This window comes from Amycolatopsis sp. NPDC043885, assembly GCF_056435685.1.
In genome coordinates this window covers 41,797-98,277 of the sequence record NZ_JBWKEA010000002.1, presented here as the reverse complement: position 1 = coordinate 98,277, position 56,481 = coordinate 41,797, and the positions used below count along the sequence as shown (strand labels likewise).

General features: G+C 66.0%; 57 protein-coding genes, 2 tRNA genes and 1 pseudogene. 22 read left to right on the top strand and 38 right to left on the bottom strand.

Translation table 11 applies throughout. The features are described 5' to 3' along the window. The first annotated feature begins 89 nt into the window (after window positions 1-89). The 4 genes from AC069I_RS10155 (at window position 90) to AC069I_RS10140 (ending at window position 5,142) form a co-directional block, all read left to right on the top strand. Window positions 90-1,433, top strand: coding sequence for an FAD-dependent oxidoreductase (locus AC069I_RS10155; RefSeq protein ID WP_478265232.1), 1,344 nt, complete (start codon window positions 90-92; stop codon window positions 1,431-1,433). Between the two features lie 5 nt (window positions 1,434-1,438). Continuing rightward, on the top strand, window positions 1,439-2,659 hold the full coding sequence (locus tag AC069I_RS10150) for an MFS transporter (RefSeq protein ID WP_478265231.1): 1,221 nt from the start codon (window positions 1,439-1,441) through the stop codon (window positions 2,657-2,659). Further along, a complete protein-coding gene (locus AC069I_RS10145; RefSeq protein ID WP_478265230.1) occupies window positions 2,656-3,744 on the top strand; it encodes a flavin-containing monooxygenase in 1,089 nt (362 codons plus the stop codon). Before AC069I_RS10150 ends, AC069I_RS10145 begins: the two co-directional genes overlap by 4 nt. A gap of 63 nt (window positions 3,745-3,807) precedes the next feature. After that, window positions 3,808-5,142 (top strand): hypothetical protein, encoded by a 1,335-nt coding sequence (locus AC069I_RS10140; RefSeq protein WP_478265229.1) that lies wholly within the window; start codon window positions 3,808-3,810, stop codon window positions 5,140-5,142. On the opposite strand, the gene AC069I_RS10135 is transcribed toward AC069I_RS10140, so the two are convergent. Next, entirely contained in the window at window positions 5,094-5,468 is a 375-nt protein-coding gene (locus AC069I_RS10135) for an ArsR/SmtB family transcription factor (protein ID WP_051972716.1), read from the bottom strand. The genes AC069I_RS10140 and AC069I_RS10135 overlap by 49 nt on opposite strands. 77 nt (window positions 5,469-5,545) lie before the next feature. On the opposite strand from AC069I_RS10135, the gene AC069I_RS10130 reads away from it, so the two are divergent. The 4 genes from AC069I_RS10130 (at window position 5,546) to AC069I_RS10115 (ending at window position 7,948) form a co-directional block, all read left to right on the top strand. After that, window positions 5,546-5,695, top strand: coding sequence for a hypothetical protein (locus AC069I_RS10130; protein WP_478265228.1), 150 nt, complete (start codon window positions 5,546-5,548; stop codon window positions 5,693-5,695). 28 nt (window positions 5,696-5,723) lie between these two features. Beyond that, a complete protein-coding gene (locus tag AC069I_RS10125; RefSeq protein WP_478265227.1) occupies window positions 5,724-5,939 on the top strand; it encodes a hypothetical protein in 216 nt (71 codons plus the stop codon). Beyond that, window positions 5,936-7,144: a M28 family metallopeptidase gene (locus AC069I_RS10120; protein WP_478265226.1), complete on the top strand. Its 1,209-nt coding sequence runs from the start codon at window positions 5,936-5,938 to the stop codon at window positions 7,142-7,144. Before AC069I_RS10125 ends, AC069I_RS10120 begins: the two co-directional genes overlap by 4 nt. Before the next feature lie 387 nt (window positions 7,145-7,531). Next, entirely contained in the window at window positions 7,532-7,948 is a 417-nt protein-coding gene (locus AC069I_RS10115) for a hypothetical protein (RefSeq protein WP_478265225.1), read from the top strand. A 7-nt stretch (window positions 7,949-7,955) separates the two neighbouring features. Here the strand turns inward: AC069I_RS10115 and AC069I_RS10110 are convergent, their stop codons facing one another. The 4 genes from AC069I_RS10110 to AC069I_RS10095 all read right to left on the bottom strand — a co-directional run bounded on the left by AC069I_RS10110 (window position 7,956) and on the right by AC069I_RS10095 (window position 11,261). Next, window positions 7,956-9,017 carry an ArsO family NAD(P)H-dependent flavin-containing monooxygenase gene (locus AC069I_RS10110; protein ID WP_478265224.1) on the bottom strand — a complete coding sequence of 354 codons (1,062 nt, stop codon included), beginning with the start codon at window positions 9,015-9,017 and terminating at the stop codon, window positions 7,956-7,958. Further along, window positions 9,014-10,105, bottom strand: coding sequence for an ACR3 family arsenite efflux transporter (arsB, locus tag AC069I_RS10105; RefSeq protein WP_478265223.1), 1,092 nt, complete (start codon window positions 10,103-10,105; stop codon window positions 9,014-9,016). The genes AC069I_RS10110 and arsB overlap by 4 nt, the downstream gene beginning before the upstream one ends. 42 nt (window positions 10,106-10,147) lie before the next feature. Continuing rightward, a complete protein-coding gene (locus AC069I_RS10100; RefSeq protein WP_478265222.1) occupies window positions 10,148-10,552 on the bottom strand; it encodes an arsenate reductase ArsC in 405 nt (134 codons plus the stop codon). Between the two features lie 67 nt (window positions 10,553-10,619). Next, the gene (locus AC069I_RS10095; RefSeq protein ID WP_478265221.1) at window positions 10,620-11,261 is read right to left on the bottom strand and encodes an arsenate reductase/protein-tyrosine-phosphatase family protein; all 642 of its coding nucleotides are present in this window, start codon (window positions 11,259-11,261) and stop codon (window positions 10,620-10,622) included. Window positions 11,262-11,391: 130 nt separating this feature from the next. Between AC069I_RS10095 and AC069I_RS10090 the strand changes: the two genes are divergently transcribed. After that, a complete protein-coding gene (locus AC069I_RS10090; RefSeq protein WP_478265220.1) occupies window positions 11,392-11,802 on the top strand; it encodes an ArsR/SmtB family transcription factor in 411 nt (136 codons plus the stop codon). A gap of 117 nt (window positions 11,803-11,919) precedes the next feature. Here the strand turns inward: AC069I_RS10090 and AC069I_RS10085 are convergent, their stop codons facing one another. Next, window positions 11,920-12,207 carry a hypothetical protein gene (locus tag AC069I_RS10085; protein ID WP_478265219.1) on the bottom strand — a complete coding sequence of 96 codons (288 nt, stop codon included), beginning with the start codon at window positions 12,205-12,207 and terminating at the stop codon, window positions 11,920-11,922. 489 nt (window positions 12,208-12,696) lie between these two features. Between AC069I_RS10085 and AC069I_RS10080 the strand changes: the two genes are divergently transcribed. From AC069I_RS10080 to AC069I_RS10055, 6 genes are all read left to right on the top strand, one after another. Further along, window positions 12,697-13,674: a PstS family phosphate ABC transporter substrate-binding protein gene (locus AC069I_RS10080; RefSeq protein ID WP_478265218.1), complete on the top strand. Its 978-nt coding sequence runs from the start codon at window positions 12,697-12,699 to the stop codon at window positions 13,672-13,674. Further along, window positions 13,671-14,645 carry a phosphate ABC transporter permease subunit PstC gene (pstC, locus tag AC069I_RS10075; protein ID WP_478265217.1) on the top strand — a complete coding sequence of 325 codons (975 nt, stop codon included), beginning with the start codon at window positions 13,671-13,673 and terminating at the stop codon, window positions 14,643-14,645. The genes AC069I_RS10080 and pstC overlap by 4 nt, the downstream gene beginning before the upstream one ends. Beyond that, window positions 14,645-15,538, top strand: coding sequence for a phosphate ABC transporter permease PstA (gene pstA / locus AC069I_RS10070; protein ID WP_478265216.1), 894 nt, complete (start codon window positions 14,645-14,647; stop codon window positions 15,536-15,538). Before pstC ends, pstA begins: the two co-directional genes overlap by 1 nt. Window positions 15,539-15,700: 162 nt before the next feature. Continuing rightward, window positions 15,701-16,471 carry a phosphate ABC transporter ATP-binding protein PstB gene (gene pstB / locus AC069I_RS10065; protein ID WP_478230628.1) on the top strand — a complete coding sequence of 257 codons (771 nt, stop codon included), beginning with the start codon at window positions 15,701-15,703 and terminating at the stop codon, window positions 16,469-16,471. 3 nt (window positions 16,472-16,474) lie between these two features. Beyond that, window positions 16,475-17,320 (top strand): response regulator transcription factor, encoded by an 846-nt coding sequence (locus tag AC069I_RS10060; protein ID WP_478265478.1) that lies wholly within the window; start codon window positions 16,475-16,477, stop codon window positions 17,318-17,320. 14 nt (window positions 17,321-17,334) lie between these two features. After that, window positions 17,335-17,736, top strand: a complete 402-nt coding sequence (locus AC069I_RS10055; protein WP_478265215.1) for an ArsR/SmtB family transcription factor — start codon at window positions 17,335-17,337, stop codon at window positions 17,734-17,736. A gap of 102 nt (window positions 17,737-17,838) precedes the next feature. Here the strand turns inward: AC069I_RS10055 and AC069I_RS10050 are convergent, their stop codons facing one another. Continuing rightward, the gene (locus AC069I_RS10050) at window positions 17,839-19,926 is read right to left on the bottom strand and encodes a PhoX family protein (RefSeq protein WP_478265214.1); all 2,088 of its coding nucleotides are present in this window, start codon (window positions 19,924-19,926) and stop codon (window positions 17,839-17,841) included. 113 nt (window positions 19,927-20,039) lie between these two features. Between AC069I_RS10050 and AC069I_RS10045 the strand changes: the two genes are divergently transcribed. Beyond that, complete coding sequence (locus tag AC069I_RS10045; RefSeq protein WP_478265213.1) at window positions 20,040-20,213, top strand: hypothetical protein; 174 nt, start codon at window positions 20,040-20,042, stop codon at window positions 20,211-20,213. 360 nt (window positions 20,214-20,573) lie between these two features. On the opposite strand, the gene AC069I_RS10040 is transcribed toward AC069I_RS10045, so the two are convergent. Genes AC069I_RS10040 through AC069I_RS10030 form a run of 3 tightly spaced genes read right to left on the bottom strand, consistent with a single transcriptional unit; the run spans window position 20,574 to window position 22,391 of the window. Beyond that, the gene (locus tag AC069I_RS10040) at window positions 20,574-20,930 is read right to left on the bottom strand and encodes a ubiquitination-like system serine protease family protein (protein WP_478265477.1); all 357 of its coding nucleotides are present in this window, start codon (window positions 20,928-20,930) and stop codon (window positions 20,574-20,576) included. 26 nt (window positions 20,931-20,956) lie between these two features. Further along, window positions 20,957-22,141 (bottom strand): ThiF family adenylyltransferase, encoded by a 1,185-nt coding sequence (locus tag AC069I_RS10035; RefSeq protein WP_478265212.1) that lies wholly within the window; start codon window positions 22,139-22,141, stop codon window positions 20,957-20,959. Further along, on the bottom strand, window positions 22,116-22,391 hold the full coding sequence (locus AC069I_RS10030) for a multiubiquitin domain-containing protein (RefSeq protein WP_478265211.1): 276 nt from the start codon (window positions 22,389-22,391) through the stop codon (window positions 22,116-22,118). The genes AC069I_RS10035 and AC069I_RS10030 overlap by 26 nt, the downstream gene beginning before the upstream one ends. 143 nt (window positions 22,392-22,534) lie before the next feature. Between AC069I_RS10030 and AC069I_RS10025 the strand changes: the two genes are divergently transcribed. From AC069I_RS10025 to AC069I_RS10010, 4 genes are all read left to right on the top strand, one after another. Beyond that, window positions 22,535-23,059: a helix-turn-helix domain-containing protein gene (locus tag AC069I_RS10025; protein ID WP_478265210.1), complete on the top strand. Its 525-nt coding sequence runs from the start codon at window positions 22,535-22,537 to the stop codon at window positions 23,057-23,059. Next, a complete protein-coding gene (locus tag AC069I_RS10020) occupies window positions 23,056-23,607 on the top strand; it encodes an ImmA/IrrE family metallo-endopeptidase (protein WP_478265209.1) in 552 nt (183 codons plus the stop codon). The genes AC069I_RS10025 and AC069I_RS10020 overlap by 4 nt, the downstream gene beginning before the upstream one ends. A gap of 248 nt (window positions 23,608-23,855) precedes the next feature. Further along, a complete protein-coding gene (locus tag AC069I_RS10015; RefSeq protein ID WP_478265208.1) occupies window positions 23,856-24,143 on the top strand; it encodes a hypothetical protein in 288 nt (95 codons plus the stop codon). Between the two features lie 954 nt (window positions 24,144-25,097). Beyond that, window positions 25,098-27,569, top strand: coding sequence for a helicase C-terminal domain-containing protein (locus AC069I_RS10010; protein ID WP_478265207.1), 2,472 nt, complete (start codon window positions 25,098-25,100; stop codon window positions 27,567-27,569). Window positions 27,570-27,885: 316 nt separating this feature from the next. On the opposite strand, the gene AC069I_RS10005 is transcribed toward AC069I_RS10010, so the two are convergent. The 22 genes from AC069I_RS10005 to AC069I_RS09900 form a co-directional block, all read right to left on the bottom strand. After that, complete coding sequence (locus AC069I_RS10005; protein WP_478265206.1) at window positions 27,886-28,419, bottom strand: restriction endonuclease; 534 nt, start codon at window positions 28,417-28,419, stop codon at window positions 27,886-27,888. A 1-nt stretch (window position 28,420) separates the two neighbouring features. Next, window positions 28,421-29,314, bottom strand: coding sequence for a hypothetical protein (locus tag AC069I_RS10000; protein ID WP_478265205.1), 894 nt, complete (start codon window positions 29,312-29,314; stop codon window positions 28,421-28,423). A 337-nt stretch (window positions 29,315-29,651) separates the two neighbouring features. Further along, a complete protein-coding gene (locus tag AC069I_RS09995) occupies window positions 29,652-31,673 on the bottom strand; it encodes a zinc-ribbon domain-containing protein (RefSeq protein WP_478265476.1) in 2,022 nt (673 codons plus the stop codon). Between the two features lie 205 nt (window positions 31,674-31,878). Further along, on the bottom strand, window positions 31,879-32,394 hold the full coding sequence (locus AC069I_RS09990; protein WP_478265204.1) for a hypothetical protein: 516 nt from the start codon (window positions 32,392-32,394) through the stop codon (window positions 31,879-31,881). Between the two features lie 593 nt (window positions 32,395-32,987). Then, window positions 32,988-33,650 carry a class I SAM-dependent methyltransferase gene (locus tag AC069I_RS09985; protein ID WP_478265203.1) on the bottom strand — a complete coding sequence of 221 codons (663 nt, stop codon included), beginning with the start codon at window positions 33,648-33,650 and terminating at the stop codon, window positions 32,988-32,990. A 105-nt stretch (window positions 33,651-33,755) separates the two neighbouring features. After that, window positions 33,756-34,715, bottom strand: a complete 960-nt coding sequence (locus tag AC069I_RS09980) for an NAD(P)/FAD-dependent oxidoreductase (protein WP_478265202.1) — start codon at window positions 34,713-34,715, stop codon at window positions 33,756-33,758. Window positions 34,716-35,597: 882 nt separating this feature from the next. After that, complete coding sequence (locus AC069I_RS09975) at window positions 35,598-35,879, bottom strand: hypothetical protein (protein WP_478265201.1); 282 nt, start codon at window positions 35,877-35,879, stop codon at window positions 35,598-35,600. A 47-nt stretch (window positions 35,880-35,926) separates the two neighbouring features. Then, window positions 35,927-38,638 (bottom strand): LysM peptidoglycan-binding domain-containing protein, encoded by a 2,712-nt coding sequence (locus AC069I_RS09970; RefSeq protein WP_478265200.1) that lies wholly within the window; start codon window positions 38,636-38,638, stop codon window positions 35,927-35,929. Window positions 38,639-38,650: 12 nt separating this feature from the next. Further along, window positions 38,651-39,055: a pilus assembly protein TadG-related protein gene (locus AC069I_RS09965; RefSeq protein WP_478265199.1), complete on the bottom strand. Its 405-nt coding sequence runs from the start codon at window positions 39,053-39,055 to the stop codon at window positions 38,651-38,653. Next, on the bottom strand, window positions 39,052-39,465 hold the full coding sequence (locus AC069I_RS09960; protein ID WP_478265198.1) for a hypothetical protein: 414 nt from the start codon (window positions 39,463-39,465) through the stop codon (window positions 39,052-39,054). The genes AC069I_RS09965 and AC069I_RS09960 overlap by 4 nt, the downstream gene beginning before the upstream one ends. Continuing rightward, window positions 39,462-39,857 carry a hypothetical protein gene (locus tag AC069I_RS09955; RefSeq protein ID WP_478265197.1) on the bottom strand — a complete coding sequence of 132 codons (396 nt, stop codon included), beginning with the start codon at window positions 39,855-39,857 and terminating at the stop codon, window positions 39,462-39,464. Before AC069I_RS09955 ends, AC069I_RS09960 begins: the two co-directional genes overlap by 4 nt. Continuing rightward, a complete protein-coding gene (locus AC069I_RS09950; protein WP_478265196.1) occupies window positions 39,854-40,072 on the bottom strand; it encodes a hypothetical protein in 219 nt (72 codons plus the stop codon). The genes AC069I_RS09955 and AC069I_RS09950 overlap by 4 nt, the downstream gene beginning before the upstream one ends. 16 nt (window positions 40,073-40,088) lie before the next feature. After that, window positions 40,089-40,955: a type II secretion system protein gene (locus tag AC069I_RS09945; protein ID WP_478265195.1), complete on the bottom strand. Its 867-nt coding sequence runs from the start codon at window positions 40,953-40,955 to the stop codon at window positions 40,089-40,091. After that, entirely contained in the window at window positions 40,952-41,806 is an 855-nt protein-coding gene (locus AC069I_RS09940) for a type II secretion system F family protein (protein WP_478265194.1), read from the bottom strand. Before AC069I_RS09940 ends, AC069I_RS09945 begins: the two co-directional genes overlap by 4 nt. Beyond that, window positions 41,799-43,139 (bottom strand): CpaF family protein, encoded by a 1,341-nt coding sequence (locus AC069I_RS09935; protein WP_478265193.1) that lies wholly within the window; start codon window positions 43,137-43,139, stop codon window positions 41,799-41,801. The genes AC069I_RS09940 and AC069I_RS09935 overlap by 8 nt, the downstream gene beginning before the upstream one ends. 536 nt (window positions 43,140-43,675) lie before the next feature. Further along, window positions 43,676-44,806, bottom strand: a complete 1,131-nt coding sequence (locus AC069I_RS09930) for a hypothetical protein (protein WP_478265192.1) — start codon at window positions 44,804-44,806, stop codon at window positions 43,676-43,678. Beyond that, window positions 44,806-45,189: a hypothetical protein gene (locus AC069I_RS09925; RefSeq protein WP_478265191.1), complete on the bottom strand. Its 384-nt coding sequence runs from the start codon at window positions 45,187-45,189 to the stop codon at window positions 44,806-44,808. Before AC069I_RS09925 ends, AC069I_RS09930 begins: the two co-directional genes overlap by 1 nt. Window positions 45,190-45,269: 80 nt before the next feature. Then, window positions 45,270-45,515: a hypothetical protein gene (locus AC069I_RS09920; protein ID WP_378411664.1), complete on the bottom strand. Its 246-nt coding sequence runs from the start codon at window positions 45,513-45,515 to the stop codon at window positions 45,270-45,272. Window positions 45,516-45,523: 8 nt separating this feature from the next. Next, window positions 45,524-46,471, bottom strand: coding sequence for a conjugal transfer protein (locus AC069I_RS09915; RefSeq protein WP_478265190.1), 948 nt, complete (start codon window positions 46,469-46,471; stop codon window positions 45,524-45,526). Continuing rightward, window positions 46,468-46,713, bottom strand: a complete 246-nt coding sequence (locus tag AC069I_RS09910; RefSeq protein WP_478265189.1) for a hypothetical protein — start codon at window positions 46,711-46,713, stop codon at window positions 46,468-46,470. The genes AC069I_RS09915 and AC069I_RS09910 overlap by 4 nt, the downstream gene beginning before the upstream one ends. Window positions 46,714-46,799: 86 nt before the next feature. Next, window positions 46,800-47,312, bottom strand: coding sequence for a DUF4231 domain-containing protein (locus AC069I_RS09905; protein ID WP_478265475.1), 513 nt, complete (start codon window positions 47,310-47,312; stop codon window positions 46,800-46,802). A gap of 58 nt (window positions 47,313-47,370) precedes the next feature. Then, window positions 47,371-48,210 (bottom strand): hypothetical protein, encoded by an 840-nt coding sequence (locus AC069I_RS09900; RefSeq protein ID WP_478265188.1) that lies wholly within the window; start codon window positions 48,208-48,210, stop codon window positions 47,371-47,373. A gap of 645 nt (window positions 48,211-48,855) precedes the next feature. On the opposite strand from AC069I_RS09900, the pseudogene AC069I_RS09895 reads away from it, so the two are divergent. Next, window positions 48,856-49,866, top strand: a pseudogene (locus AC069I_RS09895) (recombinase family protein); the annotation flags it as partial. A 255-nt stretch (window positions 49,867-50,121) separates the two neighbouring features. Here AC069I_RS09895 and AC069I_RS09890 read toward each other — a convergent pair. The 4 genes from AC069I_RS09890 to AC069I_RS09875 all read right to left on the bottom strand — a co-directional run bounded on the left by AC069I_RS09890 (window position 50,122) and on the right by AC069I_RS09875 (window position 51,817). Beyond that, window positions 50,122-50,337 (bottom strand): hypothetical protein, encoded by a 216-nt coding sequence (locus tag AC069I_RS09890; protein WP_478265187.1) that lies wholly within the window; start codon window positions 50,335-50,337, stop codon window positions 50,122-50,124. A gap of 417 nt (window positions 50,338-50,754) precedes the next feature. After that, a tRNA-Glu gene (locus AC069I_RS09885) sits at window positions 50,755-50,827 on the bottom strand. A 132-nt stretch (window positions 50,828-50,959) separates the two neighbouring features. Then, window positions 50,960-51,031 (bottom strand) — tRNA-Gln (locus tag AC069I_RS09880). A 51-nt stretch (window positions 51,032-51,082) separates the two neighbouring features. After that, window positions 51,083-51,817, bottom strand: coding sequence for an HAD family hydrolase (locus AC069I_RS09875; RefSeq protein WP_478225863.1), 735 nt, complete (start codon window positions 51,815-51,817; stop codon window positions 51,083-51,085). A gap of 532 nt (window positions 51,818-52,349) precedes the next feature. On the opposite strand from AC069I_RS09875, the gene AC069I_RS09870 reads away from it, so the two are divergent. Continuing rightward, window positions 52,350-53,588, top strand: a complete 1,239-nt coding sequence (locus AC069I_RS09870; protein WP_478225851.1) for an FAD-dependent oxidoreductase — start codon at window positions 52,350-52,352, stop codon at window positions 53,586-53,588. Window positions 53,589-53,660: 72 nt separating this feature from the next. On the opposite strand, the gene AC069I_RS09865 is transcribed toward AC069I_RS09870, so the two are convergent. Both AC069I_RS09865 and cimA read right to left on the bottom strand, forming a co-directional pair. Further along, complete coding sequence (locus AC069I_RS09865; RefSeq protein WP_478265186.1) at window positions 53,661-54,431, bottom strand: fumarylacetoacetate hydrolase family protein; 771 nt, start codon at window positions 54,429-54,431, stop codon at window positions 53,661-53,663. Between the two features lie 19 nt (window positions 54,432-54,450). After that, window positions 54,451-56,076, bottom strand: coding sequence for a citramalate synthase (cimA, locus tag AC069I_RS09860; protein ID WP_478265185.1), 1,626 nt, complete (start codon window positions 56,074-56,076; stop codon window positions 54,451-54,453). Window positions 56,077-56,481 lie beyond the last annotated feature (405 nt).

Genomic DNA, 56,481 nt, shown 5'->3' with positions numbered 1-56,481 from the left:
CCAGAATCGATGGTTGCGTCAATCGACTCCGGTCGATACAGTCCCTCGCATCGACTCAATCGAGATGGATCGATGAAAGGTGCATGAGGATGAACGAGCTGCCTGTCGTGGTGATCGGGGCCGGGCCGGTGGGGCTGGCGGCCGCCGCCGAGCTGGTGGAGCGGGGTTTCGAGCCGCTGGTGCTGGAGCGCGGCGCGCACGCGGGCGCCGACGTGGCCGAGTGGAATCACGTGCGATTGTTCTCACCGTGGTCCGAACTCGTCGCTCCGGCGGCCGGGCGGCTGCTGGAGACCACTGGCTGGACCCGACCCGACGGCGAGGCGTACCCGACGGGCTCGGACTGGGCCGAGCTGTATCTACGACCGCTGGCGGCGGCGCTCGGCGACCGGGTGCGCTTCGACGCCGAGGCGGTCGGCGTCGCCCGCCGGGGACGGGACCGTGTCGTGGACAGCGGCCGCGACGACGAGCCGTTCAGCGTGCACGTCCGTGCCGCCGACGGGGCGGAGGACCGGATCGCGGCGCGGGCCGTGATCGACGCGTCCGGCACGTGGTCGACGCCCAACCCGCTCGGCGGCGAAGGTCTTCCCGCCGCCGGTGAGCGTGCGGCGGCGGACCGGATCGCTTACCGGGTCCCGAATCTGGGCGACGACGCGGTGCGTGCCCGGTATGCGGGCAAGCACGTCGTGGTCGCGGGCAGCGGGCATTCGGCGTTGGCCGCGCTGGTCGCCTTGTCCGACCTCGCGAAGGAGTCGCCGGAGACGCGGATCAGCTGGGTGCTGCGCCGCGGCGCGGTCGGCAACACCTTCGGCGGCGGCGAGGCCGATCAGCTCCCCGCGCGAGGAGCGCTCGGCCTGCGCGCCCAGGAAGCAGTGGAATCCGGACTGATCACGGTGGTGACCGGGTTCCGCACCGAGGCGGTCGACCACGACGCCGACGGACGGCTGACGCTGATCTCCTCCAGTGGGCGACGGATCGAGCAGGTCGACGAAGTCGTGACCCTGTCCGGTTTCCGGCCCGACCTGACCTGGCTGTCGGAGATCCGGCTGGAGCTGGACCCGACGTTGCAGGCACCGGTCGCGCTCGCGCCGCTGATCGACCCGAACGTCCACTCGTGCGGAACCGTGTATCCGCACGGCGCCAAGGAGCTCGCGCATCCGGAGAAGGACTTCTACCTGGCCGGGATGAAGAGCTACGGCCGGGCGCCGACCTTCCTGGCGATGACCGGTTACGAGCAGGTGCGCAGCATCGCCGCCCAGCTCGCCGGAGACCATGAGGCGGCCGCGCGGGTCGAGCTGCGGATGGCCGAGACCGGAGTCTGCGGCGGTGCCGGCCTGTTCGACGAGCCGGACGACGCACCGGCTGCCGGTGGCTGCTGCGCGACACCGGAGCCGGAAGTCCTCACGCTGTCCGCGCCATCGGCCGCGGTGCGCTGACCGCTATGCCGATCGCGACCGCCGCGGCGTCGCCCGGGTTGACCACGTCCGGGCTGCGCCGCGTGCTGGCCGTTCTCTGCGTCACCGAGATCACCAGCTGGGGCATCCTCTTCTACGCCTTTCCCGTGCTGGCAACGGAAATCAGTCAGACCACAGGCTGGTCGACGGCCTGGGTGGTCGCGGCGTTCTCGGCCGGTCAGGTCGTCGCCGCGCTGGCCGGGATCCCGGTCGGGCGTTGGCTCGACGGCAGAGGTCCCCGCTCAGTGATGACAGCCGGGTCGGTAGTGGCGGTGCCCGCGATCGTGGCCGTCGCGCTGGCGCAGAACCTAATGTGGTTCACCGTGGCGTGGCTGCTGGCCGGGGTCGCGATGGGCGCGGTGCTGTACCCGCCCGCGTTCGCCGCCCTGACCCGCTGGTACGGGCCGCGGCGGGTGTTTGCGCTGACCGTGCTCACCCTGGCCGCCGGTTTGGCGAGCACGGTGTTCGCGCCGCTGACCGCGCTGCTCACCGCGCACCTAGACTGGCGGGAGACCTACCTCGTCCTGGCGGTGGTGCTGGCCGTCGTCACCATCCCGGCACACCTGTGGGGCCTGCGCGGACCCTGGCCACCGGCCGAACCGCCGCACAGCACCCATCCGGACCACAGCGACCCCGCACGGATCGCGCGGGGCATCCCGTTCCGGGGCTTGGTGATCGCGTTCAGCCTGGCGGCGTTCGCCGTCTACGCCGGAGTGATCAACCTCGTGCCGCTGCTCACCGAACGTGGCGTCAGCAGCACGACAGCGGCGATCGCCCTCGGGCTCGGCGGCGCCGGACAGGTCTTGGGACGGCTCGGCTACACCACGCTCACCCGGCTGACGACGGTCCGGACCCGGACCGCGATCGTGTTCCTCGCCGCCGCCGCGACCACGGCCGTGCTCGGCCTGCTCACCACCACCGCCGGGCTGATCGTCGCCGCGGTCGTGGCCGGGATGGCGCGCGGGGTGTTCACGCTCCTACAAGCCACCGCGGTGGCCGACCGCTGGGGGACCACTCACTACGGGCGCCTCAACGCCCTCCTGCAAGCGCCCTTGACCATCACCGTCGCACTCGCCCCCTGGGCGGGCGCGGCCATCGCGAGCGGCATCGGCGGATACTCGCCGACCTTCCTCGTGCTCGCCGCGGTCACCGTGGCCGCCGCCGTCCTCGCCCTCGCGGCGACACCTAATCCTGGAAGGAACTCATGAACGACCACGACGCCATCATCGTCGGCGGCGGCCAGGCCGGTCTCGCCGCCGCCCAAGCCCTGCGCAGCACGGGCTTGAAGCCAGTGATCCTCGAGGCCGGGACCGAACCGGTCGGTTCCTGGCCCCGGTACTACGACTCGCTGACCCTCTTCTCCCCCGCCCGCTACAGCAGCCTCCCCGGCCTGCCCTTCCCCGGCGACCCCGAGCACTACCCGCACCGAGACGAAGTCGTCGACTACCTGCGCCGCTACTCCGACTGCCTCGGCACCGACATCCGCACCGGCCATCACGTCGACTCCGTGACCCACGACGACGGCGTGTTCACCGTGCACTCCGCGGGAGAAACCGCGCTGACCGCACCGATCGTCATCGCCGCGTCCGGCGGCTTCTCCCGCCCCTACCGCCCTGCCCTGTCCGGTTTGGACACCTTCGCCGGAAACGTCCTGCACAGCAGCGACTACAGCGTCCCGGAACCGTTCGCAGGACAGCGCGTGATCGTCGTCGGCGCGGGCAACTCGGCCGTCCAGATCGCGGCCGAACTCGCCGGCCACGCCCACGTCACCCTCGCCAACCGGGCACCGGTGAAGTTCGCGCCGCAACGGCCGTTCGGGAAGGACGTGCATTTCTGGTCCGCCGCAGTCGGGTTCGACCACCTGCCGATCGGGCACCTGCTGAAGCACCCGCCGACCACTGCGGTGAACGATCCTGGCATCTACAAGGCCGCGATCCTCAACGGAAAGCCGGACCAGCGGCGCATGTTCACCACCGTCGACGGCGACACCGTGCAGTGGCCGGACGGAACCCGCGAACACGTCGACACCATCCTGCTCGCCACCGGATTCCGACCCGGACTGTCCTATCTGGACACGCTCGGGGCGCTGGCGTCTGACGGACGCCCACTGCACGCTCGCGGCCTGTCCACCACCCACCCCGGGTTGGCCTACGTCGGACTGGAGTGGCAGCGCAGCTTCGCCTCCGCCACCCTGCGCGGCGTCGGACGCGATGCCCATTACGTGGCTAAACGCCTTCTGGGAAGCGTCTCGTCGCCGCGAACTGCGTGTTGCCAACCCGCTTCGGCGCGGTGACGCGTCTGGTGCCAGCGGCTCGCACATAATGCGATCCGCTGGCACCTAGCGAGGAGGCGATCCGTGGGTAAGCCGCTCACACTGGTGATCGAGACCGCGGCAGGAACCGCGATCCGGCGTATCCCGGACGCCTCCCCGCTGCCGGACGCCGCGACGCAGGGGTACGCGGCCGAGGACGCTGTCCGGGACGCCGCAGCGACGTGGGGGTTGCCGGACTTCGTGTTCCGGCCCGAGCAACAACGTACGGGTTCGGGAGTACGAGAACTCGGTGACGGGCTACTCCTGGTCGGCGGCCAGGCAGCGGTTATTCAGTCCAAGAGCCGGACCGATCCCACCGATGAGCCGGATCGCGAACTGTCGTGGTTGGGCAAGAACGTGAAGAAAGCGCTCGGTCAGGGCAGTGGAACTGTGCGGCGCCTCAAACTCGCCGCCGCGGCGATGACCAACGCGCGCGGGCGGGCCATCCAGGTGGTCGGCGAGGACTACGAGTGGCTGACGGTCGTGGTGATCGACCACGCGGATCCGCCTCGCGGTTACCTGCCTCCCCCGGCACCGACCGCCGTCCCGGCGATCGTGATCCTCCGGCGAGACTGGGAATTCCTGTTCGACCACCTCCGCTCCACCCGCGCGGTGCTGGCCTACCTCATGCGGGCGGCCGGTGGTGACGCCGTCGAACTGGGTGACGAGCCTCGCCGCTACCACGAATATGCCCTCGCCGACATCGAGGCCATCCCCGGGTCCCTGCCTCCGGCGGTGGCATCGCTGCTGGCCGCGAAACCATCGGAGACGATCTCCGTGGCCCGTGCTCCGCTGCATCCCGCCGGCCACGACGAGGAGGCCCCGCACGTCATGCTCCGCATGATCATGGAGGACGTGGCGGAGACTCCGATTGAGGAGGGACGCGACGCGGATCTGTTGCTCATGCTCGCCGCCTTGGACGGCTTGCCGGTCGAGCACCGGACCGAACTCGGCCGCAATCTGCTGAGGTTCACGGTGTCCGCGGCTCAGAACACCAAACCCTGCACCCTGATCCACAGCCGCACGGTCATCCCTGCCCCTGGCGACTTCACTCCCCTGCAGTTCGTCGTCGCCTCACAGCTTTCCGAGGAGGCGCGCGATGCGTTGATGATCCGGCTGCAGGTCCTGCACCACGACTACAGCACCGCCATCGGCCACTGGGAGCACTGCACGCTCGGCGTCATGCTCACACCCTCCACGGTGCCCGGGCGGCTGTGGGACACCAGCACGACGGCGCTCTGGGGAAACCCAGGGCAGCCGCCTGAAGTGATCGAGGAAGCGCGCGCCATCGTCAACGAAGCCGCGGCACGCGCAGCGTCGTCGGACGATGATCAGGATCCCGGAACGAGTCCTGGCGCGGACAGCAAACCCGACAGCTGACTCAGCGTCTCGGTGCGCGGCCAGTAGTACACCCAAGTGCCGCGGCGCTCACTGCCGACCAGCCCCGCCTCGCGCAGGACCTTCAGATGATGGGAGATCGTCGGCCCGGTCAGGTCGAACGCCGCGGTCAGATCACACACGCAGCTCTCCCCCTGCGCGGAGGTGATCAGCGACAGCAACCGCAGCCGCACCGGATCACCCAGCGCCTTGAACGCCTTCGCCAGGTCCACCGACTGCTCCGAGGACAACGGCTCGGCCGCGAGCGGCGCGCAGCAACCCTGCTCGATCACCGGCAGCAGCTTCAGACCCGCTTCTGACTTCGACACCTATCTATATTGACATCCATCTAAGCCCGGAGCAAACTGACTCCACTGTTTCGATAACCGTCTAGATAGGGATCCTGATGCTCAAGCTCCTCCGTCGCCTGTTCACCAGCACGCCGACCGTCGACTACTGCGACTCGTGTGTGCAGGTGTGCACCGGCCAGTGCCGCGCCGACACGCTGCTCGACACCGCCCGCGACCGGGCACTGCAGCTGTCCACGCGCTTCTGAAACCCTCGACACCACAAGGAGTTCTGTGATGAGCAACGAAACTGTCGGCGGTTTCGCCGGTGACCCGGCCGAAGCGTTCACCCCGCCGGCCTCGAGCGGCTGTTGCGGCACCGCGCCCGCCGGCGCGACGACGGCCACGAGTACCTGCTGCGGAACCGCCGAGGCGACGACCGCGGCCGGATCCTGCTGCGACCCGGCCGCGAAGGCCGACGCGGTGGTCAGTGGCGCCGGTTGCTGTTCATGACCGCGACGGTCTCCGGCTCTCGGCTGAAGGCCACGGTCGCCGCGTTGGCCGACGACCGGTTCGCGGGCCGCCGGGTAGGGACATCCGGCGGCCGCGCGGCTGGCCGCTGGCTCGCCGGGCAACTGCGGGCGATGGGCGTGTTGGTCACCACCGACGAGTTCCCCGTGGCGGGCGTGCGGGAGCTGTATCGCACGCCCGAGTTCTCCTGGAGCGCGGACTCGGCACCTCGGAGATGCGTGCATCGGCGCGACTTCGCCGAGCACCTCGTATCGGCGGACCTGCCCGCGCCCCGCACGGGCGAGCTCGCGTTCGCCAAGTCCGATGCGTGGCGGGACAAGTGGGTGCTCGCGCCGAACCTGGGAGTTTCGGCGCGAGCGCTGACCGAGGGCGCCGCGGGGTTGCTGGTGCCCCGCGGAACGGACGCCGAGGGCTGGATTCCGAAGATGATCGCCGGGCCACCGGTGGGTGCTCTGCCGGTGATCGCCGTCCGCGCCGAGCTCCACGAAGAGCTGGCTCGTGCGGGATCGGGCACGGTGACCGCCTCGATGCCACTACGAGCTGTCGAGGTCGCCGGGTCGAATGTGCACGGTGTTCTCCGCGAACCCGCCGCCGGATCGGCGGGTGTGCTGTTGACCGCTCACTTCGATGGCGTGGGAGACGATCCGGAGCAGCGGCTGCCTGCCGCCGCGGACAACGCCTCCGGTGTCGCCGTCGTCCTGGAAGCCGTGCGCCTGCTCGCACCGCTCCTGCCGGACCACGTCGGGTTGGCGGTGAGCCTGCTCGACGGTGAGGAGGCCGGGGCGCGCGGATCGGCGCACCACGCCTCCAGCGTGAGGTCCGGCACGTACGTGATCAACGTCGACGGCGCCGCCCAGCTCGGCGACGGCGCCGCGGTCGAAGCAGGCGGACCCGCGCACGACCTGCTGGCCGCGCTCGACCAAGCGGGACGGGAGACCGGGGTGCCGCTGCGTGCCGGGGCCATGCCGTCGGACAACCGCCGCTACGCCGCGGCCGGGCTGCCCGCGATCGGGATCGGCATGGGAATGCCCGGCTACCAGACCCCGGCCGAAACCGCCGACCGCGTCGAAACCGACACCCTCGTCGCGGCGACCCGGCTCGTCGTGGCGACGGTCCTCCGGTTGGCCGACCACTCACGAGGGTTAACCGCGTTGCCTCACAAGGACGAATTACAACGCGGGGGGTGAGATTCCCGCCGCTCGCCGGACCGGAACAGCCGAGTGACCAGCGGCGATCGCCTTCCTAGCGTGGAAGAGGTGGCAGGCCACCGAAGACTTCCCCGCAACCAATACGTATGCCCGTCATGCGGGAACCCACACGTTCACGGATCCCAGCGCGGGAAAGACTGCCGTCGGTCGGCTCGCAGTTCCACCTCCACGCGGGCCCCGGTCCACCGGCCAAGCTGGACGTCACCACCGTCGGCGGTCCGGCACACGCCGCCGAGTCCCGCACGTGCTCCTCAGCCGCCGCGAGTCGTCGCACCGAAGCCCGCCCCGAAGGTCGAGCGCCGCCAACGCGCCAAGGCAGAGCTGGGCCGTTTCCGGGCGCAGGTCGCCGATGACGCCGTGGCCTACGTGTTCGATCAGGATGGCTTCTATGTCCGGGTCGCCGACCGCACGCTCGACAACCTCCCGTGGCTGTACAAGACCCGCCGCAAAGGCCACTTCCTCTGTCTCCGCCTCACCGAGCTGGCGACCGGGCTCGACCCGGGCACCTACGCCAAACTCACCCAGACCCCGATCCAGGACGGACTTCTCCGGCTGCGGTTTCCGCGGTTCCTCGCTGACGTGCTGAGCTCCACGGCGGTGTTCGGGGTCAAGCAGATCCTCGGCGCGCTCCCGTATGGCCACCTGGCCACGACGCTGAAAGTGATGATTCCGTTGGTGTGCCCCGATCTGGCCGTCTGCCCGGCACGCGCGGAGGTGCTCAAGACCTACTGCTCGCCAGCACTGGCCGACCGGCTGAAGACGATCGCCGCGGGCGCCGGTTGACGGGGGGTTATCCGCCGTCGGTGTCCAGCGCGGCCTTGAGGTCGGCGACCGCGGCCCGGGCGGTCATGCCGAAGCCGATGATCGTGGCCGACGCCGGACCGGTCCAGTCGCCGTAGCCGAGGAGGTGCAGCCGGGGCTCGGCCACGGCGCGGGTGCCTTCGGTGGGGATCCGGCCGCGAGTGGTACGCAACCGCAACGGCGCGAGATGGCTCAGCGCGGGGCGGAATCCGGTGCACCAGATGACCGCGTCGGCGTGCTGCCGAGTGCCGTCTGTCCACACAGAACCGTCGCCGCCGAGTCGCGCGAACATCGCACGCGGCCGCAGCAGCCCCGCGTCACGGGCCTCGCGGACGGGCGGGACGGCGACGATGTCGCCCAGCCCGGCGACCCCGGCGGTATCGGCCTGCCCGGTCTCCAGTGCTTGACGGCGCCGGGTGGCGACGTCGAAGAGGGCCTTGCCGTCGATGTGGTCGGGCAGGTAGCGCGGTGGACGGCGGGTGACCCAGGTCAGGTTCGCCGTACCGGCGAGGTCGGCGGCGATCTGCGCGCCGGAGTTGCCGCCGCCGACCACCACGACGTCCTGTCCCGCGAACTCGTCCGGGCCGCGGTAGTCCACCGTGTGCAGCTGACGACCGGTAAACCCGCCGGGCATCAGCGGAAGGAAGGGACGCCACCAGGTTCCGGTGGCGCTGATGATCGCCTCGGCGTTCCACTCCCCGGTATCGGTGCTCACCCGGAAACCGCTGCCGTCGCGGGAAACGGCCGTCACCGTCTCCGAACGGCGGATCGGGAGTTCGTAGCGTTTCTCGTACGCGGCGAGGTACTCGACAACGTGCTCGGCGGTCGGATACCCGGGCCCCGGATAAGGCGGCATCGGCCACCCCGGCAACGAGCTGTGCCGCGCCGGGGAGAACAGGCGCAGCGAGTTCCAGCCGTGGAGCCAGGCGCCGCCCGGCTCGGTTTGGGCGTCGAGGATGACGAAGTCCAGCCCGGCGCGGCGCAGGTAGTAGCCCGCGGCGAGGCCGGCTTGGCCCCCGCCGATGACCACTACCCGCGCTGCTCCGGTCACTCCGCAGGCGCTTTCGCCGTCCAACGCTTACGCAGCCAGAGACTCACGTAGACCAAGGCGACCAGCACCGGTACTTCGATCAGCGGCCCGACGACCCCGGCGAGCGCCTGCCCCGACGTCACACCGAAGACACCGATGGCGACGGCGATCGCGAGTTCGAAGTTGTTGCCCGCGGCGGTGAACGCCAGCGTCGTCGTGCGCTCGTACGACAGGCCAGAAGCCTTGCCCAGCAGGTAGCCGCCGATCCACATGATCGCGAAGTACACCAGCAGTGGCAGCGCGATCCGGGCGACGTCGAGCGGGCGGGAGGTGATGTTGTCGCCTTGCAGGGCGAAGAGGATGACGATGGTGAACAGCAGGCCGTAGAGCGCGATCGGGCCGATCTTGGGCAGGAACTTGCCCTCGTACCAGTCGCGTCCCTTGCTCCGCTCGCCGATTCGGCGGGACAGGTATCCGGCGGCGAGGGGGATGCCGAGGAAGATGATGACGCTGAGCGCGATCTCCCACGGCGAGAAGTCGATGCTGGTGGTGTCCAAGCCCAGCCAGCCGGGCAGCAGGTCGAGGTAGAACCAGCCGAGCACGCCGAACATGATCACCTGGAAGACCGAGTTCAGCGCGACCAGCACCGCCGCGGCCTCGCGGTCACCGCAGGCGAGGTCGTTCCAGATGATCACCATCGCGATACACCGGGCGAGACCGACGATGATCAGCCCGGTCCGGTACTCCGGCAAATCCGGCAGCATCAGCCAGGCCAGCGCGAACATCAGCGCCGGGCCCAGAATCCAGTTGAGCACCAAGGAGAGCACCATGGTGCGCTTGTCCTTGGTCACGGTGTCGAGCTTGTCGTAGCGAACCTTCGCCAGCACCGGGTACATCATCAGCAGCAGTCCGAGTGCGATCGGCAAGGAAACCTGCCCGATCTTCACCGCGTCCAGGACGCCCTGCAGGCCGGGGATCACGCTGCCCAGCAGCAGCCCGGCGCCCATAGCGACGATGATCCAGACGGGGAGGAACCGGTCCAGAAAGGACAGTTTGTGCAGGACGTCGGTGTCGGCCGGGGCACCGGCCTTGTCGGCGGTTTGAGTCACGGGCTGGTCTCCAGAAGTACGGGAAGGGCGGAAAGTGAGGGGTCAGGCGTCGAGGAGTTCGGCGACCAGGCCACGGACGCGTCGGTCGATCTCGTCACGGATCGGGCGCACGGCGTCCACGCCCTGACCGGCCGGGTCCTCCAGCGGCCAATCGAGGTACCGCTTGCCGGGGAACACCGGGCAGGTGTCACCACAGCCCATTGTGATCACCACATCGGAGGCCTCGACGTCTTCCGTGGACAGCTTGCTCGGCACCTCGGCCGTGATGTCCAATCCCCACTCCGCCAGCGCCGCCGCAGCAGCGGGATTCACCTTCTCCGCAGGCTCGGAACCCGCGGACCGCACCGCGATCCGCCCGAGCGAATAGTGCTGCAACAGCGCGGCGGCCATCTGCGAACGGCCGGCGTTGTGCACGCAGACGAACAACACCTCAGGCGTGCGGGTCATGAACTGCTCCTTTTCGACTACGACGATCTCTGTATCCATAATCACCGATCTAGGTGAACATCGTGTGTCAGTCCACGAGTTCCTCCAGCAGGCGGCGGACCCGGCGGTCGATGTCGTCGCGGATCGACCGGACCGCGCTCAGCGGTTGGTCCATCGGGTCGGGCACGTCCCAGTCGAGGTAGCGCTTGCCGGGGTAGATCGGGCAGGCGTCTCCGCAGCCCATGGTGACGACCACGTCGGCGGCCCGGACGACCTCGTCGGTCAGCGGTTTCGGGAACGCGCCCGCCAGTTCGATGTCCAGCTCACCCAGCGCCTCGGTGATGACCTCCGGGATCTCCCCGGTCGGCTGCGACCCGGCGGAGCGGACCATCACATGCCCGAAGGCGTGGTGGGTGAGCAGCGCGGCGGCCATCTGCGAGCGGCCCACGTTGTGCACGCAGATGAACAGCACCTGCGGCGCCGTGACGTGCGTCAGCCCGTCGACCTTGGCCAGGTCGAGCAGCCGCTCACGGGCGAAGCGGGCGGTCAGCGTCGTGAGGTGCACCTTGACCGTCGCGGACCGTTCGAGCAGGTAGTAGGTCTCGTTGACGAAGTGTTCGACCGTTTCCCTGCCGAACGTGCCATGGAACTTGTCCGCCAGTTCGTCGGCGATCCGGTCGAGCTGGTCCAGCACCTCGCGGGCGGGCAAGCCGTCCGTGGTGTGGGTCATGGCGTCTCCTCGGGATACAGTGGCGGCACGCTGGATCGAAGTCTGCGAATCCAATTCAACGGCCTGTATCGACGTTTGTCAATCCAATGGGTAGGCTCGTCACCAGAGGCACACGAACCGAGGAGGGCATATGGCGACCGAGAACGGCCGCACCCGGAAGCCGGTGCCCATCACCCTGCTGATGGCCGAGCCCGCGGCGGTCGTGGCCCAGGACGAGGCGGAACGCGCGGCGAAGTTGTTCAAGGCATTGTCGGACCCCGTGCGGATCCGGCTGCTTTCCATGGTCCGGTATTCACCGGGCGGCGAGGCGTGTTTCTGCGATCTCGCCGAGGAGTTCGACATGCCGCAGCCGTCGCTCAGTCATCATCTGCGCGTCCTGGTCACGGCGGGCATCCTCGAGCGGGAGCGCCGGGGAACGTGGAGCTGGTACAGCATTGTTCCCGATCCGCTGCAGACCCTGGAGGCACTACTCACGACCGGTGGACCACTGGCCGATCGGGCCGCGTCGCTGTCGGCCGAGCAGCGGGCCACGCGATGCTAGGACACGAGTTTCCGTTTTCTGGTCCGGCGAATACGAGGAATACCTGCCGCCGGACCGAGTACGTCTGACGGCAGGTATCCACATTCCGCTATGACGACGGCGTCGTCATAGCGGCTGTCAGTCGCCTTGCTTCTCGACGATGGCGCCGGTCGCCTTGTGGTAGACCGAGTCGCACGAGCGGGTCGAGTAGCTGCCCGTGCCTTCCCAGCCGCCCCAGCGGTAGTAGATGGATCCCAGGTTGTTGTTGCAGGTCACGCGGACACGGTGGCTTCCGCTGCCGTAGCGACAGTAGGACCATCCCGAGTTCGAACTCGTGCCCGCGCTGCAGTCCTGCGGGTACGCCGCGGCCGTCGGCGCCGTGACGACGGCGACGCCCGAATACAGCGCAGCCGTACTGAACAGCATGACCGCCGTTTTCCGAATTGCTCGCATACTGCCCCAGACTCCCATCATGAATGATGATTTGAGTGTGCACGCATGCGGAGGCCTCCCCAGCGGGAGCAAGCTACCAATGGAAAACCGGGACCGTCAACCAGCGAAACAAGGCGCGGTCCCAGCCGACGAGTTCACGGTGATCCGGTTGACTGCCGCGAAATTCGCGTGCTATCCCGCGCCTGCGCGCCGTGATATGGCGCCCACTGCCGACGCTTCTTGATCCACTATGGACGACCGTGAACAGCTGCCACCCGGTTGGTTACTCACCTCTTACCAGCCTGCTCGCGTAATCGTTTTCACGCTTTTCGTCAGCCAAGGTCACGGTGCGGCTTCGAATCTGTGGTTTCACTTCTCGTTCACCATTCGTTTAGATCGAGATTGTTGGATGCAAGGGCCTCGCAAACGTGAGGCGAAAGTTCGCTCCGGCGCGTGCCGGGGACCAACGCAGGAGGCACTTCAGTGACCATCCGCCAGTTCAAGCGGGCGCGTATGGCGGCCGTTGTCATGGCAGCCGGATTGACCTTGGCCGCTTGCGGGGGAAGCGACGAGCAGCCCGGCGCTACCGGGGCCGAGCAGAAGGCGTCGGGCCCGGTGGTGATCGACGGGTCCAGCACCGTCGAGCCGCTGTCCTCGGCCGCAGGCGAGTTGTTCATGGGCGAGAACCCCGACGCCAACGTCACCGTCGGCACCTCCGGCACCGGTGGCGGGTTCAAGAAATTCTGCGCCGGCGAGACCGATATCTCGAACGCGTCCCGCCCGATCAGCGAGTCCGAAAAGAAGCTGTGCGCGGAGAAGAACATCTCCTACACCGACCTGCTGGTGGCCAATGACGCGCTGAGCGTGGTGGTCAACAAGGAGAACAGCTGGGCTTCGTGCCTGACCGTCGAGCAGCTGAAGAAGATCTGGGCCCCCGGGTCGACGGTGAAGAACTGGAACGAGGTCGACCCGTCGTTCCCGAACGAGCCGCTGCAGCTGTTCGGTGCCGGTTCGGACTCCGGCACGTTCAGCTACTTCACCGAGGTGATCAACGGTAAGGACGGGGCGAGCCGCACCGACTACAACCCGACCGAGGACGACAACGTCACCGTTCAGGGTGTGTCGGCCACCAAGGGCGCGCTCGGCTACTTCGGGTTCTCCTACCTCGAGGCCAACGCGGACAAGGTCAAGGCCGTCCAGATCAACGGGGGTGGTGGCTGTGTCGCACCGTCGTCGCAGGCCGCTCAGGACGGGTCCTACAAGCCGCTGGCCCGGCCGTTGTTCATCTACGCCTCCGATGCCGGGCTGAAGAAGCCGCAGGTGGTGAAGTTCACCGAGTTCTATCTGCAGAAGAACGAGGAGATCGTCAAGGCGGCGAAGTTCATCCCGCTCACGGCCGAGCAGCTCAAGACGGCGCAGGCCGAACTGGAAGCGCTGAAGAAGAAGGCCGGCGGGCAGTGACGACCGGCCCTGTCACGGCGGGCTCCCCCGGCACGGGGAGCCCGCCTCCGCCCGAGCGCCCGATCGATCTGCGGGCGCAGCGCAGCCGGGTCGGCGAGCGGATCATCAAGGGCTTCCTGGCCGGGTCCGCACTGCTGTCCATCGTGATCACGATCGGGATCGCGGTGGCGCTCTTCGCCCCGCTGGTCGAGTTCTTCGGCAACGTCAGCATCGGGGAGTTCCTCACCGGAACGACGTGGACCGCGGGGTTCGGCGACAAGGCGTCCTGGACCGACAAGGAATGGGGCGTCCTGCCGCTGGTGCTCGGCACGTTGAGCACCACGGTGATCGCCCTGCTGGTCGCGGTACCGCTCGGGCTCGGCGCGGCGATCTACCTGTCGGAGTACGCCAGCCAGCGGGTCCGGCGGACCATCAAGCCGATCCTGGAGATCCTCGCCGGTGTCCCGACGGTCGTCTACGGCGTGTTCGCGCTGACGATCGTCACGCCGATCCTGTCCGATCTGTTCGGCGCGCAGATCTTCAACAACCTCTCCCCCGGCATCGTGATGGGCTTCATGATCGTCCCGACGATCGCGTCGCTGTCGGAGGACGCGATGTCCGCGGTCCCGCGTTCGTTGCGGGAGGGGTCCTACGCGCTGGGCGCGAACCGGATGAAGACCACGCTGCGAGTGGTGTTCCCCGCCGCGCTGTCCGGGATCGTGGCGGCGATCGTGCTCGGGATCTCCCGCGCGGTCGGGGAAACGATGATCGTGGCGATCGCGGCGGGCAACCAGCCGCAGTTCACCTTCGACCCGCTCGTCGGCGCGCAGACCATGACCGGGTTCATCGCCCAGGTCGCCAGCGGTGACGCCCCGCAGGGCAGCCCCGTCTACTACTCGCTGTTCGCCGTGGGCGCGTTGCTGTTCGTCCTCACGCTGGTGATCAACATGATCAGCATCTCGCTGGTCCGCAAGTACAGGCAGGCCTACTGATGACCCTGACCCCGATCCGGCCGACCGAACAGCTCACCAACGGCCGCCGCACCGACACCCGGTCTGCGGCGTTCGCGTTCCTGCTGTGGGCGTGCCTGGCGATCGTGTGCGCGTTCCTCCTCGCGGTCCTGGTGGTGATCATTTCCGAGGGGCTGGCCCGGTTCGACTGGAATCTCGTGGCCAACCAGCCCTCGAAACTGCGCCCGGCGACCTCCGGGGTCGAATCGGCGATCTACGGCACGCTGTGGGTCATGCTGGGCACGATCGTGCTGGCGTTGCCGCTGGGTATCGCGGCCGCGATCTACCTGGAGGAGTACGCCGACAGCGACAAGTGGTGGAACCGGCTGATCGAGCTGAACATCCAGAACCTCGTCGCGGTGCCGACGATCATCTACGGCATCCTGACCCTGGCGTTCATCGTGCGCGGCCCGATCTCGGTCGGTCCGGTCGTGCTCGCCGGCTCCGTGGCGCTGGCGCTGCTGATCCTGCCGGTCATCATCATCACCACCCGTGAAGCGCTGCGCGCCGTCCCGCGCGAGATCCGGGACGCGTCGCTGGCGCTCGGTGCGACGCAGTGGCAGACCACGTGGCGCCAGGTTCTCCCGGCGGCGATCTCGGGGATCGCGACCGGCGCGATCCTCGCGTTGTCGCGGGCGATCGGCGAGGCGGCGCCGCTGATCCTGGTCGGCGCTACCGTGTTCGTCACCGTCAATCCCGACGGCATGCTCGACCGGTACACGGTGCTGCCCGTGCAGATCTTCAACCTGATCAAGCTGCCGGAAGTGGAGTTCCAGCACCTGGCCTGGTCCACCATCCTGCTGCTGATCCTCATCCTGCTGGCCATGAACGGGATCGCGATCTGGCTGCGCAACCGCTTCCAGCGGAACTGGTGACGGACCGGAAAGGGGACCACGAACCTCATGACACGAGCGGAGCAGACAGGCGTGAGCAAGCATGACCAGCCAGGAGCGCGACTCGGCGAGCAAGGCGAACGCCTGCTCGTCGAACTGGCCCACCACCAAGCGCCGGAGGCACCCCAGAACGATCCCGACGGCGTGATCACCGCACGCGACCTCGGCGTCAGCTACGGCGACTTCCTCGCCGTCAGCGGAGTCGACCTCGCCTTCGGCAGCAAGGAGATCACCGCGCTGATCGGGCCGTCCGGATGTGGGAAATCGACCGTGCTGCGCTGCCTGAACCGGATGAACGACCTCATCCCCGGGGCGAAGGTGCACGGCCGGGTCGGCTACCACGGCGTCGACATCTACGAACCGGCCGTCGACGTCATCGAACTGCGCCGCCGGATCGGCATGGTGTTCCAGAAACCGAACCCGTTCCCCAAATCGATCTACGAGAACATCGCCTACGGTCCCCGGGTCACCGGGATGAAGCCGGACAGCATGGACGAGGTCGTGGAACGGGCGCTGCGCGGCGCGGCGTTGTGGGACGAGGTCAAGGACAAGCTCAAGCAGAACGCGTCCGGCCTCTCCGGCGGGCAGCAGCAACGGCTGTGCATCGCCCGCGCGATCGCGACCTCGCCCGAGGTGATCCTGATGGACGAGCCCTGCTCGGCACTGGATCCGATCGCCACGGCGAAGATCGAAGACCTGATGAACGAGCTGGCGAAGACCTACACGATCATCATCGTCACGCACAACATGCAGCAGGCGGCGCGGGTGTCCCAGCGCACCGCGTTCTTCACCGCCGAGGTCACCGACAACGGGGACCGGATCGGGAAGCTGGTCGAGTTCGACACGACCGAGCACATCTTCAGCAACCCGTCCGACCCGCGGACCGAGGCTTACATCACCGGCCGGTTCGGCTGAGTGATGAGACCAGACGTCGTCCACGGGTGGGAGTCGGACAACTCCCAGTTCCACCTCCGCCGCCGTGCCTGCACGGCGGCGTGCCGGGACCTGCCCGAGCGGCTCGCGGTGCTCCTGGTCGAGCAGGACCCCGAGGTCGTCCAGCAACTCTCGGAGATCCTGGTCGGGCAGCCGGTCGAGATCCGCAGCTGCGCCGACCCGGCCACCGCGCTGCTGGAAGTCGGCCGCACCTGCCCGGACGTCGTCCTGCTCGGCCCGGCGACCGGACGGCTGGACGCGATCGACTTCCTCGACATCGTCCGGCGGCACGAACCCGACCTGCCGGTCGTCGCAGGGGCAGGTGCCGGTGCCGGGGAGTTCGCCGCGAAAGCTGCCGAACTCGGTGCGACCGCGGTCGTGCCCCGCCCCTACCGGCCGCAGGAGCTGCTGCGGCTGCTGCGGTCCTTCGCGCCCCGGCCCGAGAACGTCGACCTCCGGCCGATCGTGCTCGACCTCGGCCGGCTCCGGATCGACGGCACGATCCCGCAGTTCTGGCTCGACGGCGAACTGGTGTCCCTGCCGCCGATGGAGTTCCTCCTCCTGCGGTACTTCGCCGAACGCGTCGGCGCGGTCCTCACCCGCAAAGACCTGATCGGCGCCGTCTGGGGCGAGGCCAGCCGGGCCCGCAGCAACACCCTCACCGTCCACATCATGCGGCTGCGTAAACGCCTCGGTGACAACGAACACGATCCACAATGGATCAGGGCCGTGCGTGGTCTGGGCTATCAGTTCACCGTCCCGCTGCCCGGCGCCGCGCTGCCTGTGCAGGAGGGTCCCACCGGCCGTTCACCGGGCGTTCACCAAGTTTGAGCATGATGTCACCCATGGCTGTGGGTGAACTCGACATCAACGGGATCGCGGCGTTGCCGCTGTCGGCGATCGGCGCCGACGTCCTCGACCCCGGAGACGCGACGTCCGCCGCCGCCCTGTTCAAGGCCCTCGGCGACCCCGTCCGGGTCCGGCTGCTGGCGCTCGTCGCCCACTCCCCCAACGGCGAGGCCTGCTTCTGCGACCTCGCCGAGGAGTTCGACCTGCCGCAGTCCACACTGTCGCATCACGTCAAGATGCTGGTGAAGGCCGGATTGCTGTCGCGGGAACGCCGCGGCACGTGGAGCTGGTACCGCGTCCAGGACGAGCCACTGGAGACCATGACCGCGCTCGTCCGCACCCACGGCATGTTCCGGCCCCACCGGGGCACGCCCACCCGCCTCAGCAACTGCGACTGAATACACCTGGGGCGGCCCCGATTGACTCGGAACCGCCCCAGGCAGGGTTGGCTGTTCCCCTGACCAAACCCTCCACCGGCCACAAGGCCAAGGCTTCTCTCTCTAGTCGCCGATCCGGCCGCGGCCCTCGCGGCGCACGCTGATCACCGACGGCCGCACCAGGTTCCCTGGCCCATCAGGCCAGGTCGAGGCGGGCTTCTCCACCGTGGCGCCGTCGACCTCGCCCGGATGCTGCACGGCGACCAGGATCCGGCGCTCGCCGATGATCGGCCCGCAGGTCTCCGCACCCAGCGGCACGGTGAGCAACTGCTTGACCTGCCCGCGGTAGCGGCCCTCGACCGCCACCCCGAACAAGCCGTCGTTGGACTTGAGCGCGTTGCCGTCGGTGGCGATCCACAAGTTGCCGTACCGGTCGAACGCCAGGTTGTCCGGGCAGGACACCGGGCTCACCTGATCCTTCGGGAAACCGGCGAAGTAGGTGCTCGGGTCGGCCGGATCCCCGCAGACCAGGAACAGCCGCCACCGGAAACTGGTCGCGGCCGGATCGTTGCCCGACTCGAGGACCTCCATCACCTGCCCGTGCCGGTTGCCGGTGCGCGGATTCGCCTCATCCGGACCGGCCTTGCCCGCCGCACCGCGGTCGGAGTTGTTGGTCAGCGCGATGTAGACGGTCCCGGTGCGGGGATGGGGCTCGACATCCTCCGGACGGTCCATCTTGGTCGCGCCGACCTTGTCCGCGGCCAGTCGCGTGTAGACATACACCTCCTCGGCCGTCATACCGTCCACAAAGGACCTCGTTCCGCTGGCCAGCGGAACCCACGAGCCGGTGCCGTCGAACTCACCGTCCGCCGGGAGCTTCCCGGAGCCGTCGATCTCGGTAGCAGGGCTGTCGCCGCTGAACTTGGCGACGTACAGGGTTCCCTCGTCCAGCAGCGTCGCGTTGTGCCGCCTGGCGGCCTGGCTCGCGCCGCGCTTGACCCGGTTCTTGGAGACGTACTTGTAGAAGTAGTCGAACCGTTCGTCATCGCCCATGTACAGCACCACCCGGCCATCGCGGGTCAGGCGCGGCTCGGCGGCCTCGTGCTTGAACCGGCCCAGCGCCGTGCGTTTCCGCGGCGTCGACGTCGGATCGAACGGATCGATCTCCACGATCCAGCCATGCCGGTTGACCTCGTTCGGCTCCTTCGACACATCGAACCGCGGATCGAACCGCTCCCACTTCCGCTCACTCGCGAGCCCGCGCAGGCCATACCGGGCCAGCCGCTGCTTGGTGACCGGGTCGGTCACCAGATCGGCGTTGCCGAAGTACTGGTTGAAGTTCTCCTCACCGGAGAGCACCGTCCCCCACGGCGTCATCCCGCCGCCGCAGTTGTTCAGCGTGCCCAGCACCGTCTTCCCTGCCGGATCGGCCGACGTCTTCAACAGCGCGCTGCCCGCCGCCGGCCCGGAGAACGCGAGCGGCGTGGTCGCGGTGATCCGCCGGTTCAGCCGATGCCCTCGCACCGGCGTCAACCGGTCACTGCGCCGGTCCTCGTCCAGCACCAGCACCGACAGCCCGTGCGCGGCCCACGCGATCTCCACCTGGTCCCGGGTCGGGTTCGCCGCCGAGTACCCGGCGAACATCAAGTTCTCGTCGGTGTACTCGTGATTCGCGACCAGCACATGTCGATGCCGCTCCCCCGGCAACTCCAGCAGCGCCAGATAGTCGCAGTTGTAGCCGAACTGCCCGGCCTGCGCTTTCGCGCTCTGCCCGGCCGGGTTGAACGTGGGCGCTCCGGCCAGGATCGGTTCGCCCCACCGGACCACGACCTCGTGGGTGTATCCGGCCGGGACGGACACCGCATCGAGCTTGTTGTGCGGCACCGGCTCGAACCGCAACCCCGGCGCGGCTCCCCGGCGCGCGTGGCCAGCGGCATCCACGACGCCCGGCTCGGCCGCCGACGCCAACGCCGGGACGCCGGCCGACGCCACGGCCAGCGACACCACCGCACCGGCGCGCAGAACCCCGCGCCGGGACAAGGCATTCGTGATCACGTCACCGAGATACGGGTTGTCCGACGTGTTCGGCGCGGGATGGAAACACGCGTCACCACACCGGTAACGACAGGTCAACGCCGCCCGGCCGCCGTCATGCGCGGCGAGCAACGGCAGCGGAACAGTACGCCGAGCGGGCTCGGAACGAGTCGGCACAGCACCTCCATGGCAGTCAGTTCGGGATCGAGATGGCCCACTTGGAACCACAAATCTCGATGCAGTGACGCTATGTGCTGAACGAGCAGCCCCGGCAACCGAAGGGTGAACACATGGCGAACCCTGCCTGGACGCATCAGCCAGGCCGTCGACCCGCTCGCTGGATCGTCGCCACACGAATATTCGCCGTACTGGCCTGCGGTCTCCTCGCCGCGGCAATGGCGATCCTGTTCGGCTCCGCGTTTGACGCCTGGCGATGCACCGACACCCGCCAGGACGGCGACTAGCGACCCGCGGACCTGCTCCGCACCGAATCCCCTCGCGACCTCGACGAGCTGACGTCCGGACAGGCACCTGGAAGAGGTACTCGGCTCCCATGCGACCTGTCAGTTCTGCAAAGACAATCCCCAGATGAACATGGCCGAAGCATGGGGGATCAACGAGCGATATGGGTCGCTGCCCACACGCGGTTCGAGCCGACCCCCGAACCGCCGAGGAATTCGCTCGTTCATACCGCGGTTTAAGACTGTGAGCGCACTGACGGACGTCGGACAGCTCGCTGAAATGCGAATCTCGTCAGCACTAGACCCGCCGCGCCCGATCGTGGCCATATCACGGAGATACACAGACCACAGCCACAACTTAGGTCAGCGGCCTGCCATACGCCGAAGCAGACGCCTCCACCAAGAGTCTTGGGATACGTTGACGACATCGAGGATCCGGTGGTCCGACTCGCGGTTCAGATAGATCTCATCACGAGTGAAGTTGCGCGCCCACCTGATCTTGCCGTGATCGATGACGTAATGGGACTGGCACGGCAACGCCCAGCTCCCGATCGATGGCCACATCGTGACCGTGCCGTCAAACGTAAGTACCCACTGAACTGGCGAGAGGGGCGTGATGACCTCGCGGCCACAACCGCAGGCACATAGGTGTGCGGCAGTGGAGAATCGGGCTGATATGTAGAGGTGCCCTGGCTCCAATTCCGCGGGGAACGACGTCACGAACTCGGGGACGATTTGAGTCTCCCTCAAGCTGCATCCTCCTCCGGATCCCCATTCCCGTTGCGGATGGTTCCCGTGAAGATTCGGTATACGGTTTCATCGACCGTCTCGAAGTCGGCGTAGTACGCGAGGTACTTCTTCCAGTTGACGACCGCGAGCATCGCGTTGAGGCAGTTGAGGTCGGCGGTCTGGATGTTGCGGTCGTACTCGTCGGGCCTCCCTGTCGCAGCCGCAATCGCACCGCTCGGCGTGCCGGGGAAGCGGTTCACGACGGCCAGGAGCCCGGAGAGGTGTCCACCTTCGTCTCGGATACCCATGCCGACTTCGATCACGGGGATGCTTCGTTCGTGGAGCCAAGCGAGGATTGCGCTCTTGTCGTCCGCATCGGCAGCGGCCATGAAAACGAAGGTGCAGTTTCCGAGGAGTTCCAGGTTGTCGGCGGTGATGTGATTCGGGTGCGCGGTGATACCCGTGTGCATGTGAGAGTAGACGCGGGCGAAGTGTTTAGCCTTGTTCGGGCGTGACTTGAGGTCCTCGATATCGGCGGCGCCTGGAGCGCGGTATGCGTTGTGGTTATCGAACACGTCACCGTCGAACAACTCGATGGCGTCGACCCAGGTCTTGGACACCTGGTCGAGAATGAAACTGCCGGTACCGCCCAGGCCGATGATGCCGACGCGGTGGCCGCGGAACTTCGCGTTCATCTCAGCGAGACCTGCGCGAGCAGTACCGGTGTCGGGGTACACGAACGGCAGGTCATCCGGAATCTCTGTCCAGCCAGCACCCGGCGTCACCTTCACGGTCGGGTCGAGCGCCTTTGCGGGATGACTCAGGATTCGCACGTAGGAGGTGATCTTGTCGTAGCTGTCGGCGTAGGCGCCGGCGTTCTTCGGCTTACTGGAGATCATGAAGGTCGCGCTGAGTTCCGGGGTAATGGCGTGACCTTCGGGCGACGGACCCGGGATCGGCTGCCCGTGCTGATCGCAGGGCTGTTCACCGATGAACCAGATCCTGTGGTCACCGGAGCCATCCTGGACGACGTCACCGCTGAACACGACCGGCAAGGCGAGCCGCCCGTACGTCACCGTCCTGGCGGCAGTGACGTACGGGACTCGCTCGACGATCAGATGGTTGCCCTCGAACGAGAGGCAGTAGTCCTCGTCGAGCAGCCGACGAGTCGACGGATCACGATCGAACGGTGACGTAGACATCGAAGACCATGTTCTTCTTGACGTGGACTGTGCCGCCGGGGTGGAGCGACCCAGCCCCGCCTCCATTGTGTCCGCGCGAGTACTCGATGCGCGCGACATCTCCGTCGTTGAGCGGCTGGTTCGGGAACGCCAGGTTGTAGACCTGGTCGTAGGAGATCTCCTTCTCGTCCCACTGGAACTCGCGGGTGTTGACGAAGATCATCACGGCGGGCTTGCCGTGACCTGAGTGGTTGTCGTCACTGGGACTCATGGCCCCTCCTTTACCAGGTCCCGTCGGGACCTCACCAAGATTGTATCAGCAAAGCGTCACCGCATTATTCAAGGAACGCCACGGCGTGTCACCGAAGCGGTAGCTCGCGCTAAGCTCACCGCCATGGAGCGGAACTGCGCAGCATGGGCGTGCCCGACATGGACAACGTGACAGACGCCTCCGAGGCATCGACGAGTGTGGAGCGAGTCGATCTCGCGCGACTTGGTGACATGCTCCGCGAGCGCCGCGGGAAGTTGTCGCTGCGCCAGGCCGCAGCCGAGGCCGGGGTCAGCTTCAGCACCTTTACCCGCGTTGAGGCTGGCGCCCAGCCAGACCTCACCTCATTCACCCTCCTGTGCGCATGGCTCGGCGTATCTCCCGGGCAGTTCTTTACGCCTGTTACCGAACGCCAGGTCGCTCCGATCGACGAGGCGATCGCGCACCTCGCCGCCGACCCGCGGTTGGCACCGGACGCCGCTTCGAAGATCGTGGACGTACTTCGCAACATGTATGACGTACTTGCCGAGGCGCCGGCGCAGCCGCAGGTAGTGGCGTGCCATCTGCGCGCCGCATCCATGCTTCGCCCCGGCGTTCCCCATCGCCTCAACTCGCTCCTCGGCGAGATGCACGACAAGTTGGCGGCTCGCGTGGCTGACGGTGCACTGTGACGCTACGCCGCGGCTTCAAGGCCGAAGCCGAACGAGAGGCAGCAAGGACCCGGAGGGAGTTAGGCCTCGCCTCACACGATCGCCTTGACCCACGAGACCTCGCCAAGCACCTGGGTGTCTCGATCGTCAACGCGGGCGAGCTAGTAGACGTTGCGGAACTTGAAGAGCTGGAGCGCCTCCAAGCGTTTGCCTTCTCCGCAGCGACCTTCGAGATCGAGCAGCGCAAGATCATCGTGGTCAGCCCATTGCGCAACACTGGCCGCCAGAACAGCGACATTGCACACGAGCTCGCCCACATCATGCTTAAACACGATTTGTCGGAGATCCGCGAAGTCGACGGGATGCCGTTCCGAACCTGCAAGCCGGACGAAGAAGAAGAGGCCACCGCCTTCGGAGGAACGCTCCTCCTACCTCGCCCCCTACTTCTGAGCGCCGCGCGGCGCCAAGCCTCGATCGAGCAGATCGCTGACCAGTACGACGTGACCGTCGAGATGGCACGCTTCCGATACAACACCACTGGAGTCGCCAAGCAGGCGGCGTCACGCTAAGTCCCACCCATCGCCGCGGCAGACCGAGATCGACACTGATCGTTCACGACCGTGGTCGCCCGTGGGTGTCGCGGATGGAGATTCCGCGTTCGCGAAGTTTGTTGAGCACGGTGACGTGATCGACTCCGAAGTGCCCACCTACTCGGGCAAGAGACCAGCCGAGGTTGTATAGGTTGCTGGCTGTGTCCAGGCATGACGTCGCGGTGCACAGCTGGATCCGGAAGCGATGAGCACATAGCGTTATGTTCATGAATCTCAAGCTCACGCTTCGCGTGAAGATCGACGACCCAACCAGCGGCACGACTCGGCGCTTCACCAAGGTCGTCGAGGGGGCAGCCCCTCACGTACCGCGCATCGGGGAATCGGTGGTAATTCCCGGTGCCAATCGGGCTACGCATCTGGGTGCCCGCCGAGTAGACGAAGTCATCTACCCGCTGGACGGCTCGGTCATCCTGGAGTTCAGCCTCGATGGTCTGTCGAACAAGGTCGAGGACCAGGTGGATATACTGCGCGACGCCGGATTCAGCGAAATCTGATCGCTCGCAGTCAGAAGGCTGGTTCATCGCGCTCCGACGCGGGGTCCTGCTCGACGAACGTCTCACCCAGCTTGTCGAGGTCGGCGCGAACATCGCCTCTGCAGATGGTGGCAGATCTGCCGGATCCCCGAGGACCCGACACGAAGAATTCGGGAATAGCGCCCACAGCTGGCCAACTCCGACCCGCCGAGTTGATTGTCGTGTGACAGCTCGAGACGACCGCGGAAGCCATCCAGACTCCTCACGACGACAGTCCGCGGAGGCTTAGGACGTTGATTCCGAAGAAAGAAGCAACTGATTGCTTCGTTCCGAACGGACCAGGCGCGTCAAGGCGCGGGAACGTTCCGCGCCAACACCCAACGCCTTGCGAAGTAGTCAACAGCAGCGTTGCCAAACATCCTGACACAACGACGACGCCGCAGCTCAGCAAGAGCAGCGAGCATAGACACCCTCATCCAGACTTACATCGCAGACCGCTTCCGCAGCGTGAACACAACGGCCAGCACACAAGGAGATCCCGCCAGTCCAGGACTTCCCGTCTCGCCGAGGTCAGCGGCCCAACATATCGTCAAGAATACGGCATGGTTTGAATACTGCTACTTCACCAGTTAACTGACCAGTTTGCAGCTTCCGCGCAAGAATTTCAGTTTCCACGTGCAGGCACTAGCTATCTGACATTTCTATCAAATACAACGGAAAGAAAATCCTCCGCCGCAGCCCAGTGAACCGCCCCGCGCAATGATTCGTTAATACGTTTCCAGCTATCTGTGTTGTTAGTTGAAGTCCGCAGAATTTCTCTAGACGTTAGTGACTTCATCGAAGCTCTGCCGAGCTCGCGGGTCAGCACTTGGCCGTCGATGTCACAGAATCGAACATACGCTTGCGCGTCGGCTGCGAACGAGGACGCAGTCAAGTCTCGGGTCTGAGATGATGTGCGAGGAGAGGGAGGGCACCATGGACTTCGACAAGCTCCTCGCTGAGAAGACGGCTTCGGCACCGACGGAGCCTCGTGAGCTGTACGCCTCACTGCCCGACAAGGCCAAGGGGTATGGATACCTACGTGACGTGCAGGGCCAGGTACTGACGGCCTGGCACGAACGGCGCCATGAACGCGACTTGGTGGTCAAGGTGAACACAGGGGGCGGCAAGACGATCGACGGGCTGATCATCCTGCGCAGCTACCTCAATGAGGGCCGCGGCCCTGCGCTGTACGTCGCACCCGACAAGTATCTGACTCTCCAGGTTCAAGAGGAAGCCGCCCGTCTCGGCATCGCTACAGTCGACGACCCAGATCACCCCCGATACCTCTCCGGGGACGCAATCGCGGTGATCAACGCTCACAAGCTGTTCAACGGCAAGTCCGTGTTCTCCTCCCGACGACCAACACGAGCACCAGCACCGATTGGCTGCGTCGTACTCGACGATGCACACGCCGCCCTGGCTATCACTCGGCAGAAACTGGCGGTCGAGCTTCCCCGCGAGCATGACGCGTTCGACCCCTTGCTGGAGCTCTTCCGAGAGGACCTTGGCCAGCAGTCCCCAAACGCACTTCTTGACCTTGATGACCACAGTCCCAGCGCACTCGCTCGCGTCCCGTTCTGGGCGTGGCGGAAGAAGCTGGAGCGTGTGCGGACCCAGCTGCACGAGCACCGCGAGTCTGCCGAACTGCTCTACGTCTGGCCCGCCGTCGCAGAAGTCCTGCACCTGTGCCGCGCCGTGTTCACCGGCAACGCGCTCACGATCACCCCCTTCTGCCCGCCGATCCGCCACGTCACCGGATTCGCCGATGCCTGCCACCGGGTGTACCTGACTGCAACCCTGGCCGACGACAGCGTGTTGGTCAGCGATTTCGGTGCGGCTCCTGCGAGCGTCCGCACCCCGATCACACCACTGACGGCAGGCGACATCGGCGAGCGAATGATTCTGGCGCCACAAGAGATCAACCCAGGTGTCGTCCTCCAAGATGCCCGCGAGGCGATCGCCGCCTTGGCGAGCCGACACAACGTCGTGGTGCTGGTACCCAGCGACCGGGTTGCCTCCGAGTGGACCGGGCTGGCCGACCGCGTGGTTCACGCGGACGACGTCGGCCGCACGGTCACCGACCTACGAGCCGGACTTGTTGGGTTGGTCGTGTTCGTCAACAAGTACGACGGAATCGATCTGCCCGAAGACGCCTGCCGGGTACTGGTGCTCGACGGACTGCCTGAGGTCGCCTCCGGAGACGAGCGCCTTGAATCACAGCTTCTGCGGCACGCTGGCACCGACGATCGTCAGGTTCAACGCATCGAGCAGGGCATGGGTCGCGGCGTGCGCAGCAATGAGGACCACTGCGTGGTCTTCCTGCTCGGCGCTCGGCTAAGTCAGCTAGTCGCTGACCCTCGGTCCTTCGCCCGGTTCGGGCCCGCGACTCGCGCCCAACTGGAGCTGTCGCGAACCGTCTCGAGCGGGCTTGACAACCGACCGCTTGGGGAAATCATGAAGGTCGCGGACCAGGCCCTGAACCGCGACCCAGGATGGACCAAGCTAGCTAAGCTGGCGTTAGCCCGGGTACAACCGCAGGCTGGCAGCGTTAGTGACGTCGCGATCGCACAGCGGACCGCGTTCGAGGCCGCGACCGACACCGATGCCCGCGCTGCGGCCGACCAACTCCGTACAGCTGCCGACCTCGTCACTGACAAGCGCGAGAAGGGTTGGTTAGGCGAGCAGCAGGCCGCCTACGTCGACCTGATTGACCCGGTTCGGAGTCAGGAAATCCTGGCGGAAGCTCGCCGCGACAACCCATCGATCCTGCGACCACTGTCTGGAGTCATCTACAAGCCACTGTCAACACCGGACGGGCAAGCGCAGCGTGCGGCCGACGTCCTATCCGACCTCTATACGACCGCAGTTGAACTGCGGCTGGCATTCCAGTCCATCACTGACGACCTAGTGTTCGACCGAAACCGCACCGCCGAGCACGAAAACGCGCTTGCCCACCTGGCCACCCATCTCGGACTCGCCGGACAGCGGCCAGAACAAGATCTCGGTGAGGGACCTGATGTACTGTGGGCACTTGGTGATCTTGGCTTTTGGGTAATCGAGGCTAAGAGCGGATCGAGGTCTCAAGTAATCCACAAGACGGACGCCAACCAACTTGCAGGATCCATGAACTGGTTCCGAGAACGCTACGACTCCACGGCGCAAGCAACCCCCGTGATGGTGCACCGAGCTCACCGTCTCGCCGCGGACGCCGCAGCCACGTTAGGAATGAAGGTGCTGAACGAGGACGGCATAAGTCGTCTCCGCTCCGCAGTGGTCGCGTTCGCTGCCGGCCTCGCTTCCGACCGCTGGGACCAGGCCGAGGTCGTGAGCCGTCATCTAACTGGTCACCTGTTGCGGGCTGCTGACCTGACCGGCTACCTCAGAGACCATCGACCAGCTCGGTAGGGCCTCGGATAGAACAAGGATTCTCAGGGGCTGGTAGCGCTCCGGTACCGGTGCAGCCAGCCGCGACAGTCAGCATTGACCGACAACTGCGAGGGATACGAAATGAGATAGACACTGCTACCGATTGCGTGTCGCGGAAATGGCGCCCACGCTACTTCGGAAACGGCCAGATGCAGCCCCAGCAGCGGTCTACTCAGAAGGAACCTCGCCCTCGGTCACAGACGCCGTGGCTTCAGGCCGGATAGCTAGCCGAGGCCCGCGTCCACTGACTCGAGGGCCTGCTGGAGGTAGCCAACGGCCCGGTGGTGCGACGGCGTTAGACGGGGACGCCCATCCCTCCGGCGACGGCGCGGAGATAACGTCTGTTCAACAGCTCCACGAAGTCAGTACTGTTCGTGAGAGCAGCGATCTCTTCAGTAGTGATCACCAGGACCCTGATGCCGCGAGCTGACGCCTGAATGAGCAGGGAGTGCGCATAGGAGAAATCACGTGGATCACCAGTGATTCCCCTAGCGGCAATCATGAGTCCAACCTCAACGCTGCGGTTGGCGAGAGTATTGATGAAATAGCCGAGCGTGCTGCTGTCGACCGGCTTGCTCCAATCTTTGCACTCGACCAGGAACGTAGCGGGCAACAGAGCCGGTCCATCTGGATCTTCCAAATTGCCCACAGCTACATCGACCTGCTCGCTGCCGAAGGCGCTGATGACGTTCGGCTCGACGAGACATCCCGGCGTGGACTCAAAAAGGTAGACGATCAACTTCTCGTACGCCTTGCCCTGCACATCGGTGTCCAGCGCCGATGCTGCTGCGTTCAAATGATCGCGGATAACCGCGGGGTCGAGTATCATGTCACGCTCCGTGCACCGCACGGTTGCGGGCGCGGACCAACAGTTCGCCTAACGGCATGTTCGCTAGCTCGGTAAGCAGCTCATCGATGGACAACGCAAGCATGAATGAGGCAGTCCGAACCGTGTGTACGCCCGTCGCCAACTCGTCGTAGACCAGGAGACCAAAGCCGACACGAGCAGCTTTCATGTAGGCCTGTAACTGTTGTTCGGCGTTCTGGAGGCCGACTGCCGTGAGCCTGTGTTTGACTTCAACGATGATCGTTCCGAGGACGCTTTCCGTCCCTGGTATGTAAGCCACCGCATCCGCTTCTCGGCCGCCGTCCGGCGGCAACTCGACGTTGCTAGCCACAATGGACCCAGCACCCGACGACAGGATGTCGTAGACCAGACGCTCGTACTGCATCTCTCTCGTTCCGCGGTCTTGCGGAAGGTTGCGGATCGCCTCCAAGCGTGCCCGGAAAGCGGCAAGCGAGGATGGTTCCGGTGAAACCGGAGGATTTGGCCGTTGCCGAGCGCCGCCTGAGGCCACCGACAACATGAACATCCGGAGATGCAGCCGAAGCGCGTCCACGTGTGTGACCAGTGCCCTCACGATAGTCGCTCCAGCTAGTGCTGGAGGAGGCACTTGAGGGGGCTCGACGATCACTAAGATCGGGATCTTGCGGCCGGCGACGACCCCGATCTCGATGAAGATGGCCGCCAGCCCCTCTGCGTAGCTGGTCGGCTGTGATGGCAGCACAGCCACAGCGCAATCAGCTTGATCAATCGCCGCTTGGGCCAGGGTGACGCCCGCGCCCAACTCCGAGGCGGAGAGGACTTCGAACCCTTGATCCACCAACACGCCAGACAACACCTGAACGTCCACGCTGGCGGGTGCGATCAAGAGACAACGCATCGGCCGACCATATCCCAACGCGACGGACTGCTCACGGGGACTGGGGGTTTGCGTAAGAGGACCAGCTAATCGCCGCCTGAACGATGCTCGCCGACAGCCTGCCGCTAGCGGCAGGCCGGTCACCGACAGAGTCAGCACAGGGGCGCGCCGCCATCCTGCATGTTTCCAGCCACCACCCGCTGACCAGACAGCGAACCGACAGGCTACGAAGAAGACGCGAAATACATGCGAAGGATTCGGCGTAAGACGAAGAGAAGGCTGCCGGACCCGCAAGTTTGCGCATTCGAGCACGCTAGCTGCAACAAAGTCTACACTAGCAACGTGTCTATTGGTCCGCTCATCGGCAAACATGTGGCCTTGCGGTAAGGTTGTGCGGCGATGTTCGCCACTCACGGCCACACCTATTGCATAGCCACCAATGACGCGTGTTCGTGCCAGGATATATATCAATGGGCGCGATGTGCGCGTTTCTATCTGGGTGCCACATGGCGGCAACCTCGGGGAATTTCTCGGCCAGGGACCTTCCGGGCTTCGGAACACGCAGTCGGAGGCCTGCCGCCTTTGCCGAGCACTGCGGACAACCTGCCCCGGCACTGGTGCGATGAGCTGGTTTGACCTGCCATTCGTGACCACAGGTATTACATAGCCACCAACGAGCAACGTTGCTTCCGGGCCGGACATCGACAGGACGTAGCGTTCCATTGCGTGTTGGGTGCCATTGTGTGGCGACATCCGGGTAAAGGTCTGCCAGTGACTCGCCAGCGCGCGCAGTGCTCATCGCCTGCGATATTGCTTTTCGCTTACAGTTAACACACCCAGGACCACCACGGACCCGTTTAGCAGGGGATGCATCCCATTCATACCCGCAGGAGCATCGCCACCATCGCTTCGCATTGCTATGCGGGCGCAAATGATCAGGGCGCAGGTCGCCGTTGCGGCTCGGGTGCCATTCAGCAGCAACCTCAGGGTATTCGTCCTGCAACGACTCGCCGGCCGACGGCATCCGACGAGCCCGAGCGCGCCTCGATGCGGCACATTGAGGGCATCCCGTACGCGCTTTGGTCCTGTTGCTTATTGGCGCCTGCCACTCGCAGCCGCAGGTTGAACATAACCACCAAGCCTTGCCGTGGCTGTATGGACGGACGTGAGCTGGAAGGCGGTCACCATTACGGTTCGGGTGCCATTCAGCAGCAACCTCAGGGTATTCGTCCTGCAACGACTCGCCAGGTTTAGGGACAGCGAGCTTCTTAGCTGTTCGCTTGTAGCCACACTGCCTGCACCCGTGGCTTTGGCGAGCTCTTGGAGGAGCTTTCCACTCGTGGCCGCAGGCTCTACATAACCACCAAACTAGATCATTGGATCCCGGGTGCGTATGTTCGGGCCGCAGCTCACCATTGCGGGTAGGGTGCCATTCGACTGCCAGGTCTGGGCGGGCGTTAGCCACCGAGTACCTCAACGTACGACGGATCTCTAAGTCAGCATCCCCCTTCGCCCACGGTTGATCGTCGCTCAGGTATCGCGTGAGGTGAAGAGCGCGATGGCCGACCTCATCCAGTCGCTTAATCACCGCTGTCGCGATCTCTCGCTCCGACCACGTCACCGAGACGATTACATCCAGTGGGCCAATCGGTTCAAGATCCTCGCGGATGCGAAGCACAGACCAGCCAGCCACGCTCAAAGCCTCGGTCTGCACTTGATCCGCCCACACTTTACCTGGAAAGGAATGGGACCATCGTCCGTCGAACTCAACGACGACCTTCCAGGAGGGGACGACGACATCGGCGGCCACGGGACTACGGCCAGACACGACCAACCGCGGATGGGGATGACTCAGCGGAACGCCGGCTGCAGCCAGCTCATGACGAACCCGGATTTCCCGCTGGGACGTACCGGTTAACGAGCATCGTGCACACCCGCAACCTCCGGTCGTACGGTTCTGCGGCGAACTTGACCACTCGGCCCCGCAGATGGAGCACAACCACCACCGCTTCGTAGAACTACTGCCAGGGAAGACATGACTCGGCTTGACATCGCCATTAAGCGAAGGATGCCACTCGGCGGCGATCTCAGGATAAAGATCCGCCAATGACTGGCCTTCACCTGGAGTGCTGAGTTTAGCGCTAGTCGAGCGGTCAGCGCACCGAGGACATCCTCGCGGCTTACTGACACTGGCGCCGGTCCAAGTGCGCTTGCTGGCCGAGGTTCGCCACTCATGCCCACAGACCCCACAGACCCACCAAAACTTATCGGCACTACCTGCCCGAACCTGACTCGGTTCCACGGGACTGTTCCGCGTTGGATGCCACTGCGCGGCAATGTCAGGAAACAAGTCGACCAAAGACTGCCCAGGCTTCGGCATTCGCTGAGCAGTCCCCTTCCGCGCCATCGCCGCCTGTAAAGCGTTCACGTCGTTCACGAAGGAGGACACTAGCCAGCCCCACCGACAAGAACACCGTGTGGATGACTCCAGCGGCGACTCCGTCACCGTCTTCCTCGCACAAAACTAAAATCCGCCTGCGCCTGAGCACTGCGTGAATATTACGAAGGCAGGGTAAGGGTTGCGCCTAGGAGACAGGTTCCGCGGCCAGTTGCGACGGTCCGCGCCACTCCGAGCGGACCACACGCGTCAGGATGCGGGGAACGCTTCGCCCTACACCCAAGGCTTTGCGAAGCCCTTCGGCCGAGATCGGCCGCTGGTGCAGTTCCCGATGACGAGCATCCATCTGCTTCCCACGCTCAACCAAATCATCGTCCAGTCCGGCCAGGGTCACGCTCGGCGCCTCCGATGCAACCTCCCGCACCGCGTTCATCGACTCAACAGCAGCAACGGCCTGCGCGCCGTCACGAAGATCGGCAAGCGCCTGCAGCAAGCCAGGTCCGACCTCGGACCAACCGATCAGTAACAGCGGCCCCACTGCGTCGAACAATGCCTTGCCGATCTGTCCGGCGATCAGCGGTTCGGCCACGTTCAACGCCAGCGTCACCGCACTAGAGAGAACAAGGAGCCGCTGCGCCGAGCGCCGCACCTCAGGGGCTGCTCCATGCGCCGAGAGGCGGCGGATCGCCACGAGCAACGCCACGACCGTCAAGTCCACCGCGGGCGCGACCAACGGCGCGCCCCAAACCGGAACACCGGGCCGGAGAGCGAGAGCGAACACATTGCCGAACCCGAAGAGGACGTCAGCCCGACCACGATCCCCACCATCGTGCTCACAGCCGACACAACCGGATCGCGCCGGTCCTCCACCGTCATCGTCCACACCACCCGGCAACGCGGCCCTCCAAGGTGGCTGGACCAAGCGACAGAACTCGACATCCGCGAGCCCGAGACGCGCCCGAGGGGTCCGAAACAGTCCGACACCAGGCGACACAACACGACACCGCGGACACCTCGCGACCAGACGAAAAGGTCTTGCTCTTAACCAGCCGGTTCGGGGTACGAGTCCCTGATGGCGCACAGTAAGAGGTCAAAGCCCACCAACGGTTTTATCCCGGATTTCCGGATGCCGTCGGTGGGCTTTGATCGTATGTGCAGCCCGAGTGCAGCCGACGTGTCACCCCGATTCGGTTACCGACCGCTACCAGCTACGCCAGGCACGGCAGGACACCCCAGGAGCATGATCGTTCTCATCGATAGCCGCTGAACCAATGTTCCCCCGAGGCTGTTTTCAGCCTACTGATTGTTTTTGTGCCGACGGCAGGCAAGCAGGGTGGAGTCGGCAGCGTGGATCGTCGTTCCGCCGCGGATCAAGGTCCGTGGCCGTTGTTCGACCGCGAGGACGTCGAAACCGTCCGGCAGGCCGGGCAGCAGGTCCTTGGCAGAGAACATCGCCGCGCGCTGGCCGGCGGTCAGTGGGGCGGACGACCCCATCGGGGCATGGCCCACGATCAGGAGGTGGCCACCGGGGGCGACGGCGTCGGCGAGCCGGCGGGTCACCTGTGTCATCCCGCCGTCCGGCGGCTGCAGGTAGTGGCTGGTGACCAGGTCGTAGGATCGGCTGCCCGCGGTGAAGACGCGAGCGTCGATCTGCCACCAGTCGACATGGTCGGCGACGCCGTCCTGCTCGGCGCGCCGGGCAGCGCGTGCCAGGCCGGCTGCGGAGAAGTCAGCGCCGGTGACAGTCCAGCCCTGCCGGGCCAGCCAGATCACATCGCCTCCCTCGCCGCAGCCGATGTCGAGAGCGCTGCCCGGTGTCAGCCCGGCCGCCTCGGCTACGAGCTGCACATTGGGCTGTCCGCTGAAGACCTGCTCCTGGCCGGCGTAACGCTCGTCCCAGCCGTGCGGCTCGAACATGGCGGCCGTCTCCTCGTCGCTGAGCGGCTGGTGTTCTGTCATCTCAAAGGCCTTCCCTTTGCCTGTGGCCGGCTGTCGAAGCGAGTGTCAGGACTTCCCGTCGTGTCGGCGATCATCGAACTTCCGCACGCTGGACTCACGAGAAGTTCAGAGCGTGGCGGGATGTGCCGCGACGGCGCGGTGCACGTCCTCGGTGACCAGGTCGATGTTCATCATTGCCCCGGTCAGCCCACCCTGTGCGGCAGCGTCGATGACCTGCGCCCGGTGGCCTCGCACGTTGCCGGCCGCCCACACCCCGGGAACAGAGGTCGCACCCGTCTGGGGGTCGGCGGGCAGGGTCTCGCCGATGAGCTGGCCGTCCATGTCCTTGACCTCGGCCGTCAGGCCCAGGTCTGCGAGCAGAGTGTCGACTTTGGCCACCGACACGGGGAAGACCACGGCGGCCTGGACTTCGGTCACGCTGTCACCGACCCGGACGCCGCTGAGTGCGTCGTCGGTGACCTCGACGCCGGTGACCCGGCCGGGCACCACGCTGATCTGGCGCGCGGCGAGCTCGGTGCGTTGCGGCGCGGTCAGTTCCACGGACTCGTTGGTGAACAGGGTGACCTTCTCGCTCCACTGACGCCACAGCTGTGCCTGGTGGAGGGAGGCGACGCCGCTGGCGATCAGCCCGATTGCCTTGTCTCGAACCTCGTAGCCGTGGCAGTAGGCACAGTGCAGCACGTCCACGCCCCAGCGGTCGGCGACGCCGGGAATGTCGGGCAGCTCGTCGACGACACCAGTGGCCACCAGTACCCGCCTTGCGTCAACAGTGCTCTCGTCGGCAAGAGTGACCCGCAGGGCATCGTCGCTGACACGCTCCACGCCGATCACGGTGTCGTCGCGGACGGTGCCGCCGTACTGCTCGACCTCCGATCGGCCGATGGCCAGCAGTTCGCGCGGATCGACACCTTCGCGTCCGAGATAGCTGTGGACCTGGGTGGCAGGCGCGTTGCGGGGCCTGCCCGCGTCGATGACCAGTACGTCACGCCGGGCACGGCCCAACGTCACAGCCGCCGCCAGGCCCGCTGGTCCACCACCGATGACGACTACGTCGTGAGTACTCATGCGAGCAACGGTGCAGAAGCCAGTCACCTAGCCGCAACTCTTCTTGCCGGAACGGCAACATGGAGACCCCAGCAGGTGCTGCAGGCGATCACTGGGGCGATCACGGGCACTCGACCACGCCCGCACGATCAGGATGCTCCCGGCGACGATCGGTGGCCGCACACGACGCTCTCGGCGCTCCCGAGATCCACGGCTTGATATTTCGGGCCAGAGGGACATTCCGTACGGGCAGCACGGCGATCACCACGGCCCGGTGCGATCACGCCCGCGAGCATCGGCCTTCGGCGAACCCTGATAGAACCGCCAGCCAGCGTACTGTACGACCATGATCAATCTCAGCGCCGACGGCTGTACCTATGTTCCCCAAGGCCACAATCGAAGCGGGACGTACTCAACGGCCGCTGACCGGTAGTTCGGTCCGGCGGACGAGCGCCAACTGGCGTGGCACGTTGACCCTGTACGTCGCTGGGCACATTCGCAAAGACGCCGACCAAGCGATAGGGCCCGGCATCTGCGGGCCCGAGACGAGCCCGAGAGGTCCGAAACCGTCCGACACCAGGCGACATACCCCGACACTGCTGAGGCGTGGTGACCAGACGAAAAGGTCTTGTTCGACATCACTCGGCACCATCCGACACGGAGCGTCGCTGGCTCTTAACCAGCGGGTTCGTGTCTGCCCAACAGCAGGATCAACGTTCAACTTTGGTCGCTACGGTGCCAGCAGTACGCCGTCGAGCCTCATCCGTTGACGAGGCGCTGCCGTCGACTGCCTTCTCCCGCCGCTCAGAGCACCTCCGCCAGAAGGTGATGGCTGCGTTCACTAGGACGTAACCGCAGGAGACTCTCCGACATTGAGTGCCGAAAAGTCCCCTACGCAGCCCTTTAACACCAGCCGACGTTCCACCGGTCGATCCGGTATGCGGTGGTACCGCCCCAGAGCGTTGCCAAGAGCTGGAAGCCACCGAAGTCGTACACGTCGTACAGGCCCTGCCCTTTGTTGGCGAAGCGGAGAATCACTCCGTTGTACCAGAGTGGCGTATTGTCTTGGATAATGCACTGGTAGAGTTCTTCCCTCTGCTGATACGCCGACGCTTCGGCATCGCCGAGCCCAAGAGCCGCCAGACACGCGAAGCCGGCGAGAAGGATCTTTGTCGCGACAGACATGCTTTCTCCTAAGGTTCTCTAGCCTCCGGTTGAAGGCGAGACCATGCCTATCGCGACGTATTCGGGTGAGTGCAACGTAAATCACTGGTGAGTCTGCCTTCACCAGGGCCGAGCAGGGTGTCCACGAGCGCGGCTGTTTCCTCGTCGAGGTTGACGTCGAGCACGGCGGCGAGCTTTGTCAGCTTGTCGGCGGTTTCTTTCACAGCGGCGAGGTTTCCCGCGCGGTACTCCACGCGGAGAAGGTCGCGATAGAGGAGCTCGCTGACGGGTTCGGCGAGGAGGCCTCGGAGGATCGCACGGCGAGCCGCTGGTAGATCACTGGCCTGTTGGCAGGTTTCAGCCAGGGTGTGGGCGACGTCGACGATGACGTCGATCATTTCTCGCTGGTGCCACGAGTTCCAGGCGTATCGGCCAGGACCGATGTTGCTGAAGGACATTCCGGTGACGAGCTCGAGTGCTGCTTCGAGCTGAGCTCGCCGATCGGAGGTGTCGCGGTTCTGACCGGTGCCGACGAGGTGCCGGAAACGATGCCAGTCACTGTTCATCGACTGCGACAGGCGATAGCCGCCTCCGTCCCCCGCGACGTTCGGGAGGTAGAGGTCGCCGTTCTCGTCATGACCGAGCCAGGTCCGCAGACGGGAGATGTAGCCCTGTCGGGTTGCCGGGGACCAGGGCCGGATGTCCGTTCCGAGTTGCCGGGAGATTTCGTCGGCGGTCGCGCCGGGGTGGAGAAGCAGGAACGCGGCGAGTTCGGTGAGCCGGTTGATCTTCTTGCCTTCGACCTTCGTCGGGTCGACGTTGTGCAGCCCGACCGGCCCGAGAAGCCTCAGCTCAGGTCCCGTCGTCGACGGCGGTTCGGGCGGGACATCCGAGTAGTCGCTTGCGGGCACCTGTTCGGCCTTGGCCTCGGCAGCGAGCGTCGCGATGAGTTCCGCCGCTTGATCGGCGTTCAGGCGCTGGAGCTCGACTTCGATGCCGAGCTCGTCGATCAACGTGGACTTCGTGGAAACATCGAGCCTCCAGCCCTCCGAGGTCGACGTACCCGCAACAACCACTGCGGCAAGGCACTCGTGCTGCTCCACGTCGAAAGGTTCAGCGGACAGGACCACACTCGTTGATGTCACGGCTGTCTCGGAGAGCTCGTCCACCGACGTGAAATGGCGAAAGCGAGCAGGATGGTGCGCCGCGGTTGAGCGACCGAAGCCGACCAATGTCACGGCGATGGACTCGGACCAAGCTGACGTCGCCAGTTCCCAGGCCATGGCCAACAGGACCGACTCGGCTTCTTCCGCGGTCCCGTCGAGCGTGACCGTGCCGATTTCCTCGAGGTTGACCATGACAAGGTCGCGACGAGGGTCGTGGCCGACTGTGACAAGAGCCGGATATGGTGCCGGCACGCTGCTTAGCGCATCGATTTCGAGCGAATCGGCGAAGGATGCGCTGTGCCCCAATGGATGCAGGATCAGGCCGCGACTGCCCACCACCGCGGACCGGAATTCCGGGAGGGAGGAACCCTTCTCTCGGGCACGACAGGCGAGACTGCGTAGCGCGACGTCGAGAGCCTCGGCCGTGGCGGGTTCCTCAGCTTTCCTGAGCGCGGTTTCCAGGTCCGTGGGCAGTGGGCGGCGGATTCGTTGTCCAGGACGACGACGTCGTTGAGCGAGCATCCTGCGCCGAGCGAAGGTCGCCAGAATGCCGGCTGCAAGAAGCCCTCCGAGCCCGACGGCGACGAGGGGTACGACGCTGTCGTACCCCTCAGGAGCGACCTCGACGGGCGCCTGAGCAGGGGGCGACGCTGGCACTCGCTCCGGCAAAGGCCAAGTCGGTTCCGAGGGCCGGGCAGCTGGCGGCGCAGGCTCTGGCTCAGGCCCACAGCCGGGTGGAGTGACTTGCGCAGGAGCCGAGCCTCCAGACGCTGCTCCTCCACCGTGCGCAGACGTTGCCACTCCGGGAAGTTGGAGAACATCACCGGGATGAATCAAATCCGGGTTGTCCAAGACCCGGCCACCAGGCAGTGGCCGACCTCGGTTGAGTTCGAAAATCTCGAGGTACCGGGAAGCGGAACCCAGATGCTTCTGAGCGATCTCAGTCAGCGTGTCACCTGCGCCGACAACCACTTCCACGCACTGCGGTCCGGCAGGAAGAGTGAGACGCCAACCGGGCTTGATCAGGTCGACGCTTCTGAGAGCCTCTCCGTCAGCCTGACGCCGGCCCTGGTTCAGATCGAAGATCTCCTGGTAGCGCCTCTCGTCACCGAGCTGCGTGGCCGCGATGCTCATCAAGGAGTCGCCGGGAGCGACCGTGTACCCGCCGGCGACCGGAGGATCGGCTTCTTCCGCAGCCTGGTGGCTTCTCTGTTCGGGGACCTGCGGAGCGGCGGCGATGGAAGCCGGTGCGGCTGGCTGCGAGGCTTCGGCGGCCGTCGTACCGACCAGGATCCCGAAGAGAACACCTGCCACGAGTCGTTGGGCCCAGCGGAGTCCAGGCAGTCGCGGCGCGGCCACTCCACGCGCGAATGCGACGCATTCGAGTACGACGGCGACGGCGAGTTGCAACCAGGCGATCATCCCGGCGACCGCCACCACGAGCAGGAAGACCTGACCGGTGTCTCGCTCGGTGATCCAGCCGACGACTTCGACGAAGGCTGGTACGTGGTCAGGCAGGAACACCGACTTGAATGTCCACAGGAGAAGCGGCGGTCCGACGATGAGCAGAACGAGACCCAAGACACCGAGGAGGATTCGCACGAACCTTCTCATAGCGGCGCTCCTCTATCCGTCGGAAACCAGATCGGCGGTGCCATGACCGCGCACGGAGAACTCCGGTACTCCGATGACGCCGAGGAAGATGGTGGTTCTGGTGATCGTGGTGTCGACGACGATCCGGCTCCCCTGCACAGCAACGGTTCCAGCAGTGCCAGTCGCCGCGAGGTAGCGCTCCGCTTCGGCGACGGCCTGCTGCGGGTTGATGTCTGCGGCCTGGCCGGCGGCAAGAGCCTGAACGCGGAGCGCCTGCCCCGCTGCGCGCGCAGCTTCTTCGGCGACCGACGTCGCCTCCGAATGGGATTGCGCTTTGCGACTACCGTCAACCGCCCACCCGATCGCGATGATCAGAGCGATACTCAGCCCTACTATCCACACCGAGACCGAGCCCCGTTCACCATGCAGGAGGATCATCGACGGGCTCCGTAGCGATCGATCGGTGATCGGAACTCAGAAGCGGCGACTCGCGAGCCCGGGATCATGAGATCGCCGAACGTGATCTCACAGCTGACGGTGGCGACCACATAGCCGGTGTCGCCCGGCGGCTTGGCGAAGTCTCGAGCATCGACAGCAATGTTGAGCTGCGCGCAGTTCAAGCCCTGCTGAGCGATAACAGCTCGCGCCCGCGCCTCGGCTACCGACGCCGCGGCATGGCCATCACGGGCGATGGAAGCCGCACGCGCGGCAGAGCGCGCTGCCTCGTCCACCGCGGATTCCGCTGTGATGACCCGCATTCCGACCAGCGCGAGACCGAAAAGGACGATCAGCGCCGACACGCCGATCACGACTTCGACGTTCACATCGCCGCGATCCCCGCGCTTCATGGCGTCAGCTGCTCGATCGGCCCGGACGCGCGTTGGCTGACCGAGAAGCGTGCGAACGGTACGAGTGAGGCGGCCTCGGCGGTGACGATGACGGTGACGTTCCGGCCGTCGCTGGTGGCTTCGGCGTTCACATTGGACAGCCAACTGCCGGTCACCCGGCTGACGTAGTTCTGTGCGTGCTGCTCAGCGGCCGCCACGTCGACGGGTGGTAGCCGCGCGGCGTTGACACCGTCACGCGCCGCTTCCAAGGCCACGTTCCGCCCCAAGAACAGGACAACGACTTGCAAGACGAACCACGTGACCAAGAGAACTGCTCCCAGGCCGAGGATTGCCGACACGTTCTCGTCGCCGCGCTCGCCGGTCAGCTGGGCGGCGCGGCGCCGGAGGTTCATTGCCCTCCGATCAGTGGCAGTTTGCCGTTCACGAAGGCCGTGACCGCGCCGGCGATCGCGGTGGCCAGTACGAGGCCGAGTACGGCGTAGATGGCTTTGGTGATGTTCTCGTCGCCACGCTCGCTCTCACGCACGAACTGTGCTCCGCGCTTCTGCAAGACGCATCCGATCGTGAGTACGGCGAACTGCAGGCGGGTCACCACTGTTTTGAGCATGGATTTCTCCTTTGTTTCAGGTGCCGAGCATCGTGAAGATGCCGGGGAAGGCGAGAAAGACGATGAACGCCAGGCCCATCACGGCGATCGGCATGTCCATCCGATCCGAACGGATCGACGAGCCGGTCTTCTGGTCCGCCAGGCCTTGCTGGGTGATCGATGCCGCTTTCGAGCGCAGGGTGTCCGCGATGCTCGCTCCGCCCTCGCTCGCGCTGGTGATGATGTGGCCGAGATCCCTGAGTTCACGAACACCCAGCTCATCGGCGAGGCGCTCAAGACCTTCCCATGGCATCCGGCCGCGCAGGGACGCTTCGTTCATCGCCAGCCGGATCCGGTGAAATGCCCAGCCGTCACCTAACGAGGCCGGGTAGCGCATCGCTTCGACCGGGCCGCGGTCGCCGAGGCGCCCGAGAGCGACGAGGTTCGCATAGGCGACCAGAGCACCTCGGAACGCCGCCCGCGCCTTCTGCGCTTTGGCGCGCAGCAGGAGTCGCGGAAGCGTCCAGCCGCATGCTGCGACGCACAGCGACATCGCTCCCGTCAGAAAGACCGGTGCCCCAGCCCCGAGGATGGCAAGTGCCGCGCCCGTCAGCGGAACCGCCAGCGCTCCGGCGGACGCATAGCCGATGCGGCTCAGCATGAAAGATTCGCGTTTCTGGCCGACAAGGTCGAGATCTGCAGTCGGCAACCTCGCTCCACAGCGGTCGGCAAACCGGATCACCGCTCGGAACACTGGATTCAGCGTCGAACTGTCCGAAACGACAGGTGGACCGTTGAGGACGTCGCTGAGCCGGAGGCGTCCGGGCACGTATGCCGCGATGATCAGTGTCGTGCTGCCGGCGATTCCCAGCGCCAGCAGGATGAGTTGGCCGAGCGTGCTCATGTCCGCCGCCGAGGCCGTGCGGAGAGGAACCGGGCGGCCGGCGGCTCAAGGCCCAGCTGACGTAGCCATGCCGCGGAGGCCCCGACCAGACCGAGCACCACGGCCAGGACAACCTGTCCAACCGGAGTGGCATAGGCAGAGGTGTACATCGAGCTGCCGAAGAGCGCGATGCCCAAGAACATCGCCGCCCAGATGCCGAGCAGGACCCGCGCGGTAGACCTCCTTCGGGCTCGTTCGGATTCCGCGGTCCGGCGAGCGACGATGTCCTCGGCAACCTGGCGAGCGAGCGCCCGCAGCAGGCCGGCGACCCCTGAGCCTTGGCGGTGTGCGACGCAGAGGCCGGCCACCGCGGCGTCCCCGATCTGGTCGTCGATGTCGTCGGCGAACTCGAGCAGGGCTTCCTGCACGTCCCAGGTCCGCAGTCGATGCGCCAGCGTGGTCAGCTCGCGGGCGAGGCACGTCGGCGCTTCGCGGGTGGAGCTCTGTATGGCGCTGACGAGTCCCGTGTTGCCGGCCGCCATGACGTCGCTGAGGCGTCGCAGCCAGGTTTCCAGGGCTTCCAGTCGCTCGATGCGTTGTTTGGCGATCGCGCCCGCTGCGAAAAGCCACGGCAGGAAGACGATGAAGACCGTGATGGCCACCCCGGCGATCGGCCAGCCGGAGACGAGCCAGACCAGAGCGCCGGCTGACAGTGCGAGTGGTCCTCGCCAGCGCAGGCCGCGATGCCGCCGAAGTGCCTTCGGCTGGAAGACAAGCTTCCGCCGTCGGCCGACACCGAACGCTCCGGCGAGGATGAGGGCCAGGCCGCCGACGAGACCGACGCCGAGCAGGGCAAGGGCGAGTTCAGGCATGGGCCCACTCCCCGTCGCTGCCACAGGTCAGCCAGTTCCGATCGAACCCGGCGCGCTCGTAGTCCTCGATGTCGGTCGGCAGATTGCCGGTAGGCACCGAACGACGACCCTCTGCACGTTGGAAGAGATGAGTCCGCGCGGGTCGCCCATACTCACCAGCCTCGACGGAGACGATCTCGGCGACGTAGCGATCGAGGCTGCTTCCGTCGGCAACAAGGTCGACATGCACGATGAGATCGATCGCATGTGCCACGGTTTCGTGCGCCAACTCGGGTGTCCATGCCGAGTTCCCCTCAAGACAGAGGCGGGCCATCCGGTTGATGGCGTCCCCCGCGTTGCGGGCATGCAGCGTGGAGAGTGAGCCCGATCCGCCCGTCGAAAGCGCGTCGAGCATCGGGATGATCTCGCGGCCGCGGACCTCGCCCACGATCGTGCGCGTGGTGTGCATGCGCAGCGACTGCCAGACCAAGTGCGACAGGTCGGCGACGGTGTTGCCGGACCGCTCAGAATTACCGACCCGTTCCTCGAAAGCGACCACGGCAGGAAAGCGATCACGATGCCGATGCAGGCCGAGTTCGAACTCGGTCTCCAGTGTCGCGAACCGTTCGTCCGGAGGGATCTCCCAGCAGAGGGCTCGCAGGAGCGTCGTCTTCCCCGCCCGTTGCCTGCCGCAAACGACGATGTTCTTCTCCGCTCGCACCGCCGCGCGCAGGAGTGCGAGTTGCGCCGTCGAGATCATCCGCCGCTTGCGGAGGTCCGCCAGCCCGGTCTTGGACAGCCGGTGCCGTCGGATGGAGACGTGCGGGCGGTCGCTGACTTCGATGGTGGCGGCCAGGCGCTCCCCGCCCGGTAGTTCCATGTTCAGCAGCGGTGACGTGCTGTTGATGGAGCGCTCGGTCCTACCATGGCGGGCGGCCAGGCGCTGTAACCAGCGAAGCAAGGCTTCATCAGTTGGCGCGATCCGGGGCGCACGCATGACCGTGCCGTCCGCATAGGACAGCCAGACGGGCTCATTGCCGATGATGTCGATGTTCTCGACGCCTTCGTCCGCCAGCAACGGTTCCAGCCGTCCCAGGCCGAACATCTCCGCCATCACGGCCTGCTTGACGAACCACTCCTTGCCAGGATCCAGGAACGGCCTGCCTCGACCAGCCCACTCCTTGATCGCAGCCGAGAGAACCTCGTCGATCAGCTTTCCGGCGAGCGCACGCTCGAAGCCTCCCGATTCCGACTCACTATGGCGCGCCATCTCTTCTTCAACCTGCTTCGCGAGAACCTGTTGGACACGATCGACAAGCTCGTCCGCTCCTGCGAAGTCCTGCTCAACCAACATGGCGGTCCCCTCCCCCAGCAGACGAGGCAGGCCGCGGAATCGACGGAGGCGGCGGCCTCCTCACTAGTTCACGTCGCGGCCTCTCTTGCCTGGCGGGTGCCTGCTCAGGGATCACCCGCCCTCGCAGCCTTCGCGACCGGGTGAAGGCTCGCTTGCCGATTTCGAACCCGAGCCTCCGGGCGGACTCCATCAACGCCGAGGTCTCGAAACGTTTGCCTGGCCTAAACGTGTCCGTGAACTGCGTGGCGGCGGACGGATCCCACGGCATCTCACCGACAACCGGTAGACCGAGTTTCGCGAACTGCCTCTCGACCTCTTTGACTGGAAACCCAACGGGAGTTGCCGCAACAACGACCACCAAACCGTCGTCCGCCGAACCGAGCAGGCCGATCTCCTCGCGAACCAAGTCCACAGAGGACGACAATGCTCGGAGCGAATGCCGGTCGTTGCGTACGACCAGCACCATCAGGTCGGCATTCCCCAGAACAGCGTGCGGCATGCCGCGGGAACGGAGCCGACCGCAATCCGCCAAGACGTCAACCGATCCCCAGGTCCGGAACGCCAGCGCCAGTCGCTGCCATTGCAGGCTTTCCGCGATCCGAGTCGTTTGCGGCCCAGGCAGGAGGAAGTGTCGTCCGGTGCCGTCGGGCAGCGTGAACGTCGGCAGGGACGCCCGCGGTGTCTCCGCCGTGTTCGTCGTCCTGGCTCATCAGGTCGCGGGTGCGGCGCCGGTTGGCCGCACGGGCCTCGTCGTTCGTCTTCGCCGCGATACGCAGGACATAGTCGACTCCAAAGCCGATGTTCGCCAGTCGCGACAAGATCTCGTGCCCGGGGAAGCTGAAGACGCGGGGCATCTCCGCGAGCACGAGATAGGCTTGATAGCTCTCGATGAGCCCGTCGTCATCCGGCGTGACGCACTTGAGGAACCGCTTGTTCAAGACCTGCAGCGGGTTTCCCAGGCGCTTGCCTTCGTCGCTGCGACCGCCTTCGTCGAACACGGTCCCGCGCAACGTCACCAGCCGAGCGCGGCTTCGGCCACGCGACACGGTCGCGCCGGTGTTGTGCACGGTCGACGCGCGTTCGAGCTGAGGCTCACGAACGCCCCTGACCGGAGCGCGGCTCAACCACCACAGCAGTTCGGCTTCGGTCGCGGGGCGAAGAGGGATCGCGCCGCCGAGCTCGTGCTCGATGACGCGCGCCAGTTCCTGCGCCTCAACGACGGCTTGAGGCGACGCGGGGCGCGACGGGAGACCGAGTCCCGCGCTCAGCGCCGCTCCCGCGGCTCGCAGCAGGGCGCGGCCTCCGTCGCGCCAGCCGTTGCCGGCGAGGGGTTTGGCGATCCAATAGCTGCGGCCGAGCACATCGAGGTCGTCGAGCTGGTCCCAGGCATTGTGCACCGTTTCCGCCCAATGCGGATTCTCGTCGAGGTCGATACCGCCGAGACAGCGCCGGATGATCGCGTGAGGCTGGACCTGTTCACACAGCGACGCCAGCATCACCTCGCCGCGCAGGGACTTCATGAACGTGACAGTGCGGCTGTAAAGCTCGTGCAGCTGCTTTCCCGTCGAGCGAGCGCTTTCGCGCGGATGTGCACGCCACACCGCCCAAACCGACCCGTCCGCGCAGAACACCAGGTTGCCGCTGATGTCCTGGATCTGGTTCTCCATCACCGGGCCCCAGCGAGCAGCCGCTGCAGGGACGACTTCGGCGCGGAGCTATCCACACACCACTGATCCTTGTCCACACCGTGCAGGTAGAACCGCGGCGTGCACGACACCGGCCGCTCCGGCCGATAGGACCGACCTCCCAGCATTCCCGAGGACGGCGCGAGCAGATGCGTAACGAGGCCGATCAGCCAGCTAGCCGGCGTCCGCGACTCGATCCGCGCGCGGCGGACTGCGATCGCGGACAACGGCACGCCCCAGCGCGCTGGGCCGAGCCAGTCCAGGGGCGGCAGCTTCCAGACGGCCAGCAGAAGGACGAGAAAGACCACACCCTGGGTGAGCGTGTACGGGCCACCAGGCAGATATCCGCCGTCCCGGCCGGGCATCCGCCCGAACATCCGCGGAAACCGACGCGACCTCGTGTACGACCGCCCAATCAGGACATCACCGCGCGCGCGTTGCGCGGTCATTTGGTGAACCAAGCGCCGAACATGCCCGACACGCCATCGAGATTGAGCAAAATGCCGAGGAAGATCGCGGCGATCACGCCGTACTTGATCGAGCGGGTGAAGTTGCCTCGCGTCCCGATCAGCAGGCCGATGCCGCCCACGACGGCCGCGAGCAGAATCAGGCGGCGAACGGCCTGGTCTCCCCAGGCGAGGTTGGTGTCGATCCAGGTCTTGACGTCGGCTGCGAACACGATGGTCGACATCTCTTCTCCTATTCGCCGGGCATTTTCGAGGGTGTCGCCGATGTCCCGGCGATTAACGGAGCGGGATCGATTCGGCTGACTTCCCAACGACCTGCCCGCGCGACGAGGGTGAGGGCGTAGTCGATCGTGGTGACCTGCCCGAGTACGTCGTATCCCCAGGCTCGAGCGGTTGCGTGAACCTCAGTTCCATCCAGCGGCCGGGCCGCCTGGCCGGGCTCGAACGGCTCGTGTGTACTCAGCTCCAGCAGCTGGACCTCGGCGTACAGCGGTGGAACGATCGCGCCGATGCTCGCCCCTGGCGCGATGTAGCGGTTCAGCTCCCCTCGGCCGACCAGAAAGGCGATCAGAAAGCCGTGCACGGATTGACCGATCGGCCCGTTCAGCTCCGCGGTCTCCGGATAATCGAGGTCGACCGCGGCGAGCGATCGCGGACACGCCACCGGCGCCGGAAGCGACGCTGCGACGTAGCCTTCGACGCCTCCGACGAGGCTGACCTCGGCACAGGCCAGCCTCGCTCTGTGCTTGCCATCGGGCTGCTGGGCCAAGATGTTGGCCGCGACCATCACCGACCACGCGCCCGGCCGCTGCGACACGACCGACAACGTGCTGGTGTCGACCGGGATCTGCGTGCCGGCGGCACGAGTCGACTTCATCCCCGCCGGGTAGAAGGCCTCCAGCCCTGCGGAGTCGTCACGGTTGGCCGAGAGCCACGACCGGACGTACATCTCCGCCCAGCCCTGTGGCTCGCCGGCCTCGAGCAGCCGCTCAGACCGCGGGGCTTGAGCCGGCGCACTCGGACGCAGCACCACCAGGCCCACGATCACGACCAGCGGACTCGCGACGATCACGCACCACCCCAGCACCCGGCCGATCCGCCGAGCCGCGGTGTGGACAACGGACTCCAGCTGAGCATCGGGAATCGCCTGTGCGATTCGGCTCTCGCGACGCTTCTTCACAGCGCCTCGATCCCCAGCACCTGATGCAGGCGTTTGCGCAGCTCTCGATCGTCAGAACCGGCGAGCGCATCGAAGGCGTCACAGGCCGGGAAACCGACCTCATCGAGGAAACGCCGGAGCTCGTCGTACAACTGCCGATCGACCATCGTCGACACAAGTCGCCGCCCCAGGTCCCTCGCTCGAACACGAGCGTGGGCGATGAGCAGTTCGCCGGGGGCGAGGTCGGCACGGGGTCCGGTCACGGAGGCTCCCTGAGGTCTGGCGGGTTGCGGTGCTCAAGACACGCCCAACCCGCCGACCTTTGATTCACCGCGACCGACGCGTCGCCTTACGGTTCGAGCGCGGGCGACCGGGCAGCGGCGGTCTCTTCTTGTTCACGAACCCGAGTACGGCGAGCCAGCCAGCGATGCCCACTACCGTGGGCGAAGAGCTCGATCCTCACGACCAGGTCCCGAGCAGCGCCAGGCCCTTGGTAGGGCGGCGCGTCCACCAGGAACAGTGCAGCTTCGCGCTCGATGTCGTAGCGCATACGGTTGTCCTCGATCCAGTTCTCGTGGATCTGGAGAGTGGTGCGAATACCGGTAGCCACCAGCACGATGGCACCGAGCGCTGCGACCACCGTCGCGTCCATACGAGCCGTCGTCGCGACCGGAACCGCAGCCGCGGCAAGAACCGCGGTGACTTCAGTGAGTGCGTATCGCTTCCGGTTACGGCGACCCGCAGCCTGATACCAGGCGATTCGGTTCATGACCATGGCGGGAAGCTCCTGCCCGTCCGTTCGGGACGAACCCCGGAAATGGTCAAGGCCATCAGTCCGCGGAAGCTTCTGGCGGCGCAGCATCCCGGTCAATGATCAACCCCTCGGCTCGGCGACATGGGAAGTCTCGATTCTCCCCGAGCTAGAAGCGCCGCTGCCATTCAAGACCGGCCGCAGCCAACGCGTCCAGCGCTCGATTCCGCCTTCGCGTCGCCGTCGGCTGGCTCACGCCGAACAGCGCCCCGAGCTGCCGGTCGGTCGCGACCCCATCCCGGCCCATCTGCGCCCCGAAGTACCGAGCGGTCAGGATCGCCGCGTCCTGTTCGTCGAGCCATCGCTGCTCCACAGCCCACGACAAGAGCTCCAGCAACTCCTCCGATGCGCCCTTCTCCGTCGGTGTCTCGGCCAACGGCTGGCGCACCGCAACGTCGTCCATGGTCACGACCTCGGCCGCGGCTTGCGTGATGTCGACACCGAGCGAGCGAAGCACCGCCCTTTGAGTGTCGAAGACCAGGTTGGCCGCAACGTGGTGCCGTCGTCGAAGTGGGTAGCAGCGAATCTGCTCCCACAAGTGACCGATGACCGCGGCCTGGACATCAGCGTTGGCCTCGTTCGCTGAGACTCCGCCTCCGGTGACACCACGACGGGCTCCGAAAGTGCCAATCGCCGCCCGGCTCGCCCGGATGACCCGCCCGACGATGCGGGGCACTGCGGGCAACATGGCATTCAGCACGACTTCCCCAGCGACGGCACCTTCGCCGCCCGCCAGCGCAGCCCGCTGCAGCAGCGCGTGGAGGACTTCGTCGTGGCGTGCGTATTCACGGCTGGCGAGAAGTGCCGAAAGCCGCTCGTGAGTACCAGCGTCCGCCAGCGCGGGGTCTTGCGCTGACCAAGAACGCAGAGCGGTGTCGAACCGCGAGCGCGACTTCGGGTGAGCGAACTGCCGTTGGAGCGCGGTGAGCGGGCTGGATGAGGTGGACATCGTGACGGCCCTTCGAGTGGCGACAAGATCGCCACGAGGCTCGAAACCGCCCCTCGCCCCTTCCCTGGCCCAGATCCTTGCTCCGGCGCTGGGGCAAGCCAACCTTCACCCGATCAGAGTCCGCCAAGACATCTCCGCCCGAAGGCTGCCAGCAGGAGAGGGAGACTCCGACCAACCTCGCGAGACGAGAACCACGGCTGAGTCTCGCTGCTCTTCCAGCCGAACGAGACGAGGTCTCGGCCAGTCTCGATAGGCGCCCGTGCGACATGGACATGAGCGTCAGTCGGTCGGTGAATCCAAGCGACGACTGAAAGTGCATGTCTCGGTCGATCTCTTTCGATTCGCCAGCCCGTCTCTTCGTGGTGGCGCAGTCTCGCCGTTGGCCGGAGTAGGTCTCGGCAGGTTCGGGATGGACTGGATGAACACTTCTGGGGACAGCGCGGTCGTTCCTGGGCCGTCCGAAGGGCCAGAGGACGGGCCCGCTTGGTGCTACGATCAACGTCTCAAGTCTGGCAATCGCCGCTACTCTGCTTACATCACAACGGTTTCCGGCGCCCAGAGCGATCGTCTTCGCGCGCGGCTCAACGCCGCGATCAGCGAGCTACTCCAGTGGGCCGCGTACCAATCCAAGGACGAACCATCGCCATGACGACGTTCGAGCAAGTGAACAATCCTCCGGCGCCCGGCAGCTACGTCTCCGGGCCTTCCGGGCTGTCCGACTACGCTGTATCGCCCCTGGGCATGCCGGCCGCCTTGCTCCGCGACGAAGTCCGGGTGGCCTTCCTCGGCCGTACATCCACCGAGGACCTGCAGGACCCTCGCCAGTCGATGCTGCGCCAGCTGGCCAACTGCAAGGCCGCGATACCCGACTCATGGGTGATCGTGGCCCACTTCTACGACGTCGAGTCCGGCCGGCTTGCCCTGGACAACCGAGGCCGCGGGACAGACTACGAGCGCTTCGACATCCCGATCCCACGAGCGGGTGGCGTGAGCGACCTACTCAAGGAAGCACCCGGGCACACGCGGGCGTTCGACGTAGTCATCTGCGAGGGAATTTCCCGTGTGGCGCGCCGGGCGTTCGAGGGGTTATCCATCGAGCGCGAACTCGAGCGTGCTGATGTGCCTCTCTTCGCGTCGAACGAGCCCATCACCTTGTCCGGCAGCCGCGCGCAGCGCGTCCTCCAGCGCCGTATCAACCAGTCCATCGCCGAGTACGAGGTCCTCAACACCCTGGAGCAATCCTGGGGCGGCCTCTGCACACATGTCCGAGACGGCTGGAACATCGGCAAGCCACCGTACGGATACAAGGCGAAGGTCCTGCCGCACCCGAACCCGACGAAGGCCGACAAGGGCAAGACCAAGTCTCGTCTCGAACCGGACGGCCTGTGCGCCGAGACCGTCACACAGATCTTCCACTGGCGGTATTACGACGGTCTCGGCTGCGAGACCATCGCGGACCTGCTGAACGCCGATCTCGACCGCTACCCGCCACCGACCGCGCCCAGCAAGGCACGCACTCGCGGCTTCTGGGGCAAGAGCTCGGTCCACGGCATCACCACCAACCCCAAGTACACCGGCTACCAGGTCTTCAATCGCCGAGCCACGAAGTCCCGGCGAGGCAAGGTCAACGACCCGTACAAATGGGTCTGGTCACCCAAACCCGTCCATGAGCCGCTGGCACCCAAGTGGATGTTCGACGAACTCACCGGCCGTCGCGCAGCACTACGCGGCTCGCGGGCGGACGGCACCACCAACCAGCACCCTCAGACCAAACGCACGTACCTGTTCCGCAGCAGAGTCGTCCACAGCTGCGGACGACGCATGATCGGAGACTCACGGAAGGGGCGACCGACGTACTACCTGTGCTGGCCCCGGAAGAACAACCGCGGCGGCGCCGATCCACACGCCGATCTACCCACCGCTGTCAGGATCCGCGAAGACGAACTCCTCGATGCAGTGGGACGCTTCTTCGCCGATCGAATCTTCGGGCCTGACCGTACGTCCATTCTGGAAGCCGACCTGGCCACTGTGGACGACACCGCCGCCCGGACACGCGCAGAAGACCGAGACCGACTTCAGCGACAACTCGCCGACATCGAACGCAAACAAGAAGCCCTGCTTCGGCAAGCTCAAGACGGTGCACCTGACGACCCGTTCGCGAAGGCGCTGCGGCAGAGCTACAACGAGCTGGCGGCGAACAAGAACACCGTTCAAGCCGAGATGGCTCAGCTGGACGCACAAGACATCGAGACCCCCGCACCACCCACGCCCTCGGACCTGAGCCTGCTGGACGCTGTTCCCTACTTACGGGTCAACTTGGCCAGGGCTCCACAGCCCTTACTTCAGACTCTCTTCGAGGTGACGCAGCTCACCGTGCAGTTGAATGGTCTCGGCGACGTCGTGACGATCGGGGTTAAACTGCCAGCAGATCAAGTGACCGCGATAGCGGAAGCAGGAGAAAGGATCACAGACGCGATGTCAGCTCCCGAAATAACAAAAAGCGCCGATCAGAGTGATCGACGCTCTTTGCGTGGTAGCTGTACGTACCCCCGATGGGATTCGAACCCACGCTACCGGCGTGAGAGGCCGGCGTCCTAGGCCGCTAGACGACGGGGGCTAGGAACTTTCTCCTTCAGAAGGAGATTTTCAGTTGTTCACCTGCTGTGTTGCTGTGGAGAAACTTACCAGACCGGGTTTTCCGCCCTTCGCGGGGGGGTCACTCTGTGTTTCACTCCGGAGAGTTCTCCAGCTGGGGTACCAGGACTCGAACCTAGACTAACTGGACCAGAACCAGTCGTGCTGCCAATTACACCATACCCCAGTGAGGTACCGTTCCGATCTTGACCGGCTCGGTGCCGCACGAGAAGGAATACTAGAGCACGCCGTTCCGCACCGTGAAAGCGGGGGTCTCCGTAGCGCGCTGAGCGGGGACGCCGAGCTTCGCGAACTCGGAAACGAGCAGCTCAGGCAGCTCGTCGAGGCCGGAGATGGTGTGCACACCCGCCGGGGCGCGCTCGGCGATGCCGTCCCGGTCGAGCCAGACGGCACCCAGGCCGGCGTCGCGTGCGCCGATGGCGTCGGTGTCGAGCTTGTCGCCGACGTGGACCGCCTGGGCGGGGTCACAGCCGAGGCCGAGGCAGACCGAGTGGAACATCGCCGGGTCCGGTTTGGCTACTCCGAGTTCACCGGCGATGGCCACGTGGTCGAAGAACCGGGCGAGTCCGAGGTCGGCGATCTTCTTGCGCTGATGCGCGCCGGAGGCGTTCGTGACGGCCGCGACGAGGACACCCGCGGCTCTCAGCCATTCCAGGCACGGGAGGACATCTCCGAACAATTGCCACGAACGCGTGAGAATTTCACGACGCCGTCTTTCGAAGCCCTTGACCTGGTCTTCGTCGGCCAGAATGCCGATCTCGGCCAGGAAACATTCAGTACGCTTGTGATGCATGATCGCGTAATCGATTTCGCCCGCCACCACCAGCGCGACATGCTCTTCGGTGATGAGATCCCACAGCGGCCAAAGGTCGTTCTGACCGGTGAGCGCGCTCAGGCTGAGCCGGATCGCCGCCGTGCAGTCGATCAGCGTGTCATCGATGTCGAGACACACCAACCGCAACTCCGGCGGCTCCCACGGCGCTCCATCCGGAGCGTCCGGCGTGGTTCGTGACGGGGTCCGGGGCACGAGAGCGAAATCCACCAAGTGAGGCTAGGGCACTCAGCGCGATCGCGACTCTGCCGATGAGGTGATTAAGGCTGGTCTGTTCCGGCGCGGGCACTCTACTCCCAGTTGGTGAGAAGACGTGTTTTAGTTACCGGACAACGGCTAAGGCGGGCGGGCGGGTGAAATACGGACTCCTCGATTCGCGACGCGCACACCCTGTGACGACACCGGAATCCTTAACCGGATTCAAGTCACGGACCGTCCACAAGGGCATTTCCGCGATCGTCGTCCTTCCGAGACATTCCCGCCACACCTCGCGTCCTCTTTGGACAGTCGCCCCGGACACCCGGACCAGTGAGACCCAGGTCATAGCCCGAACGGCGCATCCGCCCGGATGGCGCTTGACGCGCCGGTCGAGCAGGTGCATGCTGAGCTTATTCAACAAGTGATGAATAAGGGATTCGAAGGGGTGGGACGGATGAGCGAACGCACGAACTGCGTGGTCGTCGGCGGTGGCCCCGCGGGCATGGTCGCCGGGTTGCTGCTGGCCAGGGCTGGGGTCGAGGTCACGGTGCTGGAGAAGCACGAGGACTTCCTGAGGGACTTCCGCGGCGACACCGTGCACCCGTCGACATTGACGTTGCTCGACGAGCTGGGCCTCGGGGAGAAATTCCTCAGCCTGCCGCACAGCGAGATCTCCTACGCCGGCTTCCCGGCCGAGGACGGCACGATGATGCGCCTCGCCGACCTGACCCGGCTGAAGGTGGCGCACCCGTACATAGCGATGGTCCCGCAGTGGGATTTCCTGGACCTTCTCGCCGACGCCGGCGCGAAGGAGCCCACGTTCACGCTGCGGCAGAGCACGGAGATGACCGGGCTGATCTTCGAACACGGCCGGGTGAGCGGGGTCCGCTACCGCGACGCCGACGGGAAGACCGGCGAATTACGCGCTGACCTGGTGATCGCCGCCGACGGGCGCTGGTCGCTGGCCCGCCGTGAGGCCGGGCTGATGACGAAGGACTACGCCATCCCGTTCGACGCGTGGTGGTTCCGGATCTCGCGGCGGGAAGGCGAACACGAGGGCATGCTGACCCCGAAGATGCGGGATCGCCGCTTCGCCGTGCCGCTGCCGCGCAAGGGCTACTTCCAGATCGCCTATCTCAGCCCCAAGGGCCAGGATCTCCGCGAAAACGGCATCGAGGCGTTCCGGGAGAACGTGGCCGCGATCCTTCCCGACCTGGCCGACCGGGTCGACGAGCTGAAGACGACCGACGACGTCAAGTTCCTCGACGTCAAGATGAACCTGCTGCGGAAGTGGCATGTCGACGGGCTGCTGTGCATCGGTGACGCGGCGCACGCGATGTCGCCGGTCGGCGGGGTCGGCATCAACCTCGCGGTGCAGGACGCGGTCGCGGCCGCCACCCTGCTCGCCGAGCCGCTGCGCCGGGGCAGGCCGTCGGTGGCGGATCTGGCGAAGGTCCGCAAGCGCCGTCTCGCACCGACGATGCTGGTGCAGGGGCTGCAGCGGATGCTGCACAAGAACGTCATGAAGCCGGTCATGGAGGGCAGGCGCAACGGTCCGCCCGAGGTGATGGTGAAGCTGTTCGGCCGGTTCCCCGTGCTGTCCTACGTCCCGGCCCGGTTGCTGGGCCTGGGGCTGCGGCCCGAGCACGCCCCGGCCTTCGCGCGGCGGGCGATGGAGCCGGCCGGCGGCTGAGTGCCCCGAACGCCATGAAAGGTCCTTTCCTTGCAAATTTTGCAAGGAAAGGACCTTTCATGGCACTTGAGGTCAGACGTCCTGCACCGGGTTGGTCAGCGTGCCGATGCCTTCGATGGTGATCGAGACCGACTGGCCGTCCTCGATCGGGCCGACCCCCTCGGGCGTACCGGTCAGGATGACGTCGCCGGGCAGCAGGGTCATCACGCCGGACACGAACTCGACCAGCTCGGGGATCTTGTGCACCAGGTCCGAGGTCCGGCCGTCCTGCTTGAGAACACCGTCCACCTCGGACTTGAGCGCGAGGTCGGCCGCGTCGAGCGAGGTCTCGATCCACGGGCCCAGCGAGCAGAAGGTGTCGAACCCCTTCGCCCTGCCCCACTGGCCGTCGGACTTCTGCAGGTCACGCGCGCTGACGTCGTTCGCCACGGTGTAGCCGAGGATCGCGCTCGCCGCGCGGGCGGCGGGCACGTTCTTGACCGGCTGGCCGATGACGATCGCCAATTCGCCCTCGAAGTCGACGCGGCCGACACCGCGCGGACGGCGGATGGGCGCGTTCGGGCCGATCACCGTGGTCGACGGCTTGATGAACAGCATCGGGTCCTGCGGGACCTCGTTGCCGAACTCGGCCGCGTGCTTGGCGTAGTTCCGGCCGACCGCGATCACCTTCGACGGCAGGATCGGCGCGAGCAGCCGGACGTCGGCGAGCGGCCAGCGCTTGCCGGTGAAGTTGGGGTTGCCGAAGGGGTGCTCGGCGATTTCCAGTACCTGGGCGTCGTCGCCGTCCCCTTCGATCGAAGCGAACGCGACACCACCGGGATGAGCAATTCGGGCTAGACGCACTCCCCCACTGTACGACTCCTCACGCCGGGCCCTCCCTGAGGGACTTGTGCACGAGCGCGTCGCACAACGCCAGCCAGCTCGCTTCGACGATGTTGCCGTGCACGCCGACGGTGGTCCATTCCCGCTCGCCGTCGCTGGTCTCGACGAGCACGCGCGTGACGGCGTCGGTGCCCGGGTGCCCGGGCAGGATCCGCACCTTGTAGTCGGCCAGCTCCACACTGTCCAACCAGGACAGATGCGGGCTGAGCGCCTCGCGCAGGGCGGCGTCGAGGGCGTGCACGGGGCCGTTGCCCTCGGCGGTGGCGATCACGCGCTGCCCGGCGACGTGGACCTTCACCGTCGCCTCGGACACGACCTCGCCGTCGGACCGGTGGTCCAGCACGACCCGGTACGACTCGAGTTCGAACGGCGGTTCGTCGAGGACATCGCTCTGCGGGCCGTCGACCTCCCGCCGCAGCAGCAGTTCCAGTGAAGCGTCCGCGGCCTCGAAGGACCAGCCTTCGGACTCGAGGCGCTTCACCTTCCGGACGGCGCTCGTCAGCGCCTCGGGCTGGCCGGCAAGGTCGACCCCGAGCTCACGTCCCTTGAGCTCCAGGCTGGCCCTGCCGGCCATCTCGGTGACCAGTACCCGCATGTCATTGCCGACCGAAGCTGGATCGATGTGGTTGTACAGCAACGGATCCACCTTGATCGCGCTCGCGTGCAGTCCCGCCTTGTGGGCGAAGGCCGACGCCCCTACGTAAGCCTGGTGGGTGTAGGGGGCGAGGTTCGCGATTTCGGCAAGGGCATGGGAGACCCGGGTGAGCTCGGCGGCGCCTCCGGTCGGGAGGACCTCCATGCCGAGCTTGGTCACCAGATTTCCCGTCACGGCGAACAGATCGGCGTTACCCGCCCGTTCGCCGTAACCATTGGCGGTGCACTGGACGTGCGTCACGCCGGCCTGCACGGCGGCGACAGAGTTCGCCACCGCGCAGGAAGTGTCGTCCTGACAATGGATTCCGAGCCGGAATCCGGTCCTCTCCTTGACCTCGCGGACGGTTTCCGCGAGGCCGAGCGGCAGCTGTCCGCCGTTGGTGTCGCACAGCACGGCGACGTCGGCGCCCGCGTTCACTCCCGCGTCGAGCACCTTCAGCGCGGTGTCCGGGGAGAACGCGTAGCCGTCGAAAAAGTGTTCCGCGTCAAGGAAGACGCGACGTCCTTCGCCGATGAGGAACGCGACGGTGTCCCGCACCATCTCGCACGCTTCGTCGACATCGACCCGCAGCGCGCGTTCGATGTGGCGTAAGTCCGATTTGGCCACCAGGGTGACCACCGGTGCCTGGGAATCGAGCAGCGCCCGCACCTGCTGGTCCTGCTCGGCCTTGGCGCCCGCCTTCCGCGTCGCGCCGAACGCGACGAGCGCGGCGTGGCGCAGTTTCAGTTCGCCCGAAGCGGCTCGGGCGAAGAATTCCGTGTCCTTGGGCAGCGCGCCCGGCCATCCGCCTTCGATGAACCCGACCCCGAGATCGTCGAGCAGCCTCGCCACCGCCAGCTTGTCCGTGACGGAGTAGGAGATCCCCTCGCGCTGCGCACCGTCGCGCAAGGTCGTGTCGTACAGGTGGAAGGCGTCGCCGAGTGGCGTATCGGCGGGCTCCTTGCGGGTCACGGGGACTCCTCATGGTGGTGGCAAAACGTGTTCAGGCAACAAAAAAACCTCCCGCATGGGTGCGAGAGGTTGCGCGCCGGGGGCTCTTGTGGAGCTGTTATCCGGCGCGCTCGGCGATAATGATGGTGCAGGAGGTCACGGACGCATCATGGCACACGCCCCGACGGGTGTCCACAAGCCGGGCGGAACTTCCCGCGTGCTGGGATGGAGCCGGCACGCAGGTCACCCGCCCGGTCAGTGCGAAGGCGTGCCTCGCGTGACTGGATGCCGCCCGGGGTCGTGGGGGGGGGGGGGGGGGGGAAACACACCCCCCCCCCCCCCCCACCCCCCCCCCCCCCCCCCCCTTCCCCCCCCCCTCCCCCCCCAAAAAAAGCCCCGCACCTCTCCCACCCACACCCCGCCCCC

Excerpts from the sequence above, each read along its gene's own strand:
- AC069I_RS09960 (WP_478265198.1), bottom strand. The coding sequence starts at position 39,465 with ATGAAGCGCGGGGATCGCGGCGATGTGAACGTCGAAGTCGTGATCGGC.
- AC069I_RS10045 (WP_478265213.1), top strand. The coding sequence starts at position 20,040 with ATGGCGAACCCTGCCTGGACGCATCAGCCAGGCCGTCGACCCGCTCGC.
- AC069I_RS10060 (WP_478265478.1), top strand. The coding sequence starts at position 16,475 with ATGAGACCAGACGTCGTCCACGGGTGGGAGTCGGACAACTCCCAGTTC.
- AC069I_RS10085 (WP_478265219.1), bottom strand. The coding sequence starts at position 12,207 with ATGCTGTTCAGTACGGCTGCGCTGTATTCGGGCGTCGCCGTCGTCACG.
- AC069I_RS10100 (WP_478265222.1), bottom strand. The coding sequence starts at position 10,552 with ATGACCCGCACGCCTGAGGTGTTGTTCGTCTGCGTGCACAACGCCGGC.
- AC069I_RS10000 (WP_478265205.1), bottom strand. The coding sequence starts at position 29,314 with ATGCGTTGTCTCTTGATCGCACCCGCCAGCGTGGACGTTCAGGTGTTG.
- AC069I_RS09920 (WP_378411664.1), bottom strand. The coding sequence starts at position 45,515 with ATGTCGACCATCGTGTTCGCAGCCGACGTCAAGACCTGGATCGACACC.
- AC069I_RS09975 (WP_478265201.1), bottom strand. The coding sequence starts at position 35,879 with ATGTCTGTCGCGACAAAGATCCTTCTCGCCGGCTTCGCGTGTCTGGCG.
- AC069I_RS09905 (WP_478265475.1), bottom strand. The coding sequence starts at position 47,312 with ATGCTGCGCCGCCAGAAGCTTCCGCGGACTGATGGCCTTGACCATTTC.
- AC069I_RS10155 (WP_478265232.1), top strand. The coding sequence starts at position 90 with ATGAACGAGCTGCCTGTCGTGGTGATCGGGGCCGGGCCGGTGGGGCTG.
- AC069I_RS10005 (WP_478265206.1), bottom strand. The coding sequence starts at position 28,419 with ATGATACTCGACCCCGCGGTTATCCGCGATCATTTGAACGCAGCAGCA.
- pstA (WP_478265216.1), top strand. The coding sequence starts at position 14,645 with ATGACCCTGACCCCGATCCGGCCGACCGAACAGCTCACCAACGGCCGC.
- AC069I_RS10015 (WP_478265208.1), top strand. The coding sequence starts at position 23,856 with ATGAATCTCAAGCTCACGCTTCGCGTGAAGATCGACGACCCAACCAGC.
- AC069I_RS10030 (WP_478265211.1), bottom strand. The coding sequence starts at position 22,391 with ATGAGTCCCAGTGACGACAACCACTCAGGTCACGGCAAGCCCGCCGTG.
- AC069I_RS09970 (WP_478265200.1), bottom strand. The coding sequence starts at position 38,638 with ATGAGAAGGTTCGTGCGAATCCTCCTCGGTGTCTTGGGTCTCGTTCTG.
- AC069I_RS10035 (WP_478265212.1), bottom strand. The coding sequence starts at position 22,141 with ATGTCTACGTCACCGTTCGATCGTGATCCGTCGACTCGTCGGCTGCTC.
- AC069I_RS09940 (WP_478265194.1), bottom strand. The coding sequence starts at position 41,806 with ATGCCTGAACTCGCCCTTGCCCTGCTCGGCGTCGGTCTCGTCGGCGGC.
- AC069I_RS10150 (WP_478265231.1), top strand. The coding sequence starts at position 1,439 with ATGCCGATCGCGACCGCCGCGGCGTCGCCCGGGTTGACCACGTCCGGG.
- AC069I_RS10055 (WP_478265215.1), top strand. The coding sequence starts at position 17,335 with ATGGCTGTGGGTGAACTCGACATCAACGGGATCGCGGCGTTGCCGCTG.
- AC069I_RS09870 (WP_478225851.1), top strand. The coding sequence starts at position 52,350 with ATGAGCGAACGCACGAACTGCGTGGTCGTCGGCGGTGGCCCCGCGGGC.
- AC069I_RS09985 (WP_478265203.1), bottom strand. The coding sequence starts at position 33,650 with ATGACAGAACACCAGCCGCTCAGCGACGAGGAGACGGCCGCCATGTTC.
- AC069I_RS10120 (WP_478265226.1), top strand. The coding sequence starts at position 5,936 with ATGACCGCGACGGTCTCCGGCTCTCGGCTGAAGGCCACGGTCGCCGCG.
- AC069I_RS10010 (WP_478265207.1), top strand. The coding sequence starts at position 25,098 with ATGGACTTCGACAAGCTCCTCGCTGAGAAGACGGCTTCGGCACCGACG.
- AC069I_RS09995 (WP_478265476.1), bottom strand. The coding sequence starts at position 31,673 with ATGCCGAAGCCTGGGCAGTCTTTGGTCGACTTGTTTCCTGACATTGCC.
- AC069I_RS10130 (WP_478265228.1), top strand. The coding sequence starts at position 5,546 with ATGCTCAAGCTCCTCCGTCGCCTGTTCACCAGCACGCCGACCGTCGAC.
- AC069I_RS10095 (WP_478265221.1), bottom strand. The coding sequence starts at position 11,261 with ATGACCCACACCACGGACGGCTTGCCCGCCCGCGAGGTGCTGGACCAG.
- AC069I_RS10025 (WP_478265210.1), top strand. The coding sequence starts at position 22,535 with ATGGGCGTGCCCGACATGGACAACGTGACAGACGCCTCCGAGGCATCG.
- AC069I_RS10145 (WP_478265230.1), top strand. The coding sequence starts at position 2,656 with ATGAACGACCACGACGCCATCATCGTCGGCGGCGGCCAGGCCGGTCTC.
- AC069I_RS10125 (WP_478265227.1), top strand. The coding sequence starts at position 5,724 with ATGAGCAACGAAACTGTCGGCGGTTTCGCCGGTGACCCGGCCGAAGCG.
- AC069I_RS09950 (WP_478265196.1), bottom strand. The coding sequence starts at position 40,072 with ATGCTCAAAACAGTGGTGACCCGCCTGCAGTTCGCCGTACTCACGATC.
- AC069I_RS09930 (WP_478265192.1), bottom strand. The coding sequence starts at position 44,806 with ATGGAGAACCAGATCCAGGACATCAGCGGCAACCTGGTGTTCTGCGCG.
- AC069I_RS09935 (WP_478265193.1), bottom strand. The coding sequence starts at position 43,139 with ATGTTGGTTGAGCAGGACTTCGCAGGAGCGGACGAGCTTGTCGATCGT.
- AC069I_RS09945 (WP_478265195.1), bottom strand. The coding sequence starts at position 40,955 with ATGAGCACGCTCGGCCAACTCATCCTGCTGGCGCTGGGAATCGCCGGC.
- AC069I_RS09925 (WP_478265191.1), bottom strand. The coding sequence starts at position 45,189 with ATGCCCGGCCGGGACGGCGGATATCTGCCTGGTGGCCCGTACACGCTC.
- AC069I_RS09980 (WP_478265202.1), bottom strand. The coding sequence starts at position 34,715 with ATGAGTACTCACGACGTAGTCGTCATCGGTGGTGGACCAGCGGGCCTG.
- AC069I_RS09965 (WP_478265199.1), bottom strand. The coding sequence starts at position 39,055 with ATGATCCTCCTGCATGGTGAACGGGGCTCGGTCTCGGTGTGGATAGTA.
- AC069I_RS10090 (WP_478265220.1), top strand. The coding sequence starts at position 11,392 with ATGGCGACCGAGAACGGCCGCACCCGGAAGCCGGTGCCCATCACCCTG.
- AC069I_RS09955 (WP_478265197.1), bottom strand. The coding sequence starts at position 39,857 with ATGAACCTCCGGCGCCGCGCCGCCCAGCTGACCGGCGAGCGCGGCGAC.
- AC069I_RS09900 (WP_478265188.1), bottom strand. The coding sequence starts at position 48,210 with ATGTCCACCTCATCCAGCCCGCTCACCGCGCTCCAACGGCAGTTCGCT.